The following is a 42,716-nucleotide window of genomic DNA, read 5'->3' as shown; positions in this document are numbered from 1 at the left end:
CCCCCTTCTGCTGCCCGGCGGTGTGTGCCGACGGCCCGACCGGGCCTGGCCGGCCCGCCCACCTGGCCTGCCCGCCGTTCTCGGGCGCCCGGCCGGTCGCCCCCTTCCGTTTCGCGTCACGCGAAGTGTTTTCACGTCGCTCAAATCCCCGATTTGAGTGCGCACAAAACACTTTTGGTGACGCGAAACGCAGTTGGGCGCGGGGCATAAGAGTGGGCCCCCGCCACGAACGGCAGGGGCCCAGGGGAGGCGGCCGGAGATTTAGCTGATGGTCAGCATCTTCTGCCAGCCGTGCCCGATCTGAGTAGCTGGAGTCCACGAACCGCTGGCCTTGTTCAGGTAAGAGAACATCGTGCCCTCGTTGCGGATACCGATCAGGTCGTACTTGCCATCGCCGTTGAGGTCACCGGGGATGGAGGCGTAGGTGAAGCCACCCCAGCCGTGGCCGATCTGGCCCACGCCGTACAGGTAGCCGTTCGCAGCGCCCTCGTAGGCGAACATCCGGCCGTCTTCGTGGATGGCCACCAGGTCGTTGTGTGCCGAGCCGCTGAACTGGCCGGGGGCCAAGACGAAGCGCATTGAGTTCCAGCCGTGGCCGATCTTCATGCCGCTATGCAAGCCTACGGCGCTCACGTTGTAGCGGTACAGGTCGCCGGTCGCCACCTGGACGGCCACCACGTAGGTGTCCTTCGAGGAGCCGAGTGTACCCACGTAGGTGACGTTGTCCAACGCGTTCCAGCCATGGCCGGCCTTCAGGCCTTTGGTGAGGAAGCCGTCGCCGGCCGAGTACATGTAGTACAGGTCGCCGCTCTCGTAGCGGGCCAAGACGTCGGCGCGCCCGTCGCCGTTCACGTCAGGAATGGCGTCGATCTCCACGATGTCCTTGGCCCCGCACATGACCACGCCGCGGTGGACGAGGCCCTTGCCGGTGCCGGCGTAGAAGTGCACGGCACCTGAGCTATCGACCGACCACAGGTCAGCGTACGCATCGCCGGTGGCCTCGCCGAGCTTGCCGGTGGCGCGCGCGGGCTTGGCCGGGCGGTCCATGACCATGCACTGGCCGTGGTCGCCGCCCTGCTCGCCTTCGTCGGAGTCGCCGCCTGCGGGCGTGCACGCCACGTCGACGCCGAGGCCCGCGGCTTCACCCACGAGCTCCACGCCTGCTTCGTTCAGCACCGTGAGCGGGAGGTGGACCGTGCCCGCCGTCTTGCACTGCGCAGTGGCGGTCAGGGAGATGGGGGCGTCAACGTAACCGACGCCGTCGGCGGTGACGATCGCGTTCTCGTTCGCCGCGTTCGCGTCCTCGAGCGTGTTGTTGACCTTCGCGGTGGCGGTGACGTCGCCGAGCTTGACTGTGACGTCCTTGGTGCGGGCCTCACCCTCACCGGAGAAGGACAGGCCGCGCAGGCTCACCTTCGCCGACGCCGTGTTGCCCGCGACGTCGGCCGTGAGGCTCACGCCCACCGACTGCTTGGTCTCCCGCGGCTGGACCGTGGGGTTCTTCGTCAGGTACGCGCCGAAGAAGTCGCGATCCAGGCGGTCCGGGATCGTCTTGAGCGTGCCCGCGATCGAGGGATCCTTCAGTACGTCGAAGGAGTCGCCGCCGGAGAGAAGGAAGGTCACGGACGACACGGTGTACGTCTTCGCCGGGTCGATCGGCGCGCCGTCGATAAGGATGGAGGTCACGCGCTCGCCCATCGGCTTGGACGGGTCAAAGGTGTACCTCACGTTCTTCGACAGGCCGAGCTTGAGCATCGGGCGGGTCGAATCCTTGCCGAGCACCTTCCACTGCTGCTCGAGCAGGGTCTTGAACTGGGCGCCGGTCATCTTCACGTAGCCGACCTCGTTGGAGAACGGCTGGACCTTGAACACGTCGGCCACGGTCACCTTGCCGTCGGCCGGCAGGAGGTCGGCGCGGATGCCGCCGGCGTTGATGATGCCGATGTCGATCGGGTCGCCGTCGAGCGTGGTGATGGTCTCGCGCATTGCGTCGGCGATGAGGCCGCCGATCGTGGACTCGGTGCCGCGGTTCTCGCCGCGCGTCGCCTGGCCGTCCTTGACGGTCTGCTGGTAGCCGCGTGAGAAGTTGCCCGCGCCGTCGGCGATTACCTTCGAGCCGGCCTCGTGGGCCGCGGTCTTCGCCTGGTCGACTACGGCCTTGACCTCCGGGTCGTCGCCGCAGGTGGCGACTTCGGCGGCCGTGATCTGGACGGCCTCGGAGTCCACAACCTTCTTCGCCTTCGTGTCGTATGTGATGCGCAGGTTGGACAGGTTGTCAGTGAAGCTGCCGGACGCGGTGGCCGACAGCACGTGCCCGGACTCGGTGGCTACCTTGGTGAAGTAGTACGGCTTGTGGGTGTCGCCGCCCATGATGCCGTCCACGTACTCGCCCATCTTGGGGTAGGACTGGGCGACGTCGTTATCGTACATCGCGATGACGACGTCGGCCTCGCCCTTGGTCTTGATCTCCTTGGCGAGGTCGTTGATCACGGGGACGGGCTTGGAGAACTCCATCCCGTCGAACGTGCCGGGGAAGACCTTCGTGTCGGCGTCGTCCTCGATCGCGCCGATGAAGGCGACCTTGACGCCCGACGGCGACGTCCAGACCTCGTACGTGCCCAGGCCCTCGAGGCCCGTAATGTTGGCGCCGAGGTAGGGGAAGTTGACCTTCTCGTACGTCACGCCATCCACTGTGCCGCCGGTGAAGCGGGCGCGCAGGACCTCTTGGCCCTTGTCGAATTCGTGGTTGCCGATCGTGGAGGCAAACACGTCCATCTTGTTGAGGGCGGCGATGGTGGGGTTGTCGTGCTGTGAGCCCGAGGTGAACGGCGAGGCGCCGATGTTGTCGCCCAAGAGCACGAGCTGGGAGTTCGGGTTCTTCTTCTTCGCTTCCTTGACGTAGCAGGACATGGCGGACAGGCCGGCTTCGTTGACGGTCACCTTCCCGCCAACCTTCTTGGTCGTTTGCTCGATGTGGCCGTGGATGTCGGTGAGGTTGTATAGGTCGAGCACGACGATGTCCGAACCGGCTCCTTCGGGCGCGGGTTCGGCTTTTGCCGCGTCCTCGGCGGGCTCTGTCGCGGGAGCCTCAGCTTCGACGGAGGTCTCAGTCTCGACGGCGGCCGCGCGGCTGGCGTCGTCGGTGGTAGCAAGTGCAACGGTGGGTGAAAGGATGAGGCTGGAGGTGGCAACACTGCCGAGAACCAACCGCTTCGCTCGTTTCATAGGTTCGCCTTTCGGGTGGTGAGTTGTACAACCATTTTCCTTAGGTTTCGGATAGCCTAAATTGGCGGCCCGTCCCCCGAGGGTATGCGATGTCGCTAAGAGCATCATACCGCAGGGGGTGTTTTCACAGGTAGGGCGATGAGCTTCAGTCGAGGCGCATCCAGGTGTCGGTACGTACGCGCCACAGCATCGTGCCCCCGCGCACGGCCATGAAAACGATCGCGTACGCGCACCACAGCATCAGCATGCCGGCCGTGCCCAGGTGGCGGCCCGGGCCGGCGAGGAGGAGGGCGAGCGGGGCGAAGGCAGCCAACGCGGTGAGCATGTAGGTGGCGAGCATGCGGGTGTCGCCGGCGCCGATGAGCACGCCGTCGAGCATGTAGGCCACCGCCGCGATCGGCAGGGCGAGCGACGTGACCCACATGGACTGGGTGGCCAGCCACGCGACGCCCGCGTCCACGCTCATCACCCGCGGGATGACGAACGACAGGCCCGCGAGGACCACGCCGAGACCCGCCCCCACCTTCAAACCGTAGGCCAGGCAGCGGGAGAGGATTGTGCGCACACGCTCGCGATTGCCCGAGCCCAGGCCCTGGCCGACCAGGATCTGCGCGGCGGTGGCGAGGGCGTCCAGGCCGTAGGCGGCGAAGTTCCACATCGTCATGACAATCTGGTTCGCGGCGAGGGCCACCGTACCGAGCCCTGTGGCGGCGGCGATCTGGAGAAGGATGGCCCCGCGCAGGGAGAGGGTGCGGATGATGAGGGGGACGGCGTCGCGAACAGCGCGCAGCACGCCCACGCCGCTGGGGGCGAGGGAGACGCCGTGCGCCACGGCCAGCCTGAGGACCATCCACGCCAGGTAGATCCCCATGAGGGATTGGGCGATCGCGGTGCCGAGCCCGGCGCCAGCCACCCCGAGGCCCACGCCGTAGATGAGCGCGGCGTTCAGTGGGATGTTCGCCAGGGCGCCGGCGGTGGCGGCGATGAGGGGCGTGCGGGTATCGGCGAAGCCGCGCAGCGTGCCGTTGGCCGCGAGCACCAGCAGCATACCCGGCAGGCCGATCGCGGAGGCACGGGCGTAGGCCACCGCCTGATTGAGGACCGCGGGCTCCGGCCCGAACCAGCTGAGGATCGCGGGGGCGAAGCCCGCCAGGACCGCGCCGAGCGCCACGCCAAGGAGGGCGCCGAGCCACATCCCGTCCAGCCCCTGACGTAAGCCCCGGTCGGGCCTGCCCGCGCCGACGAAACGGGCGGTCGCCGCCGTCGTCGCGTAGGAAAGAAAAATGCACACGCCCACCAGCGTTGTGAGCAACGTCGAAGCCAGCGACAGGCCGGCCAGCGGGTTCGCGCCCAGCCGGCCGATCATCGTCGTATCCACGGCCACCAGTAGCGGCTCGGCCAGCAGCGTGGCGAGCGAGGGCAGGGCGAGCTGGCGGATCTCGCGGTCAATACTCACGCCGGGCAGCCCCTAGCGGCCAGGATTCTGCTGGGGGGCCTCCGTCACGACGACGACCTGCGCGTTTGCCTGCGGATCACCGCCGATCCAGGCGTTGTATTCGCCCTTGGTCAGCTCCACGCCGTCGAGCGCGAAGCCCGAGCTGGCCGGGAACGAATTGTTCGTCACCGAGGTGAGGCGGCTATTGGAGAAGTTCTGCATCGTGCGCGACATGCGGCCAAAGAAAGAGGTATCCCGTGAGACCGTGACGCCCCGGAGGCGGCCGACCGTCATCGTGCTTGCCTGCGAAATCCCCGGGCCCTGCTGGGGTGGCATGCGGACGGGGGCCTGACGCTGCTGGACCGGCTGGGCGTTCATGGTGCGGGTGGGCTGGCGCGGCGGGGCGTCCTGGCGCGGGGCCTCCGTGAAGGAGCGGGGTGCCCGCTTGGCCATCTCGCGGGCCCGGCGCCTGTCGCGCTTCTGGCGGCGCTTATTGGCCTTGGCGTAGTCGCCCGCTAGGAAGGGCGATTCGAGGCTCTCCGCGCGGTGCGGGAGCGAGAAGCCCTTCGTTGAGGAAACCCACGCCGAACCGGTCGTGTTGTCGGAATAGAAACTCACCATGATTCCTCCCTGCCTACACCATAAGAATACCGCAGGGCCCGCCGGCGCGGCCCGCCAACGCTTGCTCGCGGGCCCGATGACACGCCGGCGTGTTCTTCAAGTAGCGTGTCGCGACCTAAGGTGAAAACTTGTCAACATCCCGGTTGCTTATCCACTGGTGTGGATAGTGCTGTTGAAGAAATATCGCCAAAACCGCACCACCTTTCCACAAATCTCGGCGCATGTGTGTAACGCTGTGGACAACCTGTGGTCGTTATCCCTCTAACATCCACAGAGGCCCCGCGAGTGTCCACAGTATTTCTTCAACAAGCCACAGACAAAGCCGCAGCCTGTGGAAAACTGACGGCTCGGTCGTCGTCGACGATTTGACAACATGGCCCGCGCAGGAAGCCGCACCCGAGTTTCCCGGGGGTTACACGCGAGCCGGCCGCGGCAGGTAAGGTCTAACCGAGAGTGAAGGAGGGGCCGTGAGCGAGAATGTGTTTGAGCGCGTGCCGCCGCAGGACATGGAGGCGGAGCGCTCGGTGCTGGGCGGCATGATGATCAACAAGGACGCGATCGCCGACGTCATCGAGATCTTGCAAGGCGCCGACTTCTACCGTCCCGCACACACCATTATTTACGACGCCGTCCTCGACCTGTTCTCCAAGGGCGAGCCGGCCGACGCCATCACCGTGGCCGCGGAGATTGCCCGGCGTGGCGAGCTGGAGCGCGTGGGCGGGCGCACCTACATCTTCGACCTCGTCAACGGCGTGCCCACCGCCGCGAACACCTCCTATTACGCGCGGATCGTCCACGAGCAGGCCCAGCTGCGCTCCCTCATCGAGGTGGGCACCCGCATCACCCAGCTGGGGTACACGACGGACGGCGCCGACGTCGTCGAACTGGTGAACATGGCTCAGTCTGAGGTCTTCCAGATGACCGAGTCGCGCACGAAGTCCGACTACACGCCCTTCCGCGAGATCGTGCCCGGGCTGATCGAGGAGCTGGAGATCAACGCGAGCCGGGACGGGAAGGTCTCGGGGCTCGCCACCGGATTCCACGAGCTCGACGGCGTGCTCAACGGCCTGCGGCCCGGGCAGATGGTGATCGTGGCTGCGCGTCCCGGCATGGGGAAAACCACCATCGCTATGGACTTTTGCCGGCACATCGCCTTCCGTGAGAACAAGCCGGTGGCCTTCTTCTCCCTGGAAATGGGGCGCACGGAGCTGGCCATGCGCGTGCTTGCGGCGGAGGGGGAGATCCCGCTGTCGGCCCTAATCTCCGGTGACATCCGTCAAAACCAGTGGGAGCGCATCTCCACCACGCTGGCCCGGATCGCCGAGGGCCCGCTCTACGTGGACGACTCGCCCAACCTCACGATGATGGAAATCCGCGCGAAGGCCCGGCGGATGCGCCAGCAGCACGGGATCGAAATGGTGGTCATCGACTACCTCCAGCTCCTCACCTCAGGCGGGCGCACCCCCGAATCGCGCCAGCAAGAGGTCTCGGAATTCTCCCGGTCGATCAAGCTGCTCGCCAAGGAGCTCGACGTGCCGATCATCGCAATCGCCCAGCTCAACCGAAACCCCGAACAGCGCAACGACAAGACCCCGCAGGTGTCCGACCTGCGCGAATCTGGCTCGCTCGAGCAGGACGCCGACGTCGTCCTTCTCATCAACCGCCCCCAAGCCGAGGACGGCTCCATGAACCCGCCGCCCGCCGAGGTGATCGTGGGCAAGAACCGCTCCGGCCCCACCGCGAAGATCGAGCTGGCTTTCCAGGGCAACTACACGCGCTTTGCCAACTTCGGCGGAGAGTAAAGTAGCACGTGACCTGGCCGATAGACAACATCCTGGGGGTTGACTAGCCTGATTCTTTAAGGAGATGGTGCATGTCGCGCACGTTTGAGTCGTTTGAGGTCAGGAACTACAGGTACTTTTTCGCCGGGGCGTTGGTGTCGAATATCGGCACGTGGATCTTCCGGGTCGCCCAAGATTGGCTGGTGCTGACCGACCTCACCGAAGGTTCCTCCGCCGCGCTCGGCATCGTCACCGCGCTGCAGTTCCTCGCGATCCCGTTCCTTGCCCCCTACGCGGGCGGGATCGTGGACCGGATGGACAAGCGTAAGGTCCTCATGGTCACCCAGGGGCTGCTGTGGCTTAACGCCGTGGCGATGTGGCTGGTGGTGTACACCGGCGCGGTGCAACTGTGGCACATCTACGCGCTGGCGTTCACGCAGGGCCTGGTGGTCGCGTTCGACAACCCCGCCCGCCAAGCCTTCGTCCCCGAAATCGTCTCGCAGGACCGGCTGGCGAACGCCGTGGGCCTGAATTCGACGTCGTTCAACGCGGCGCGCCTCATCGGCCCGGGCATGGCCGGCTTCATGATCGCGGCCTTTAACGACGACGTCGCCCCGGCACTCCTCATCAACGCCCTGTCGTTTGTGGGCATGTTCGGTGCGCTGCTCGCGATGAAGACCTCCGAGCTACACCCCTCGCCGCGTGCCGAGAAGAAGGGGGCCACGCGCGGCGGTTTCAGGTACGTGAAGTCGAAGCCGGACATCGTGGTGCTGCTGGTCATCGTCTTCATGCTGGGCACGTTCGGCATGAACTTCCAGATCTTTAACGCCACGATGGCCACCGAGGCGTTCGGCAAGGGATCGGGCGAGTACGGCCTGCTCGGCACGATCATGGCGATCGGCACGCTGGCGGGCGCGCTCATGGCGGCGCGGCGCAAGCGGCCGCGCCTGCGCACCATCCTCCTGTCGCTCATGGCGTTCTCACTGGCCACGATCGGGCTGGCCTTCACGCCGAACTACCTGGCCTACTCGGTGCTGCTCGTGCCCGCAGGGTTCTTCGCCCTAACCGTTATGACCAGCGCGAACGCCGCGGTCCAGCTCAGTTCCGACCCGCTGTACCGCGGGCGTGTCATGGCGATCTACATGGCGATCTTCCTGGGCGGCACCCCGCTGGGCGCGCCGATCATCGGCTGGCTCGGGGATGTGTTTGGGCCGCGGTCCACGCTGCTGCTGGGCGGCGGGGTCAACCTCCTGACCGTGCTCGGGATCCTGGCCTACTTCAGCACGAAGGGCATGCGGCTGCGCCTGCACTTCACTAACTACCTGCCGCGCATCCACGCCGAGTGGACCGTGCAGGCCAACGAGAAGATGGTGGGGATGTAGGGTGGCGGCGCGGCCGGCCCGGCCCGGGGCCAGGGTGCGCCCGGGGGAGGGCCACAACCAGCCCTCCGGCCACGCCCCCCACAGATGCTGCACTACTCGGCAAGATGCGGCACTAATTTCCCGTTATTTTGTGCCGCATCTTGCGGTTTAGTATCCCGTTTGCGCAGAGCGAGGGCTGGGGTCGGAGTAGGGGTGCGCCCGCCGGCCCGCCCGCCGGCGGCGGCTCAGCTGAGTTCAGCGCCCAGGCGCTGGAAGAACTCCCACTGGTAGTCCAGGTTCGCTATCCACAGCTCATGGGCCGGCGTCGTGGCGCACTCGTAGTCGTACTGGGCGCGCAGGGACTCGAGGTAGGAGTCGATGAAGGCGAGCTGCTCGGGCGTCGACTTGGCCATGAAGTCCACGTACCGCAGCGTGTCGGCGATCCGGTACGCGCTGAAACGGTCCACGTTGTCGCAGTCCCCGATCGAGCGCGCCACCAGCCCCGGCTCGCGGTCAAAAACGAGATAGGCCCGGCCCCGCGCGTCGGCGTCGGTGCCCTCCCCGTCCTCGCGCGGGTTGAACCGGCCGTCAACGTGCATCGCGATGCCCTGCGCGATCTCCTCGGCCGCCGCCCCGCCAAAGCCGAGGCCATCGAAGTACTCTTTCACGACGAGCGCGCCCGCCCGGCCGTGATCGACCGGAACGGCGGCGTCGTACTTGCCGACGTCGTGAAGCAGGCACCCGAGCTCGAGCGCGTCGGCGTCCAGGCCGGCCTCGAGCCCGACCCGGCGGCCGATGCGGGCCACGCGAAGGCAGTGCTCGTAGCGGTAGCGGCGCGAGCCCTCGGATGCGGGCGCGGCCGCCAGGTGCTCGTAGAGGAACACCCGGGCGGCCGCGAAATCCGGATACATATTACTTGCCGCAGCTGCCGGCGCCGTTACCGCAGCCACCCTCGCCGCAGTTGGCGCAGTCGCCGTCGCCGCTACAGCCTTCGCCCTCGTCGGGCGTGGCGTCCGAGTAGTCCATCTGGGCGGCGTAGGTGTAGTCGGCGTCCTGCTTGGGTTCGAACGCGCCCTGCCACACTGTGGAGAACGGGGTGTTGGCCCGCACCTGCGCGTCGATGCCCTGCGTGACCAGGTCCTTCGCCACGCGCACGGCCTTGTGGATATCCGAGCCCTTGGCCAGCTCCGCGGTGATCGCGGCGGCGAACGTGCAGCCCGCGCCCGACACGCGTGAGTTGCCGATCTTCGGCACCGAGTACGCGAGCGCCTGCTCGCCGTCCCACAGCACATCCACGGCCTCGTCGCCCGGGAAGTCCATCCCGCCCTTGACCACCACGTACTTCGGGCCCAGCTCCGAGATCCGCATCGCGGCCTCGGCCAGGTGTTCCAGGGTCTCGAGCTTGTCCATGCCGGCCAGAGTGCAGGCCTCGAAGTAGTTCGGGGTGGCCACGGTGGCCAGCGGCAGGATCTTCTCCCGCAGCGCGTTATCGGTGTCGAGCGCCATGCCCGGCTCCTGACCCTTGCAGATGAGCACCGGGTCCACCACGATATTCTTCCACTCCTGGCTCTTCAGGCCTTCGGCGACGGCGTCGATCGTGGGCACCGTGCCCAGCATACCGATCTTGACCGTATCCAGGTTGGCGTGCGACATCGCCGCGCGCATCTGGTCGCTGATCACGCCGGACTCGACGGGCACGAACTTATGGTTCCAGCCATCCGCCGGGTCGAAGGAAACGATACAGGTGAGTGTACCCAGGCCGTAACAGCCGAGCTCATGGAACGTCTTGAGATCCACCTGGAATCCCGCTCCGCCCGTGGCTTCAGAACCTGCAATCGTGTACGCGTACGTGACCATGAATAACCTTTCAACGTTGGCCGAAATTGGCGCGGCCGGCGGAGACGATTTTAGTCCCCGCCGGCCGCAAAGACGAATGTTTACATGCGGTCGAACACGTCCGGGTGCTTGCCGGTGCGCCCGGGCTCGCCCCTGTCGAGCACGTCGATCCGCGCGATCTGATCCTCGGTGAGCGTGACGTCTTGCGAGGCGAAGTTTTCCTTCTGGCGATCTGCGTGCGTGGACTTCGGGATCGCGATGTGGCCCTTGGCCAGGTGCCAGGCGAGCACCGCCTGCGCCGGGGTGGCCCCCACCTCGGCCGCGACCTCCCCGATCACCGGATCGTCCAGCACGCCGCCGCGCCCGAGCGGCGACCACGCCTCCACCGCGATCCCGCGCTCGGCACAGTAGGCCGCCAGCTCGGCGTTCGTAAAGTAGGGGTGCAGCTCGATCTGGTTGACCGCCGGCAGGATCGACGTGCCCGACGCCAGCTTCTCCAGGTGGTGGATCTCAAAGTTCGACACGCCAATCGCGCGCGCCTGGCCCGACTCCACAAACTCCTCCATCACGCGGTACGTGGTGATGAAGTCCCCGCCGTAGAACATCGGCATCGGCCAATGAATAAGGAAGAGGTCCACGTAGTCGGTCTGCAAGTCCGCCAGCGACTGGGCGAAGGTCCGCCGCACGTCGTCGGGCCGGTGGTTGGGGGTGTTGAGCTTCGTGGTGACGAAGATATCCTCACGGGGGATGCCCGTTGCCGCGAGCGCCCGGCCCACCCCGAGCTCGTTGCGATACATCTGCGCGGTGTCAATGTGGCGGTAGCCCACCTCGAGCGCGGAGGCCACGGCCGCCGGCGCTGCGTCGTTGTCGATCTTGTAGGTGCCAAAGCCAAGCTGTGGAATATTCATGTTTTCATCCTAGCCCGCGGTGCGAAGGTGTGCCTGGGCGGGCCGGAGGGCGCACGGATGCGCCCGGCACGGGCGGGCCAGCGCGGGCCTCCGGCGTGGCTAACTTGTGAAAATATGCCCGGATTGGGCAGTTTTCGCGACGAAACGGCTCTAAATCCTGATCTCCCCACAACCCCGCCACGGCGCCGACCCGAGCCAAAACTAAAACCGCAGGTCAGAGAGTTGCTCTCCTGCCGATGGCAAAAGGTGCCCGCTAGCCGAGCGCCTCGAGCAGCGGCCCGACCACCGCCGCGCCATGCGTGCGAAGCGCGTCGTGGTGCCAGTCCTCGGAGATGAGCACTTTGATCCCGGCGATCTCGGCAGCGGTCTCCAGGCAGATCTCCACGGGTACGAACATGTCCGGCCGGTACACCCACGCCGCCACCGGCACGGTGTTGCGGGCGAGCGCGGCGCGGTCGTGCAGGTTGGGCAAGTCCTCGCGGCCGGCCAGGATGCTCACCGTCTCGGCCATCGGAGCCAGCGCCGGATCCTCCTCCCCCTGCCAGGGGAACACGTGCTCACCCGTGAAGCGGAAGCCGTGCCCCTCGGCGCGAAGGGCGGCTTCGGCGCTCGCGGTTGCCTCCGGCTGGCGGAACTGCGCAAACTCCCCGCGCACCCGATCCGCCGCCCACCTCGGCGCCACCCCGCGCTGCTGGTAGATCGACTCATGCAGCGCCCAGTACAACGGCGTTGCCCCGTAGCTCAGCGCCGCTCCCACGGCTGTCAGGAATCGCGAGCTCAGCCGCTTTCCAACGACGCCGTCGTCCCCACCCGCGCCCGGCACCTCGACGAACGGGTCCTCCAGCATGTAGTGCAGGGCTTCGAGCCCGTAGCTGTGCCCGAGCTCGAGGCCGAGCATCCGGAACCGTCGGGCGGTCAGCGGCTCGCCGGTGGGCAGGAGTTCGGGGGTACCGGCCGTGGCGGCGTCGGCAAGATGCGTGACGATCCGCCAGCATGTCTCCTCATCTTCGGGGTAGCGCGCGAAGAACTCGGCGTTGCGGGCCGCGGTGCGGGCGAAGGTGAGGCGGTAGACGTCGTCGGGGTGGCGCCACGTGGAGGGCAGGCCGGCGGTGATGAACGCCCGGCTCAGCCCGCGCGGGGCCTGGGATAGGTAGGTGGTGATGCAGAACCCGCCAAACGACTGGCCCATCGCCGCCCACGGCTCATCGCCCTGCAGGGCGTGGCGCAGGGCCTCGGCGTCGGCGACGATCGAATCCTGCCGGAAGCACGCCAGGTAGTCGGCCTGCTGGTCGGGGGTGCCGACGCCGGCCAACACGGCGGCGTCGATCGCGGCGGACTGGCCGGTGCCGCGCTCGTCGAGCATGACCAGGCGGTAGTCCTCAAGCACGCGGGCTACCCAGCCAGATTCGGTGGTCTGGCGGGTGCCGGCCGACCCCGGGCCGCCTTGGAAGAAAACTAGGCGCGGCTTGTCCTCGCAGCCCGCGCGCACGAACTCGCGGGCGAAGACCTGGATCGTGGCATCCGGGCGCGGCGGACGGTAGCCCAGGCCCGGGTGGGCCAACGGCACCTCAAGGCGGTGCTCAATGAGCGTGGTGGGGTGCTCCCACGGGACCTCGTAGCTCACCTGCCGGTGTTGCGCCGACGTCGTACATGCGGGCGCGCCCGTAACCTCGGCCTGCGTCACTGCTCGTCCTCCGAACGCAGGCGTGGCGCGGTGCCCTGGGCGGGCTTAAACCCGGCGGCGTCGGCGTAAAACTCGCGGATGACGTCCATGTCGGCCGCGACGTCGCCCGTCAGCTCGATCGTCTTGCCCCAGCCGTACACGTGCCGGGTGGAGTCAATGAAGCCGAGCGTGACCGGCAGGCCGGCCCCGCGAGCGATGTGGTAGAAGCCGGACTTCCAGTAGTCGCGCTTCTTGCGCGTGCCCTCGGGGGCGATGATGAGCGAAAAGCGATCCTCGCCCTCAAGCTGCTCGATGATGCCTGCCACCATCCCGTTCGGGTGGCTGCGATCCACGCCAATCCCGCCCAGGGCGCGCACGATCGGCGCGAGCGGCCCGCGCATCACCGAGTCCTTCACCAAAAACTTAAACGGTACGCCCTTATCCCACAGGGCCATGAGCATGAACCAGAAATCCCAGTTCGACGTGTGGTAGGCGCCGATCACGATCGACTTCTTCGGCAGTGGCGCCTCCTCCGCGAACGTCCATTTCGACAGGCGCTGGTATGTCTTAGAAAAAAGTCGTTTGAAACTCATAGTTCTCCTTGCGATGTGGGCGGCGGGGTGGGCGGGGCCGCGGCGAGCGTTGTGGGACGACGCGCGGCGGGCGACGTCGTCGGCCCTAGGCCTTGGGGCGGGCGAGCTCGGTGGCGATCACCTGGTCCATCGTCTCGATGGGGATGAACCCGGGGACGTAGCTGTAGCCGACGATGAACGCCGGCGTGCCGGAGATGCCGAGCGAGGTGGCCGTGGTGCGGACATCCTCGATGGCGGCGACGGTCTCGGGCGCGGTCATGTCGGCGCGGAACTTCTCCAGGTCTGCCACCCCGATCGCTTTGGCGACGGCGGCGATCCCGTCCTCGCTGGCCTCCACCGCGTCGCCGGCCACGTGGTGGTCGTAGACGTAGGAGTGGTACTCGAGGAACTTGCCCTGGTTCGCGGCGGCCACCGCGCCCTGTGCCAGCAAGGTCGACTCGTCGCCCAAAATCGCCAAGTTGTGGTACTCCACGCGCACCGTACCGTCATCAATGTAGTGCTGCATCTTCGGTTCGGTCTCCGTGGCCGCCTTCGCGCAGTAACCGCAACGGAAGTCGAAGTAGACCTGCATGACGATGTCCGCATCCAGGTCCCCCACCGCCATCGGATCGTCCGGGTCGAGGCGCCACAGGCCCTCCACCAGCTCCTTAAGCTCCGCACTCGGCGCGGTTGGCTCGGTCGCCTCGGCGCTGGGGCTGGCGCCGTCGGGCGTCGTGGCCTCGGACGTGGCGGACGCGGACGGTGTCGTCGGCTCAGGCTCGGCCTCCGAGGAACGATTGAGCACCAGCATGACGACGAGCGCCACCACCACCGTGGCAAGCAACACCACGGTCATGATGAGGTTACGGACGGTCTTGTTCATGCATTTCTCCTGCGGCGGTCGGAATTATCGGTTTGAGGTTAGAGGACGTAGCCGAAGAGCGGCGAGTTGGGCTCGAGCTTCTCGATCTCGAGGTCGGAGGCATCCATGCGGGCGCGCAGGTCGTCGATCTTGGTGCGGTCCTCGATCTCGATGCCCACCAGCGCCGGGCCCGTCTCACGGTTGTTCTTCTTCGTGTACTCGAACAAGATGATGTCCTCGCCCTCGGAGAGCACGTCGTCGAGGAACGTGCGTAGCGCGCCCGGGCGCTGCGGGAAGGTGACGAGGAAGTAGTGGCGCAGGCCCTCGTGGATCATGGAGCGCTCTACGATGTCGTCGTAGCGCATCACATCATTGTTGCCGCCGGAGATGATGCAGGCGACGGGGCCGTCGGGCAGGTCGGTGAGGTAGTCGCCGAGCGCGGCCGGAGCGAGCGCACCCGACGGCTCAGCGATGATGCCCTCCACCTGGTACAGCTCCAGCATCTCCGTGCAAATCGCGCCCTCGGGCACGATCACGATCTCATCGCACAGGTCAGCCACGATCTGGTAGGTGAGGTTGCCGGCACGGGCAACGGCCGTGCCGTCGGCGAAATTATCCACGGTCTCCAGGGTCTGCGGGGCGCCCGCCTTGAGGGCCGCCGCCATCGACGCCGCCCCCGCCGGCTCCACGCCCACCACCTTCACCTCCGGGTGGAACTGCTTCACCCACGCCAGCGTGCCGGACAGGAGGCCTCCGCCGCCCACCGGCACTACCACAGTTGCCGGCGGAGTAGGGGCCTGCTCGAAGATCTCCTTCACCACCGTGCCCTGGCCGGCGATCGTCCGCGGGTCGTCGAAAGGGTGGACGTAGACGGCGTCGTTCTCCTTGGCAAACGCGATCGCGGCCTCGGAACACTCATCGAAAGACGTACCCACCGTGCGCAACGTGACCCACTCCCCACCAATCGCCGCGATGCGGTTGCGCTTTTGGCGCGGCGTGGTGGACGGGATGAAGATCGTGCCGTGAATGTGCTTCTTGTTGCACGCGAACGCCACGCCCTGCGCGTGATTACCCGCCGACGCACACACCACCCCATTCGGCGCCGCGGCCGGGCCCAGGCCGGCAAGGAAGTTGTAGGCACCGCGCACCTTATACGAGCGCCCCACTTGGATATCCTCGCGCTTGAGCAGCACCTGGCGGCCCACCTTGGCAGACAGGCGCACGGATTCCTCAAGCGGGGTGGTCCACACTGTCGAGCCCAGGGTCTGCGCCGCGACCACCACGTCCGTACCGGTCACATTCGTCATATCCCCATCTTTCCGCGTGAGCAACTCGAAACCAAATTGTTGCCACTATTCGGCGGGGAAATTGCGGGGCCGGTATTGTGGAGGGATAAAGCCGGGGTTGCGATGGAGGTGGCGGGATGCGGAAGCGGGCAGTTGCGCTGGTGCTCGCCGGGTGTGCTGTGCTTACCGCGTGCACCGACGTCACCAAGCCAGCTTCCCCGACGGTGACGCCGTCCGCCCCCGACTCGGCGAGCGCGCCGGGGGCGGACGAGCCGAGCGCCGAGCCCACGCCCGAACCCGTACGTAACCCCTATGAGGGCGGCGCCGAACGGGACTGGTCGGTGGAGCTGCCGGGCCGGCCGACGGCCGTGGTGTACGACAGGCAGTCGGGCACGTTGATCGCCGCGCTCGCGGAGGCGCGGGGCACGCAGCTGCACGCCTTCAGTGTGTCGAGTTCCGGGCGCACGCTCCCCATCTGGACCTACGACATCCCTGACGCCACCGACATCCTCGCGATGGACGCCTCGAGCGGGTCGGTGTTCGTGTCGGTGGGGGATGCGGGGGCTGGTTCTGGGGACGCTGGTTCTGGGGGTGCCGGGGCCGCGGAGGCGAATGCCGGGGGTGCGGACGCGGGCCGGGCGACGGCGTCGTCGGGAAAAATGACGGACGCCGTGCCGAGCGATTTTATTGTGCTGGGGGCGAGGTCAGGCGCGGAGGAGCTGAGGTGGACGCGGGCGCATGTGCTGGACACGGAGGTGCCGTGGCTGGTCGGCGCGTATGACGCGGGCGCGGGGATCGTGCGGCTCGGGCGCGACTCGGTGCTCGCCGCGGTGATCGCCTCCGGTGGGCGCGTGATCGAAGACGAGCGGCTGTTCACGGCGGATGCGCAGGTGAGGCTCGGGGTCGACATCGTGGATACCGGGATTCCGGGCACCGCCGGCACCACGTTCGTGACCTACCCCGGGCTGAGCAAGGTCAGCGGGGACAAGTGCTGGTCCGTCACCGACGGAATCGTGTGCGTGGGCGCGGGCCAGGTGGTGGAGTACGACGCGCGCGCAAACCTCCGGCGCGAAACGCCGCTGCGGGCCGGGAGCGCCGGGGAGGTCTACGAGGTCGCGGGCATGGATCCCGACGTCACTGCGCGCGAGCTGGCCGAGGCGCTCGCGGAGCGGGCTGATGCGGCGGGCGTGGATTCGGCCGGCGAAGGCGCCGGGGGTTCTGGTTCGGGTGCGTCCGGTGGTGCTGGCACCGGCGAGTCCGACTCCGCCGATTCCGATGTGCCCGAGGCCGACAAGCCCGCTGCCAATGCGCGGGATCGTGCCACGGTGGCCGTGCTCGCGGACGGGCGCTGGCTCACCGACATCCCCGCGGGCGCCGAGCTCTTCGCGCGCGGCGCCCCGTTTGCCCAGGCCGGGAATGCGATCGTCAACCTGGTCACGGGTGAGGCACTGGTGGAGGATGCGCTCGTGGGCGAAGGCCACAGCGCCGACATGTTCTTCGAGTGGGACGGCTCCGCCCTGCATTATTTGCGCCCGCTCGGCCGCTGATTAGCCCCGGCGGCTGGACTGCCGGGCTCCGGGAACTGGGTGCGTGGGCCCGGTTGGCTCCCAGGCGTAGCCTCTGCACAGGGCCCGGGGGCCAGCCGGGGCGGGGTATGCTTTCGTCATGGAAGACTTTCCCTTCGAATTCGAACGCAAGTTCCTGGTGCGCCGGCTACCCGAGGGTGTGGTCGAGCACGGTGCGCCGAAGGTGATCATTCAGGCCTACGTGTTCGCCGAGGCCGGCTACGCGATCCGCGTCCGCCTCGCGTTCCGTGGGGTGGACCTCGACGCCGATCTGGGCACCCCCGCCTTCGACCCGGCCGTCGACGAACTCGGCGCCTACGAACGCCGACTCCTCGCCGAGCTCGTGGCCAGGTCATCCGCGCCCGCCACCAGCACTTCCACCCCCTCGGCCGGCACTTCCGCCGACGCCGGCGGCCCGGCACCCGGCATCCCCGTGGCCCCAATAAGCCCAACAACCCCAAGCCCCCATCCCACGCCCCCGCCGGTAGCGACCATCGCAGTGAAGTCCCCGTCGGTGGCGGGCGAGCGCTACGAGATGGAGACCGAGCTCGACCCGGAGGTGGCCGTGCAGATCATCCAGCGCTCGGGCCGGATTGTGGCCAAGACCCGCCATTCGCTGTGGGTGGGCGAGGACGGCTGGGAGTTCGACGTTTTCTCTGGCCAGAACGCCGGCCTGGTGGTAGCGGAGATTGAGCGCCTGAGCCCGGTGGTGGACCTGGCGATCCCGGACTTCTGCGTCACGGAAGTGACCACGGACCCGCGTTTCACCAACGATTCCCTCGCGAAGGAACCGTGGCAGCACTGGGATGCGCTCTACATGAACGAGCTCGCCCAGCGCGGCCCCTTCTTCCTTGACCTGCGCGGGTAGCAACGGGGGGGTGATGGCGACGCCCGGCGCCGACGTCGTCGTCATCCCGTAGCCGGCGCACCCGGAGCGCCGCTTCACCCTGCGGGCTTATGCGGGCGGGGTGGGAGTCGAGAATAATGGGGGCATGACAAGTTCTTCGTCGCGCAAGAGCCTGGTGGTGCAGGTGCTGATCTCCATCGGGTTGGCATTGATTGTCATCATTGGCTTCACGTACATTCGCTTGACGGAATCGAAAGCGAACTTGGCGCAGGTGCAGTCGTTGGAGCAGCAGTCGTCGTTTGTGACGCACGACATCAATGCGCTCGAAACCCGCCGCTCACCCTACGTGGGCGACAACTCGAACACCGTGCAGGCCCTGTATGCGCTGCCGCTCGGCGCGCGCATTGACAGGGTGGAGATCCATGGCACAGACGTGCTGGTCATGCTCGGCGAAGGCGACACCGGCAACGAACGCGAAAACGTGCTGTATTCCGCGGTGGCGTTCATGGCCGCGATCGACAACGCCACTTCCCTCACGTACGTCACCCTCGACGGCAGTTACTACGTGGAGCGTTCCGCCATCGAGGAGCGCTTCGGCACCCCGCTATCCGACCTGCTCGATTCCGCCGAGACCTGGCAGGGCGCGCGGGGGCTGGTCCCGTTGGAGGCGGGCTCGCTGGTCGCGGATAGTTAGCGCTCACGACGCCGTTCGCGCACTTCACGCTTGACGGCGCCCGCCCCGTGCCACGCAGCCCGGCCCATGTTGTCTCACCCGCGGCGTACCGCGGTCCACCCGGTAGACTCGTCCCATGCACGAGCTTGGAATTTCCTCGATTCACCCCTCCGCCCCCGCGATGTTTTCGGCGGCGGCGATCATGCGCGCGCCGATCGACCTCGAAGCCGCCGTCGAGCGTTTTGCCGCCCTGTGGGGCGAGCCGGTCATGCCCGAGTGGGACGTGGTGGACGAGCACGCCGGCGACTCCGGCCGCGTCCTCCACTTCGAGCTCGACGGCGTCCACGTGCTCCTCACCCCCGTGCCCCACGGTTTGGTGTTGGAGCGCGGGCAGCTGCCGCTTCATCGGTTCCACGTGGCGGCATCGTTTTTCGTTCCCGACGACGGCGCCCCCGACCCAGCCCCCGGCGAGCCGGACCCGGAGGCGGCCCTGGCCAGGGAGTTGCGGCGCCGGCACAAGATGGTCAAGGCGCACATCGTCTTTACCGAAGTGATGGACGGGCTCATGCGTGAGCCGGCGGCGATCGGCGTGTACCGCGACGAGCTGGGGGTGCTGATGCCGCCGTCGATGGTGACGAGCCTGGCCGAGATGCTGACGAAGGGACAGGCGCCCCTGCCTCTGTGGGTGAACGTGCGGGTGCACTCCCACGATCTCACCTTTGGGCGCACGCTCGGCCTGACCAACTTCGGGCACTTGGACGTGCAGGTGCGGGAGTCGACCCGCTCGGAGGAGGACGTGTACAACCTGCTGATGAACGTGGCCAATTATGTGGTCACGGGCGACACCTTCCTCCTCCCCAGCCAGACCCTCGGGTACACGGACGGGGAGCAGATCGTGATCTCGCAGGAAGTGTCGCAGGCCGATGGGGCCACGGTCATTCGGCTCGACTTCTAGCCGGATTCGGCCGCGGCGGGTGCTACCATATTCCCGGACGTGCGAGCGATCGGCGTCCCACCCGCCCGCAACCCGCGGCCGAGGTGCGCTTGGGTAGTGGCAGTGCCCGGCGTCGACGCGCATTCGCGCCCACGAAAGGACACCATGACTGCCCCCGAGCCAACCACGCCCGCGCCCGCTCTCTCCGACGGCGCAACCCCCGCCAACGACGCCGCGGCCCAGCCCGCCGCCACCACCACCGCCTACGCCGCGATCCGGCGCGGCTTGTATGACTACTTCGCGGTTTTCTTCGTTGCCTTCCTGTTGCTGTCGAACATCGGCGCGACGAAGCTGGTGGAGATCGGCCCCCTCACGTTTGACGGCGGCGCGATCCTCTTCCCGCTGACCTACATCATCGGCGACGTCCTGTCCGAGGTCTACGGTTTTAAGGCCGCCCGGCGCGTGATCTTCATGGGATTTGTGGTCTCGTTCCTGGCCTCGCTCACGTTCTGGGCGGTCATCCAGCTGCCCGCCCACCCGGATTACACGAGCCAGGCCGCCTTCGAGGAGGTCCTGGGCGTGGTGTGGCGCTTCGTCTTCGCTTCCCTCGCCGGTTATCTGGCCGGTCAGCTACTGAACGCGAAGGTCCTCACCGCGATCAAAGACCGTTGGGGAGAAAAGCACATGTGGGCGCGCCTCATCGGCTCCACCCTGGTGGGCGAGGCGGCGGACACGGTCATTTTCTGCGTGATCGCGTGGGTCGGCGTCGTGGGCTGGGCGACAATCGCGAACCTCGCCGTCGTCGGCTTCCTGTACAAGGTGTCGGTCGAAGTGGTGTTCCTGCCGATCACTTACGCTGTCATTAACCTGGTCAAGAAGCACGAACCGAACTACGGAAAGTAAGCATGTTTACCCTTGAATCCCGCCTGGACGGCACGCTCGCGCGCACGGGCACCATCCACACCCCGCACGGCGACATCCACACCCCCGCCTTCATCCCCGTGGGCACGAAGGCGACGGTCAAGTCCACGCTGCCAGAGTCCGTCAAGGACCTCGGCGCGCAGGCCGTGCTCTCCAACGCCTATCACCTCTACTTGCAGCCCGGTTCGGACGTGGTAGACGAGGCGGGCGGACTCGGCGCGTTCATGAACTGGCCCGGCCCCACTTACACCGACTCGGGCGGCTTCCAGGTGATGAGCCTAGGGTCGGGGTTCAAGAAGGTGCTCTCGGACGAGTTCTCGGGCAAGACCGTCGCCGACGACGCCGTGGCGCCCGGCAAGGAGCGCCTCGCCAATGTCGATGACGACGGCGTGTGGTTCCGCTCGCACCTCAACGGCGATAGGCACCGCTTCACGCCGGAGATCTCGATGCGGATCCAGCACGAGCTGGGCGCGGACATCATCTTCGCCTTCGACGAGCTGACCACGCTCATGAACTCGCGGCCTTACCAGGAGGAGGCGCTGGAGCGGACGCGGCTGTGGGCGCAGCGGTGCCTGGCCGAGCACAAGCGGCTGACCGAAGAGCGGGAGGGCAAGCCCTACCAGCAGCTGTTCGGCGTGATCCAGGGCGCCCAGTACGAGGATCTGCGGCGCAAGGCCGCCCGCGACCTGGGCTCGATGGAGGTGGACGGACAGCGCTTCGACGGCTTCGGGATCGGGGGCGCGCTGGAGAAGGAGAACCTGTCCACGATCACGGCGTGGGTGAGCGAGGAGCTGCCCGAGGACCGGGCGCGGCACATGCTTGGCATCTCCGAGCCGGATGACTTCTTCGCCTGCGTCGAATCCGGGGCGGACACCTTCGACTGTGTCAACCCCTCGCGGGTGGCCCGCAACGCCGCGATTTACTCGCCTACCGGTCGCTTCAACATCACGCGCTCGGAGTTCAAGCGGGACTTCACCCCGCTGGTGGAGGGCTGCACCTGCTACACGTGCCGCAACTACACGCGGGCCTACATCCACCACCTGTTCAAGGCCAAGGAGATGCTCTCGGCCACCCTGTGCACGATCCACAACGAGCACTTCACGGTTAACCTGGTCGACCAGATCCGGGCCTCCATCGCGGCCGGCACGTACTGGGAGTATAAGGAAGAGACGCTCGGCCGGTTTTATGGGAGCGCGGGGCCGATGGCCAAGTAGCGCCCGGCTCGGGGACTCGGGGACTCGGGTCTTGCGCCCCGCCCGTCAATTCTCAGGACTCTGGGGCCAAAAAGGCCGATTTCGCGCACGACAAGCTGTATTCTCCTGAGATTTGACGGCGCCTGAGCGTACCCGAGCGCGGCACCACGCCGGCTGGCGCTAAAAGCGCCGGTCAGTGGCGTCCCGGAGCTTGCGCAGAGTGTCCTCGTCCGGAAAACCCGTGACCCGGTAGCGCGGCGGCCACACCGTGTCGTCCTCCACGATCCCGTCGGGCCAGATCTCGCGCGCCACGTGCGTGCGGACCGTGATGTTGACCGCCGGTACCTCCTGCCACGGGTGCGGGGAGCGGGTGAAGGTGACGAAGTCGGTGTGGGGGATGGAGCCGTGGGCGTCGGTGGCATCCCATGTGGCGGCGGACACCCGCTCGCCCGTGGTGAGCCGGCGCGGCTGGAAGGCCTTGACCTGCCCGAACGCGGGCCACTGCCGCATCATGTCCTCCTGCGCCGTGTAGATCTTTTGCCGGAAGTAGTTGCGCAGCGCGCCGAGCACGGCCGCCAGCTCCGAGTCGGGGAAGGGTTGCCATTCGAGCCAGCCGTCGGCGGCCACGGTGTGAGGCAGGGGGTAGATCGCGTCGTCGGAGTTGCGTTGGGCGAGCAGGAGTTTGAAGAAGTCGGCCAGGTGCGGGTCGTCGGCGAAGACGATGAAGAGCTTCGTGCGCGAGGCAGGGATGAACAGCGGGATGTCGTCCGGGCGCTGCTCGCAAATACGGTCGGCCACCTGCTGGATCATGTCCAGATCCGAGAACCAGGACAGTTCGTAGTTCGGTGGTTGGAGGAATGTCATCACCTGCGCGCCCGCGATCTCCGTGATCCCGATCTCCACCGATTGCTGGGTGCCGTTCGTCATGAACCGCAGCGTCATGACGGCGTCGGACATGATCTCCCCGATCTCGCGGGAATCCTCCAGTTGGTCGTAGTAGATCGGCTGGATGGTGTCCGGGTAGTCGTGCGCGAGCCCCACCGCGAGGAACGCCGTCAGCGGGATGTAGACAATCGAGTCCGAGTCCGGGGTGGCCGGCAGGAAGTAGTCCGCCGAGCGCACGATCGGGACGATCAGGGCCTCCGCGTCCGGGTCATCTAGGTCGTCGGAGGGTTCGCCGCTCGGGCCGGGGTAGGCGCCGCCGGTGGTGTCGGGGTAGCCGGGCACGACGCCGTCGTCGGGCTTTGCGGCCGAGGCCCGGTTGGGTTCGGTGACGGTGGCGGACTCGGCCTCGTCGATGCCGATGGAGATGAGGCGGTCGAGGAGTTCGGCGCGCTGGTCGAGCGGGGCGTCTTGCCTGATGAGGGCGCCGGGGCGGAAGCGGAAGGTGCGCCCGTCGTCGAGGAGGACGTCCAGCCAGTCCCCGTTCGCCGTCACCAGGGAATTCGCCAGCCGCGGGTGCTGGGAGGTCTGCTGCAGGGCCCACTCCATGAAATCCATAACCTCATTCTTATCAACTCGGCGCTTTGAGCAAAATGTTGCGCCTGGCACGGAAGTAGTCGCGGGGGCGTGCGTGGGCTTACGCTGTGCTCGTGCACTATTTGCGTCATCTGCGCCCGGCAAGCGCGGTAGCACTAAGTTTCTTCAGTTTGATTGCGATCGGCACGGTCCTGCTCGCCACGCCGTGGGCCTCCGCCGGAGCACCCGTAGCGATCGTTGACGCCCTTTTCACCGCCACCTCCGCCGTGTGCCTCACCGGCCTCATCACGCTCGACACCGCCCAGGCCTGGACCCACTTCGGCCAGGGAGTCATCATGGTGCTCGTCCAGTTCGGCGGTCTGGGGATCATGACGATTGCGTGCCTCCTGTCCATGGTGCTGGGGGCGCGGCTGGGGCTCCGGCGTCGTCTGACGGCGGGAGCCGAGGGCCGTGGCGACCTGGGGAACGTGCGCTGGGTGGTGCGCGCCACGGTGTTCTTCACCTTCGCCATCGAGGCCGTCATCTTCCTGTTCCTCACCGCGCGCTTCCGCTTCGGCTACGGATACGGCTGGGGGCGCGCCACCTGGGAAGGCCTGTTCCACTCTGTTTCGTCCTTCAATAACGCGGGCTTCGCGCTGTATACGGACAACGTGATCGGTTTTGCCGACGATGGCCTCATCCTCCTCCCCCTCGCTTTCGGGCTCATGGTGGGCGGACTGGGATTTCCCGTGCTACTGGAGACGTTCCGGCGCCTGCGCACGCCGAAGTGCCTGCGCCGGCGCTGGTCGCTGACCGCGCTGTTCACGTGGGTGGGCACGGGGGTCCTCATCATCCTGGGCGTGCTGTTGATGCTCACCGAATGGAATGGGGTGCTCGCCGGCTTCGACACTCCCGGCCGCTTCCTCAACGCCTTCTTCGCCGCTGTCAGCCCCCGCACTGCCGGCTTCAACGCCATTGACTACGCCGATGCCCGCGCCCAGACCCTGCTCGGCACCGACATTCTCATGTTCATAGGTGGCGGCTCCGGTGGTACCGCGGGCGGCATCAAGATCACCACGCTCGCCGTCCTTCTCGCCACGATCGGGGCGGAGGTGCGGGGCCGGCGCGTCGTCTCCGCACACGGCCGTGCCATGTCCCGGCGCGTGATCGGCCAGGCGCTGTCGGTGACGGTCGCGGCGCTCACGCTCGTGGTTGGCGCGACGTTCGTCATCCTTGCGCTCTCGCCCGGCTTCACCCTCGACCAGGTCCTCTTTGAAACCACCTCCGCCTTCGGTACGGTGGGTCTATCCACGGGCATCACGGAGAGCCTGCCGCGCCACGCCCAACTCGTCCTCATTGTCCTCATGTTCGCCGGCCGCGTGGGCCCCCTAGGCCTCGCCACCACCCTCGCTGGGCGCGTGACAAACCGGCTGTACGAGTACCCCGAAGAAAGGCCTGCCATTGGCTAACATTTTTGCTCACCGCAATTCCGACGACGGCGCCGTGGTCGTCCTCGGCCTCGGCCGGTTCGGCCGGGCGCTCGCCGCGGAACTGGAAAACAGCGGCGTGGAGGTGCTGTGCGTGGACTCCGACCGCGAGGTGGTCCAGGAGCTGTCCACCCAGTTCGACCACATCGTCCACGCGGACGCCACCAACACCGAGGCGCTGCGCCAGCTGGGCGTGGACGAGGCCTCGCGCGTCATCATCGCGATCGGCTCGCACGTGGAGGCCTCGGTTCTGGCCGCCTCCGCCGTCATCACCATGGGGGTGCCGGACGTGTGGGCGAAGGCGTCAAAGGAATCGCACGCCATACTGCTGTCCCAGATCGGGGTCCACCACATCGTCCGGCCCGAGATCGACATGGGCAAGCGCGTGGCCCACCTCATCCGCAACGACGTGGAGGACTACCTCGAGTTCACCCACGGCTTCTCCGTTGCCGCCGCCACCCCGCCCGCCCGCCTGCTGGGCAAGACCGTGGGCGAGGTCAACGCCAAGAAGACCGGCCTGGAGATCATCGCGGTCCAGCGCGGGGAGGGTAACTTCCGCGCCGCCCGCGACACCGACACCCTCGAATCCGGCGATCTCATCATTCTCGCCGGCCCTACCTCCCGCCTGGAGCGGGAGACGGAGCGCCTTTAGGCGTGTGCGGCGAGCCCCTAGCCCCGCCCGCTACTCTGTGAGAGGACAGGTTGGCGCCCTCCCGCACCCCTTCCCTAGGCTCAGTATGTTGGCCTACTGATCTGGGGAAAAATGTTTAAGCTTGCCGAAGGTTCCTTGAAGAACCGCGCCTTCGTGGCCCTCCTCTCCACCGTGATTTTTGTCCTGGGCATCTTCGCCCTCGGCACCCTGCGCCAGGAGCTCATCCCGCGCGTGGAGCTGCCGGTCATCAACGTCATCTCGGTGTCCCCGGGTGCCACGTCGGAGCAGATGCACGACCGCGTGTCGGTCCCGATCGAGCAGCAGGTTTCCACGATCGCGGAGGTCTCGGAGACGACCACCACGTCCCGGTCCTCGGTCTCGATCGTCACGATCGAGCTCGACTACGGCACGGACATCGCCCGCGCCACCAACCGCGTGGAGCAGCAGATTTCGCGTGCGGACGATAACTTCCCGGAGGGCCTGACCTACGACGTCGTCTCCGGCGGCACGTCCGACATCCCGCTCGCGTACGTGGCCGTGACCTCGGACGGCACCCCGCTGGAGGTGGCGGAGCGCCTGCGCACCACAGTTGTTCCAGCGCTTGAGCAGGAGAACGGGGTCGCCTCCGTCCAGCTGCTCGGCGCCCCGGAGCAGCGCATCTCGATCACGCTCGACCAGGCCCGCATCGCCGAACTCGGCATTTCCGCCGACGCCGTCCAGCAGGCCCTCGAAGACAACGGTCTGTCGGTGCCAGTGGGCTCGCTCGTGGATGGCGAGGAGTCGCGGGACGTGACGGTGGGCCAGGAGATTGACTCGGTCGACGCCCTCAAGCAGATCCCGGTGGTGGCGGGCGAGGCGCAGCCGGGCCAGCCGGCCACGGTCTACCCGCTCTCGGACATCGCGGACGTCGAGCTCACGCAAGCAGATGCCCAGATGGTCGGCCGCCTCAACGGCGAATCGGCGCTCGGCATCGTCATCTTCCCCACCGCGAATGCCAACATCGTGCAGGTCACGGACCAGGTCAACGGCGTGCTGGACGAGCTAGCCCCCGCCGTCGGGAACAATACTCAGTTCACCATCCTGTTCACGCAGGCGCCGTTCATCACGGGCTCGATCGAGTCGCTGGCCCAGGAGGGCGCGCTCGGCCTCATCTTCGCGGTGCTCGTGATCCTCATCTTCCTCACCTCGATCCGCTCCACGCTGGTCACGGCCCTGTCGATCCCGCTGTCCCTGCTCGTGGGCTTCATCGGCATGCTCGTGGGCGGGTACTCGCTCAACATGCTCACCCTCGCCGCTCTCACCCTGTCGATCGGGCGCGTGGTGGACGATTCGATCGTCGTTATCGAAAACATCAAGCGGCACCTCGAGTACGGCAAGCCCAGGCGGGAGGCGATTCTCGACGCCGTCCAGGAGGTCGCGTCCGCAATCACGGCGTCGACCGTGGTGTCGTTCATCGTGTTCGTGCCAGTGGGCCTGGTGCCGGGCATGGTGGGAGAGCTTTTCCGCCCGTTCGCGTTCACGGTGGTGATCGCGCTGGCGGCGTCGTTGCTGGTGGCGCTGACGATCGTGCCGGTGCTCGCGTACTGGTTCTTGCGCCCGTCGAAGGAGGCGAAGGCGGCCCTGGAGAGCGGTGAGGTGGAGGAGTTCCGGCGTCGTGCGGAAGAAAAGGAGCACCGCTACTGGCTGCACCGAGCCTACGAGCCGGCCCTGCGCGGCACGCAGAAGCACCCGGCGATCACGCTGGTGGCGGCGGTGGCGATCCTGGCCGCGACCGTGGCGCTGTTCCCGCTACTCAAGATCAACCTGCTGGGCGGCACGAACCAGGGCAACGTGACAGTGGCGCAGGCGACCGCTCCGGGGGCGTCGATGGAGGCGAAGGTGGAGCAGGCCGATGCCACCGAGGCGAAGATTTCGGCGATCGCGGGCGTGGAGTCCACGGCGGCGATGATCGGCTCCAGCCCGATGGCGATGGGTGGGGCCGGCGATACGATTACGTACATGATTTCGGTGGACGAGAAGGCGGACATCACCGAGCTCACCGACGCGATCGTGGCAGCCGGCGACTCCGCGACCGGCGAGGGCACCACCTCCGACTCGAGCCAGTCGATGCTGGGCTCGGGCACGATCGACGTCAGCGTCACGGCCCCCACCCCGGAGGCGCTCGCGGCGGCGACCGAGCAAATCAACGACGCCGTGGCCCAGCTCCCCGAGATCAAGCGGGCTGAGCACAACGCCAGTGCAATCACGCCGGCCGTGCAGGTCAACGTCAACCGGGACGCGGCCGCGGCCGTGGGGCTGACCGAGAACGCGATCGTGGGGATGATCGCGGCGCAGATGGTGGAGCCGAATATTGGGCAGATCACGATCGACAACGTGGACACCTCGATCTATATTTCGATTGATGAGCCGGTCACCACGATCGAGGCCCTGCGCGCGATGACGGTCCTCGGCCAGCCGCTCGAGGCGTTCGCCACCGTGGAGGAGGTCGACTCGCTGCCGACCATCGTGACGATCAACGGGCAAACGACGACGACCGTGTCCGCGACGCCCGTCGACGCCGACAACCTCGGCCACGCCACGGACGCGGTGAAGGAGGCCGTGGCCGGGCTGGACCTGCCGGACGGGACGGTGACGTCGATGGACGGGGCCTCCCAGCAGCTCGCGGATTCGTTCAACCAGCTGGGGCTGGCGCTCGCGGCGGCAGTGCTGCTCATCTACGTGGTGCTCGTGTGGATCTTCCGCTCGCTCGTCCAGCCGGCGCTGTTGCTGGTGGCGATCCCGTTCGCGGCGATCGGCTCCTTCCTGGCGCTGCTCATCACGGGCACGGCGCTCGACATCTCGGCGATGATCGGCCTGCTCATGCTGACCGGCATCGTGGTGACCAACGCGGTGGTGCTGGTGGACCTCATGAACCAGTACCGCGAGCAGGGCATGGATCTAGCGAGCGCAGTGCATGACGGGGCGATGCGGCGCGTGCGGCCGGTGGCGATGACGTCGCTGGCCACCATTGTGGCGATGATCCCGATGGCGCTGGGGCTGTCGTCGTCGACCGGGTTTATTTCGACCCCGCTGGCGATCACGGTGATCGGCGGACTCATCACCTCCACCCTGCTTACCCTCATCCTGTTGCCGATTTTGTACCGGCTGATCGAGGGCGTGGGAGAACGCCGGCGGGCGAAGGCAGGGCGGGACTAAGCCGTGTTGGCTTGCTTGGGGCTCTTCCTCATTGGTGACGCGGGCAGAAGTCGTGAATATACCGGCTACGGGTTGCTATATCGCCCTGGTAGGTACTAGATTCACGAGTTTTCCCGCTCCACCCTGAAATGGGAATAGCCGGTAAACTGGGGAGACCGTCGTCGTGAAAGAAAGACCATGAGCCCGAAGATTTCTGCGCCCTCCGTGAAGGAACATCACTCGATGATGTACACCAAGCTGGTGGACTGTGCCGAGGAGATCCTGCGCGAGGACGGGCCGGCGGCGCTGACGGCGGGGGCCGTGGCGGCGCGGGCGGGGATTGCGCGCAACTCGATCTACCGTTACGTGGAGTCGATTGACGACCTGCGCCTGCTTGTGCTCGAGCGCTATATCCCGGGCTGGAAGAAGCGGCTGGACACGGCGCTGGAGGTGGACGCGGAGCCGTACGAGCAGCTACGCACACTCGTCGAGATCACGCTGGACATCGGCGCGGAGGCCGGGCACCAGTGGCTGATCGACGTGGTCAAGGCCGGGATCGGGCGCGGGAAGCGGGACGAGGCGCCGTCGGGCGCGGAGATCCAGGCCAGGTCCGACGCCGTGCTGAATTTCCACCGCGAGCTCGCCGGGAGCGTGGTGCGGCTGTGGCGCGAGGTGACGCCGCAAGCCGCGGTGGTCAACGCCCAGATGACCCGGTCGATCCTGGACGCGGGCCTGCGGTTGCTCGACCACGGGTACCCGGCCGGCGAGGTGAAGGCGACGGCGCTGCGGCTGCTCGCCGCGCTCGTCGGGCGCTAGTACGCGAGCGCTAAGCATGGAGCGGCTGCTCGAAAACCTGCCGGACCTGCCCGTTGCGCGCGGGCTGGGGGATATTGCGCGCCAGCGCGGCAACATCGTGATGACGGCGCCGCCCGGGTCGGGCAAGACGATGCTGGTGCCCGTGCTCATGGCCACGCTCGTGGAGGGGCGCGTGATCGTGGTGCAGCCCCGGCGCGTGGCAGCGCGGGCGGCGGCCCGGCGGATCGCCTACCTGCTGGGCGAGCCCGTGGGGCAACAGGTGGGATTCCGGGTGCGAGGAGAGTCGAAGCCGGGCAGCCGCGTGGAGATGGTGACGCCGGGTGTCATGCTACGCATGCTCCAGCACGACCCGGAGCTGGCGGGCGTGGGCGCCGTGATTATCGACGAAATCCATGAGCGCGACCTCGACACCGACCTCGCAACCGCCTTCGTGCTCGATGTCCAAGACACCCTGCGCCCCGACCTGCGGCTGGTAGCGATGTCCGCCACGCTCGAGGCCGGACGGTTCGCGGAGCTAGTAGGCGGTGCGGTGGTGGAGATCCCCGGCGCGATCCACCCGGTGGCGGTGGAGGAGCGGCTCGGCCCGCGGGCCCTGACCGACGTGGGACACGGCGTGGTGGTCTCGCGTGACTTCCTCGCGCACGTGGCCCGCGTGGTGCACGAGGCGGCGCAGTGGGCTGCGGGGCGCGGCGGCGGCAGTGGGGCCGGTGCGGCTGGTGGTGTGGGCGCGGCTGGCGTGGGCGGCGTCGTGCGCGGTGAGGGCGACCCGGCGGGCTCGGTGCTCGTGTTCCTACCGGGCGTGGGGGAGATTGAGAAGATGCGGGCGCTGCTGGCGGGCGCGCCCCTGCCGGTGATGGCGCTGCACGGGTCGATGCCGGCGAAGGAGCAGGACCGGGTGCTGGCCGGCGGTGAAGACAGGATTATTTTGGCGACGTCGCTGGCGGAATCGTCGCTGACGGTGCCGGGTGTGCGGGCCGTGGTGGACGCGGCGCTGGCGCGAGAGCCGCGCTTCGAGCCGCGCACGGGCATCTCGGACCTGGTGACCGTGCACGCCTCGCGGGCCAGGCTGGACCAGCGCGCCGGGCGGGCCGGGCGCGAAGGGCCGGGCCGGGCGTGGCGATGCCTGAGCTACGCGCGGGCGGTGGAGTTTTCGGAGCCGGAGATAGTGGTCGGCGACGTGACGGGCGCGAGCCTGCAGGCCGCGGCGTGGGGCAACCCGGGGATGGCCGGCCTGCGCCTGCTCGACCAGCCCAAGCCCGCGGCGGCAGAAGCGGCCCAGCGGACGTTGGCGGCGATCGGGGCTGTGGAGGAATCGGGAGTGATCACCGCGCGTGGGCGGGCACTTGCCGGCCTGCCGCTGTCCCCGCAGCTCGGGCGCGCCCTCATCGAGGGGGCCGCCGTGGTGGGCGCCCGGCGGGCGGCCGAGGTGGTGGCGCTGCTGTCGTTGGCGCCGCGCATTCCGGGTGCTGACCTCGCGGCGCAGCTCCGGCGCTCAGGTGGCGACCGTGAATGGGCCCGGGAGGCCAAGCGCCTGAAGGAGCTGGCGGGCCGGCTGGGCGCGGTGGCGGGCGGGCGTGCTGGTAAGGTGACGGGTGAGGTGCCAGGTCAGGCAGGCGGGCGGGCGCGAGCCGGGGCGGGCGCTCTGGTGCAAGCCGGGACGGGCGCGAGGCGGGCGAGTGTGGATGAGGAGATCGCGGCCGTCGTCGTGATGGCACACCCCATGTGGGTGGCGCGCAGGCGCGGGCGCGGGTACGTGCTAGCGAACGGCGCGGGGGCGGTGCTGGAGGACGGCTCGCCGCTGGAGGGCCAGGAGTGGCTGGCGGTCGCGGAATTGGGCGAGGCGCAGGGTCGGGCGGATGCGGTGATCCGGGCGGCGGTGCCGGTGGCGCCGGAGGACGCGGCGGAGTACGGGCCGGGCGTGAGCGAACGGGTGGAGACCGCGGTGCGCGGCATGGAGGTGACGGGCGCGCGGGTGCGGGCGCTGGGGGCGATCGAGCTAGGGCGCGAGCCGGTGAAACTGACGACGGATCAGGTGGCGGCGGCGAGGGCGCGCGAGGTGGAGCGGGCCGGGGTCGGGATGCTGGACTGGCCCGCGGCGGCGGTGGCGCTGCGGGAGCGGCTCGCGTTTCTGCACGAGGCCGTGGGGGAGCCCTGGCCGGACGTGTCCGATGAGGGGCTGGCCGCGCGCGTGGACGAGTGGCTGACCCCGCTGCTCGGCGCCGGGCGCCCCGACCTGCTGGCCGGGCTGCGTGCGCTGCTGCCCTGGCCGGAGGCGGCGCGGCTGGATGAGCTGGCCCCCGAGCGGATCGCCACGCCGACGGGGAGCGCAAAGGTGGACTACTCGTCCGGAGTGCCGACCGTGCGGCTGCGGTTGCAGGAGTGCTTCGGGTGGACGGCCACGCCCCGGCTGGCCGGGGTGCCCGTCACGCTCGAGCTGCTCTCACCCGCCCAGCGGCCGCTGGCGATTACGCGGGATCTGGAGTCGTTCTGGGCGGGGTCATATGCGCAGGTCCGGGCCGAAATGCGCGGGCGCTACCCGCGCCACCCCTGGCCCGAAGACCCGCTGACCGCCGAACCGACGAGGCGGGCCAAGCCGCGGGCCGGGCGGTAAACGCGGGTCGGAGGCCGCCGCGCGGCGAGCGCCGATAATCTGTGCCGTCGGCTTTGATTTTGGTCCGGCTCGGGGTGTGGCCGGCGCAAGTCGTGAATCTGGGGGCGACCTGGCCCGAATAGGAATCGGTAGCCGGTATTTTCACGAGTTGTGTGGGGAGGGTGCCGGGGACTGGGTGTGCGGGGCCTGCCCGGCCGGGCCCGGGCAGGTGGGATCGCGCGGACGGTAGGATGAGGGCATGCGATTCCCCCTTCCAGTTCGCGCTGCCGCCGCCGAGCCGCTCCTCGAGTGTCACTACTATGACCAGGGGCGTTGCCGATCCTGCACCCTGATCGAGACCCCGCAGGATGAGCAGCTCGCCGCCAAGCAGGCGCGGGCCGAAGAGGCGCTCGCCCCCTTCATGAACGGCGAGTGGCTGGAGCCGGGGGCTTCGGGGCGGGAGACGTTCCGCAACAAGGTCAAGCTGGTGGTGACGGGCACGGCGGCCCGCCCGAAGCTCGGTATCTTGGGCCCGGATGGAGGCCAGGACTTGCGCGACTGCCCGCTGCCCACCCCGGGAATCCAGCTGGCCATCCCGGCGCTGGCTCAGTTCGTGAGCGAGTGCGGATTCCACCCCTACGACCCGGTGAGCGACCGCGGGGTGCTCAAGTACGTGATCGTTACCGAGTCGCCGAGCGGGGAGCTGATGGTGCGATTCGTCGCGCGGAGGCGCGGCGTGCAGGGGATGCTATTCAAGAAGCTGGCGCGCCTGCGGGAGCTGTTACCGGCGGCGCGCGTGGTGTCGCTCAACGTCCAGCCTGAGCGCAAGGCGGTGATCGAGGGCGAGGAGGAGATCGTCATCTCCGACGAGTCGGCGCTGCCGATGCGGCTCGAAGTGGCCGGCGGCGAGCTGACTCTCAACCTGCGGCCGAAGTCGTTCTTTCAGACCAACACCGAGGCCGCGCAGGTGCTGTACTCGCGGGCGGTCGAATGGGTGGCCGGCGCGGGTGCGGATGTGGACACGGGCGCTGACGGAGAGAAGGACGCCGCCGGGGATCGCGAGGCCGGCAGGCCGGCCACGGTCTGGGACCTGTACTGCGGGGTCGGCGGTTTTGCACTCGCGCTCGCGAGCGCGGGGATGAACGTGGTCGGGGTCGAGGCCGAAGAGCAGGCAGTCGAGGCGGCGCGGGAGTCAGCGGAGGAGTTGGCTGGCACGGCCGGCGGCGGCGCGGACGCCGCCGCCGGCGGGCGAGCTGACGTCAGCTTCGGCAAGCAGAGTGATCCAACAACCGGCGTGCAGGCCCGCGGTCGGGGTGAGGCGCGCTTCGTCGTCGCGGATGCGACCGCGTGGGCGGGGGAGCAGGGCGAGCGGCCGGACGTCGTTGTCGTGAATCCGCCCCGGCGTGGGATCGGGCCGGAGCTGGCGGAGTGGATCGCGCGGTCGGGGGTGGAGACGGTGCTGTACTCGTCGTGCAATGTGCGGTCGCTAGCGAAGGATGTGGCGGCGATGGGCGGGTTCGACGTGGTGAAGGCGCAGGTGGTGGACATGTTCCCGCACACCGAGCACTTCGAGACGGTGTGTCTCCTCAGGCGGGCGTGCGAGGCGTGACGCGGCGCTGCCGGGTGGCGACGATCGGGATGCGGCCGGCGTTGACGGGGCGCGAGCCGCGTCAAACAACCGCGTGAAACAACCGGCGAAACAACTTGCAAACAACTTGTTTTCCGCGAGATAGCGCGGTTTTGTGGGCGTCTCAGGGTGGCGAGGGGGTCGCAAGTTGTTTCGAAGTTGTTTAAACAACTTGCAAACAACTTGGGGTTGGGCCGGTTGTCCGCAGCCCTGTTTTGGCGGAAAGGTGGGGAGGCATACTGGGGTAACCGGACATCCTGAGGGGTGGAAGACGTGACGAAGCTACTCAAGGGCGGCTTCAGCCGTGCGCAAGCGGACGAACTTCCTGAGGCTTTCGTGTTCGCGAAGGTGGCCAGCGAGCTCGAAAGCTCGCTATTCGCGGAGGGCCAGCCCCTGCGCGAATCCTTCATCGAGGGGCGGTTTGAAGCCCAGCGCGCCGGCAGCAGTCGGGCGTTGCGTGCGATTCTGGATCAGGCGATCAGCCCGAGTGAGGACGTGACGTGGGCCGACGACGTCGTTCAAACGTGGGAGCTCAGCCTTCTGCACGGCGACGACGAGCCCTTCTCGCCCGTCGAGGAGGACCTAAGGCGCAGGTTACGAGAGCACCGGCGAGCGTGCGCATCGGCGTAAGCGGCATTTCCCCCCGCCCCGCCGTCCGCTCCGTGACCCGCCCTTCTCTTCCGCTCGCAGTTTTGCCACACTAGGCACTAGTTCACCAGCGAAAGAGGGGCTCATGATTCGTGTAGGCATCAATGGGTACGGCAATCTGGGCCGCGGCGTGGAACTGGCGCTCGGCCGCCAACCGGGCGTGGAGGGCGTCGTCGTCTTTACTCGCCGCGATCCCGCCACTGTCACCACCCTCGGCACGCCCGTCGTGCACGTCGACCGCATGGAGGAGTACGTGGGCCGGCTCGACGTCGTCGTGAACTGCGGCGGCTCCGCCACCGACCTCGACGTCCAGGGCCCCGCCGTCGCCGCGCTGTTCAACACGGTCGACTCCTTCGACACCCACGCCAACATCCCCGCCCACTTCACCGCGCTCGACGACGCCGCCCGCGCCGCCGGCACCCTCGCCCTGATCTCCGCCGGCTGGGACCCGGGCCTGTTCTCGATGCTGCGCGTGCTCGGCGACGCCGTCCTCCCCACCGGTGCCACCACCACGTTCTGGGGGCCCGGTGTCTCGCAAGGGCATTCGGACGCGATCCGCCGCATCCCCGGCGTCGTTGACGCCAAGCAGTACACGGTCCCCGTCGAGGCGACGGTCGCGGCGGTCAAGGAGCACCGCGACGTCGACCTCACCCCGCGCACCATGCACAAGCGCGCGTGCTACGTGGTGGCCGAGGAGGGCGCCGACCGCGCCGCCATCGAGCGCGCCATCGTTGAGATGCCGAACTACTTCGCCGACTACGACACCACCGTCACCTTCCTCACCGCCGCCGAACTCGCCGCCGACCACGCCGGCATGCCGCACGGCGGCCAGGTGATCCGCACGGGGATGACGGACGACGACGTCGCCGCCACAGTCACGTTCAGCCTCGAACTTGGGTCGAATCCCGAATTCACGGGGTCGGTGCTCGTGGCCTTCGCGCGGGCAGTGGCCCGGAAGGCCGCTGACGGGCAGACCGGGGCGATCACCGCGTTTGATGTGACGCTCGGGGAGCTGTCGGCCGTGAGTGCGGAGGAACTGCGGGCGCACTTCCTGTAGAGCAGGTTGCTTGGGCAGGCGCTGGGCGGGCTGTCCGCTCGCCACGTGCGGCGGGTGCCGGCGCGCTGGCGCTACGTCCTCGACGTGCTGGTTGGCCTGGCCACCGGCTTTATGTTCTACGGGAAGCAGACCGCGTTTGAGACCCGTGGGTTGGAGGGCGGGCTGGCCATGGTGGGGTTCATCGCACTGCTGTTGGTCGGCTTGAATGGGTACCTGGGCCGGCGGTGGCAACTGGCCGAGGGGGAGCCGGGCCAAGGCTGAAGGACGGCGAGGTGCTTGCGGGACGATTTCGGCCACGTCTGCACACATGCGCAGATGTGACTCAGATCGTCCCGGAAAGATTGAGTGGAGGCCGGTACTCGGGCCAGCGTCCGCAAGCGGCTCTTCCCAATTAAAGGTGTAGGGCGAGGCCCGCCGAGCAGGGCGCCGATAATCCGGGTAGCCGGCCCAGTTGCTACTTGGGAAGAGCCCGGTAAGCCCAGTCTGGCCTATAAACCCGAACTCAAGTTAGACCGAATCTAACTCTTACTTTTTGGCTTTGTAGCAACGAAAGATAGCCCGAAATCAAACGCAATCTGGCCGATAAGCCGATAAGCCTAAGCCTAGTTTCGGCAAAACAAACGGCTCAGCGGGATTCTAGATCAACCACTGAGCCGATGTGCGCGCCCGGAGGGACTCGAACCCCCAACCTTCTGATCCGTAGTCAGACGCTCTATCCGTTGAGCTACGGGCGCTTTGTTCTCTTGAACAGCGTTTACTTTACGCGCCAAACCCGCGAGATGCCACTTGGGCCGGCGTGGTCTTGATTACGTGCCGCCTGCTGGCCCGAGGTTGCGTGCGGCGGTCAGCCCCACCGTTTCGACACACGCAAAGTGTTTTCTCGTCACGTAAACCCCTGATTTGAGTGACGAGAAAACACTTTGCGTGACGTGAAACCGAAAGCGGAGGCGAGGCGGGCGGTGAGCCGAGCCTGCGAAACCCGGGATCGGACGCGCGCCGACCGCGCCGTCGGAACGGGGCTCTGGGCCGACGAAACCGGCCCCGCGTCCTCCGCCCGGAGCTGTGGCCCCGCCCGCGCCGGCCGCCCGCCTACAGGCTGAAGCCCAGCAGCATCGGCCCGAACACCAGCGTCCACACCGTGATCATCACGATGCCGAGGATGTTGAGCCACAGGCCGGCCTTGACCATCTGTGCGATGGAGATGTAGCCCGAGCCGTAGGCGATCGCGTTCGGCGGAGTGGCCACGGGAAGCATGAAGGCGCAGGTGGCGGCGAGGGCCACCGGGATCACGAGCAGCTGCACGTCCACGCCCATGCCGATCGCCACGGCGCCGATGATCGGCAGGAAGGCCGCGGCGGTGGCGGTGTTGGACGTCATTTCGGTGAGGAAGATGACGATCGCGGCCACGCCGGCGATGATGATGATCGTGGGCAGCCCGGCCATCGACCCGGCCACCTCGCCAATCCACACCGACAGCCCCGAGCTCCCGAACGCTGCAGACAGTGACAGGCCGCCACCGAACAGCAGAAGCACGTCCCACGGGATGTGCTTGGCGGTCTCCCAATCCAGGATTGCCACGCCCTCGCTCGGCTTGGCCGGCGTAATAAAGAGGACCATCGCGAGGATCATGGCGATCGTGGAGTCGGAGATGGGGCCGTCGGGCCAGAAGGTGGGGATGATGATCCAGGCGGCAGCGGCGGCCACGAAGATCAGGCCAACGATCTTCTCCTGTGCGGACATTGGCCCCATGTCGCGCAGCTCGCGCTCGATGAGCTCCTTACCGCCGGGGATCTCGCTCACCTCGGGCTTGTACACCCGCACCAGCAGCTGCCAGGCCACCAGCAGGAACAGCCAGGCCATCGGGGTGGCGAAGAGCATCCACTTGCCGAACGACAGCGTGATGTCATGCGTGTCCTGCAGGTACCCGCGCAGCAGCGCATTTGGCGGCGTGCCGATTAGCGTGGACAGCGACGCGATCGACGCCGCGTACGCGATCCCCAGCATGAGCGCGGTGCCGAAGTTGGACAGGCGGGGGCCGTCGTCGTCGCCGACATGCCCGATCGTGGAGAGCACGGAGATGCCGATCGGCAGCATCATGACGGCGGTCGCGGTATTCGACACCCACATCGAGAGGAAGCCGGTGGCCACCATGAACCCGAGCACGAGCCGCGTGGGCTTCGTGCCGATCGCCCGCACGATGGTGAGCGCGAGCCGCCGGTGGAAGTTCCACCGTTGCATGGCGAGCGCGAGGAAGAACCCGCCCATGAACAGGAAGATCGTGGAGGAGGCGTAGGCGCCGCCGGCCTCCTTGAAGCTCATGATCCCGAAGATGGGGAAGAGCGTGACGGGCACGAGCGCGGTGGCGGCCAGCGGGATCGCTTCGGTCATCCACCACACGCCCATCATGACTGCGATGCCCGCGGTGATGGCGATGTTGGTGGCACTGGTATCCATCTCCTTCGCGGCGAATTGCTCGAGCAGGGAGGCGGAGAGCTCCTTGGGGAAGATGAAGTAGACGATCAGCCCGGCCACGACGCCGGCCGCCAGCCCGCCGAGGTGGCGCAGCCAGGGGTGGCCTTGGGGCATGATCGTTTCGTCGTGGTGGTCTTGGGAACCTGCGGAAATGGGGGAGTCTTTGATGAGATTCGGCGTGCTCATGACGACCTCTCTTGGTGGGTTTTGTGCGGCTGGCCTGGTGCGGCGGTGAAGCGATGCCCGAGGGCACGACGTTGTGTCCTCGGGGGCTTGGTGCCATCCTAGGAAGGTTTTCGCCGGCGGATTGTCTCAATATCAAGATGTTACCGAATTGTTATCAACGACGACGTCGAGGCCGGTTTTCGCCCTCGCGCGGGCTATCGCCGTTTCGGCACACGCAAAGTGTGTTCTCGTCACCTAAATCCGCGATTTGAGTGACGAGAAAAGGCTTTGCGTGACGTGAAACGGGGGTGGGCGTGGTTGCCGGGTTGGTGACGTGAAAGCGGGGTGGGGCGGGGAGCCGGGCGGGCGGCGTCGTGCGGAAGGGGCAAGGTGGCACCCGCCACTTGGGCGGACGCGGCCGATAGAATGCCGGCAGGAGGCCAAACGAAGGAGGGATCGGCATGGAGGCGCAGACCCGGCTGGACCCCTGTGAGGTCGTGGACCGATTCCCCGCCGAGCTACAGGCGGACGCGCGGGCACTGTACGGGCTGCTGAAGTCCGTGACGGGGCACGAAGCCGTGATGTGGGGGCCGTCCGTCATCGGGTTCGGGGAGAAGGTGCCGGTGTGTGTGGATGAGTCGTCGCCGGATGGGTTCGAGATCGGGTTTTCCCGTCGGGGCACGAAGCTGGTGCTCGTGCTGCGCCGCTACTCCGAGTACTACGCGCCGATCCTGGCCCGGCTGGGGTCGGTGCCGTTTGGGCGGAATGCGATTGTGCTGCCAGCCTTTGACGAGCTTGACGAATCCGTGTTGCGCGAACTGATCGAGACCGCGTGGGAGGACCGCACGCGGGCCGACTAGCACGTGTTCCTGTTGCGGTGGCGGGCGCCCGTGCCCGCCGCCCTGGCTTGTCCAGCCCGGCCAGTGCCCGAGGGGTGACCTGTCGGGCTCGTGTTGCTAACCGGTGAGTCTGGAAGCTCTCGTTGCCAAAATCGGTCCTTTCGGTCCCAAATTCACCAGTTGCCCACGCCGGGTGGGTGTGAGCTGAGACCAGCGCAGTGAAATGGGCCGACCGTCGTCGTGAAGAGGGCCTTGCCCTGCGTAACTGTGTCGGTGTATTATGTGCGTAATACAGCAACACAAAGGAAGGTGGTGTACGTGGACTTCGAAGCCGGAATCCCGATTTGGATGCAGCTGGTGGACGAATTCACCCGCCGGATCGTTAGCGGCGCATGGGCGCCGGGCGCGCGCGTGCCTTCCGTGCGGGAACTCGCGGCGGAGCTCGGGGTCAACCCCAACACCGCCCAGCGCGCACTCGCCGAACTCGAACGCCGCGAGCTGTGCCGCACCGAGCGCACGGCCGGCAGATTCATCACCGACAGCGCCGAACGGGTCGACGCCCTGCGCATCGAACTCGCCCAATTGTCGGCCGACGACTACATCCGCGCAGCCCGCGGCCTCGGCCTCACCCACGAACAAGCACAGCAGCTCATCACCTCGAGTTGGCACAGCTACGACCTCAACCCCGAAGGGAGATAACCCATGAACGAGCGTGAACCGCTGCTCCACATCCGCGACCTGCGCAAGAGCTACGGCGACGTCCAGGCGCTCGCCGACGTCAACCTGGACCTGGAGGCCGGCCGCATCGTCGGGCTCCTCGGCGAAAACGGTTGCGGCAAGACCACGCTGCTCAAGACCATCGCCGGCGTCAACGCCGGCTACAGCGGCGAGGTGCGTGTGCTCGGCAACGCGCCCGGGCCGGAGACCAAGGCAGTCACCGCGTTCCTGCCCGACAGCGAATTCCTGCCGCGCAAGCTCGCCGTGCGCTACTGCCTCGACCTTTACGACGACCTCTTCGCGGACTTCGACCGCGCCCGCGCCCTCGACATGATCGGCAACTTTGGGCTGAATGAGTCGATGAAGCTGTCGGAGATGTCGAAGGGCATGAGGGAAAAGGTGCAGGTCTCGCTGACGATGTCGCGCCGCGCGAAGCTCTACCTACTCGACGAGCCCATCAGCGGCGTCGACCCCGCCGCCCGCGAAGGCATCCTCCAAGCGATCCTCGACAACCTCGAATCCGACTCGCTCCTCGTCATGTCCACCCACCTCGTCCACGACCTCGAGCCGGCTCTCGACACGGTCGTCTTCATGCGCCACGGCCAGATCACCATGACCGGCGACGCCGACGACCTCCGTTCCGAACACGGCCTCAGCATCGACCAGCTCTTCCGAAAGGTGTACCGATGATCGGCAAACTGCTCAAGCATGAATTTATCCGTACGCGCGGGATTATCGGAGTCGTGGTCGGCGCCGCCCTCGCCGCCATCGCGCTCGGGTGTGCGCTCATGGCGTTTCGCATCCCGGTTCTTAATGAATTCGGCGTGGTGCTCGGCCTGCTGCCGGTGATCGTGCTGGTCCCGGCCCTGCAGATCATCCTGGCTGTGGACTTTTGGCGCTCCAGCTTCCGCTCGGAGGGCTATCTGACGCACGCGATCCCGGTCAAGGGCTCCACGATCTACTGGACGAAGCTGGGGTGGGCGATGATTGTGACCGCCGTGGCGCTGGTGATCGACTTCCTGCTGCTTGCGCTCGTGTGGTTCGTCGTAGGCACGACGCTCGGCGCCGCCTTCTTCGATCCCGATCCGAACCTGTTCGCCGTTGTGGGTGAGGTGCTGCGGAATGCGGGCCAGGTGGTCCCGGTCCCGGTGCTGTATGGGCTGGTCATCCCACTGTTGCTCATCGGAGTGTTCTTCATGTGGCCGGTGTTCTTCACGTTCGTCGCCACCGTGGGAAGCGAGGGGCGCTTCGGCCGGATGGGCGCGGGCGGGCCGATCGTCGTCGCGATCGTGGCATGGATCGCGTGGCAGGTGGCGGCGGTGATCTCGCTGGCGGCAGTGCCGTTCGGGCTCGACATGTCGATGATCGAGAGGGGCGGGGCCCCCGAGTTCGTCCACTATGGCATGGCGCAGCTCATCGCCGCCGACCCGGACAGCGAAGTGATGCCGCTCGGCATGTTCGCTGGCATGGCGATCATGATCGTGGTGTTCCTGTGGTTGTCGCGCCGCTCGTGGAACAAGAAGGTGGAGCTGAACTAACGGGCGCTGTTGCTAACTCGTGAGTCTGAGAGTTTTCGTCGGGAAAACCGGCGGTCTTGCTCTCAGGCTCACGAGTTTTTACGCCGGAGCGAGCGCGCTTGGGGTCGTTCGCGGGGCCGCAAGAATGGGTGTCGTCCTTGTGGACCTGGATGTCAATCCGGCGCCGACCGCAAGAGCGTATCCGATGAGGGTGGACATTTTCGAGCTGTTGCGCGGATCTTCGATTTTCGCCGCCTCCTGGTGGGAGATTATCAGCTCCTTGGCCAGATCTTCCTGGCGCATCTCGCGCTCCTTGCGGATTTCCACAAGTCATGTCGTGACCTGGCGAAGCTGGGTATACATCTCGATTGAGCTGAGAAGGAAGCGTGGCTGGCTGAGCAGGGGATCTCGCGTTATAGGTTTCGTAAGTGGCAGATGGCGGCCTATCTCCGTGATGTTGACCGGGGCCTGGTGCCACGAACCGATGAAGGTGATATTCCGTTAAATGGGTTTAGGTGGATAGCTTCGATGACAGACGATAAGCAGGCTACGTGTATTGACGAGCTGGAATCGGAAAATGAGCAGTTGCGGGTGCTCTTGATGCGATGGGAAAAGCTATCGCGCTCTTGCACGAGTTGCAAGGGCAAGAGCGCGAGCCGAGCCCCACGCAGTCACATCCCAACGCTTCTTAGAGGAGGAAAAGGACTTAGCTGTCCAGCTCAGTGCCCTTTATTCCTCCCAGCGCAAGGCGCTGCAGATGGCAGGGGTGGCCAGGTCGACCTCGTATCACCGCTCCAAGCCGCGCCCGCGGGCACAAGATCCTGTCCCGCAAAGCCAGCGTGCCTACAAGCGTCGCATCAGTGCCTACAACCATTGTGGGTGTACGGCTGAGTTAGTGTTGCACGAGTGGGAGCCGACGGAGGAAGAAGCGCTCTATCGGGCCTCGTACATGCAGGCGGCCTTGGATGCTGAAGAAGAGTTCGGGCGTTCGTGGGCGCGCAGCGCTGCCGGTGAGGGCCAGATTTTGGCGCGTATGCGGCGCAACAACCCGGGCTTGTTTAACGATGGCGTGTTCGCCAAGGACTCACAGTTCCGTTCACCGGCCTGGGTCAAAGCGAAGGAGTCCACCCGACGCCGCCGGGAGAAGATCAAGCTAGCCACGGGCCGCGGTGGTGGAGGGGCCAAGCCGCCGCGGCCTGTGCGCAGTGATAGCACAGATGGTGAGTGGGAACCTCGCCGCAGAGCGCTTGGGACCGATTTGCAAGGGGAGAGAATTGCCCCACACGAAGTCGAGTTTCTTGAGAGGTTTGAAGCCCGTGGGCACCGTGCGCGTTGGATTCCTCGAGATGGCCAGCACTTCAAGTCAACTAATGATTTCGTATGGCTCGACAACGGCAATGAAGTGTGTGAGTTGAAATGCACGACTGCAAAATACTCGAGTATTAAAGCGAATATTCAGTCGTCGGTTGTTAAGGCTCGAGAGAATCATGGGGTTGTGAAAGACTTCTTCGTCGTAGATCTAGGGACCAGAGCGCTCACACCTAAACTGCGTGGCCAATTACAGCGTTACAACGCTCGCGTTAAGGACGGAAAGATCCGTCGCCTGTGGGTGATGAGTTCAGATGGTGGAGCGTTCGAGGAAATCCATTTAGTGTGACGATGGAGCGCCAATCCCGCACTTTCTGACGGCCTGTTATTTCAAGGTTTGCGCAGGGACGCCCCATCACGACTCATCATATCCAAGCTGCTGGAACATGGACAAGCGGCTTTTCGATATAGGCCCGACCCCACCAATCTCTGGTGGGGTTTTGTTG

Annotated in this window: 34 protein-coding genes and 1 tRNA gene; 22 read left to right on the top strand and 13 right to left on the bottom strand. The window is 66.9% G+C overall.

Annotated features, from left to right (window positions below):
- Nucleotides 1–261 precede the first annotated feature (261 nt).
- The 3 genes from HMPREF3167_RS05710 to HMPREF3167_RS05700 form a co-directional block, all read right to left on the bottom strand.
- Complete coding sequence (locus tag HMPREF3167_RS05710; protein ID WP_068538934.1) at nt 262–3,225, bottom strand: bifunctional metallophosphatase/5'-nucleotidase; 2,964 nt, start codon at nt 3,223–3,225, stop codon at nt 262–264.
- 145 nt (nt 3,226–3,370) lie between these two features.
- A complete protein-coding gene (locus tag HMPREF3167_RS05705) occupies nt 3,371–4,681 on the bottom strand; it encodes an MATE family efflux transporter (protein ID WP_244899238.1) in 1,311 nt (436 codons plus the stop codon).
- A gap of 12 nt (nt 4,682–4,693) precedes the next feature.
- Nucleotides 4,694–5,281, bottom strand: coding sequence for a hypothetical protein (locus tag HMPREF3167_RS05700; protein WP_062612908.1), 588 nt, complete (start codon nt 5,279–5,281; stop codon nt 4,694–4,696).
- 467 nt (nt 5,282–5,748) lie between these two features.
- Here HMPREF3167_RS05700 and dnaB point away from each other — a divergent pair, with 467 nt between their 5' ends.
- Nucleotides 5,749–7,083: a replicative DNA helicase gene (gene dnaB, locus HMPREF3167_RS05695; RefSeq protein WP_062612909.1), complete on the top strand. Its 1,335-nt coding sequence runs from the start codon at nt 5,749–5,751 to the stop codon at nt 7,081–7,083.
- Nucleotides 7,084–7,154: 71 nt separating this feature from the next.
- The gene (locus tag HMPREF3167_RS05690; protein WP_062612911.1) at nt 7,155–8,444 is read left to right on the top strand and encodes an MFS transporter; all 1,290 of its coding nucleotides are present in this window, start codon (nt 7,155–7,157) and stop codon (nt 8,442–8,444) included.
- Between the two features lie 224 nt (nt 8,445–8,668).
- On the opposite strand, the gene HMPREF3167_RS05685 is transcribed toward HMPREF3167_RS05690, so the two are convergent.
- From HMPREF3167_RS05685 to ilvA, 7 genes are all read right to left on the bottom strand, one after another.
- A complete protein-coding gene (locus tag HMPREF3167_RS05685; RefSeq protein WP_062612913.1) occupies nt 8,669–9,334 on the bottom strand; it encodes an HD domain-containing protein in 666 nt (221 codons plus the stop codon).
- A gap of 1 nt (nt 9,335) precedes the next feature.
- Nucleotides 9,336–10,280 carry a hydroxymethylpyrimidine/phosphomethylpyrimidine kinase gene (locus tag HMPREF3167_RS05680; protein ID WP_083281094.1) on the bottom strand — a complete coding sequence of 315 codons (945 nt, stop codon included), beginning with the start codon at nt 10,278–10,280 and terminating at the stop codon, nt 9,336–9,338.
- 80 nt (nt 10,281–10,360) lie between these two features.
- Nucleotides 10,361–11,167, bottom strand: coding sequence for an aldo/keto reductase (locus HMPREF3167_RS05675; protein WP_062612915.1), 807 nt, complete (start codon nt 11,165–11,167; stop codon nt 10,361–10,363).
- Between the two features lie 253 nt (nt 11,168–11,420).
- Nucleotides 11,421–12,851 carry an alpha/beta fold hydrolase gene (locus tag HMPREF3167_RS05670; protein WP_236698645.1) on the bottom strand — a complete coding sequence of 477 codons (1,431 nt, stop codon included), beginning with the start codon at nt 12,849–12,851 and terminating at the stop codon, nt 11,421–11,423.
- Nucleotides 12,848–13,423, bottom strand: a complete 576-nt coding sequence (locus HMPREF3167_RS05665; protein ID WP_062612917.1) for a 1-acyl-sn-glycerol-3-phosphate acyltransferase — start codon at nt 13,421–13,423, stop codon at nt 12,848–12,850. The genes HMPREF3167_RS05670 and HMPREF3167_RS05665 overlap by 4 nt, the downstream gene beginning before the upstream one ends.
- 85 nt (nt 13,424–13,508) lie before the next feature.
- Nucleotides 13,509–14,285 carry a DsbA family protein gene (locus tag HMPREF3167_RS05660; protein WP_070445978.1) on the bottom strand — a complete coding sequence of 259 codons (777 nt, stop codon included), beginning with the start codon at nt 14,283–14,285 and terminating at the stop codon, nt 13,509–13,511.
- A 38-nt stretch (nt 14,286–14,323) separates the two neighbouring features.
- Nucleotides 14,324–15,571 carry a threonine ammonia-lyase IlvA gene (gene ilvA / locus HMPREF3167_RS05655; RefSeq protein ID WP_070445975.1) on the bottom strand — a complete coding sequence of 416 codons (1,248 nt, stop codon included), beginning with the start codon at nt 15,569–15,571 and terminating at the stop codon, nt 14,324–14,326.
- 116 nt (nt 15,572–15,687) lie between these two features.
- Here ilvA and HMPREF3167_RS05650 point away from each other — a divergent pair, with 116 nt between their 5' ends.
- From HMPREF3167_RS05650 to tgt, 6 genes are all read left to right on the top strand, one after another.
- Nucleotides 15,688–17,097 carry a hypothetical protein gene (locus HMPREF3167_RS05650; protein ID WP_070445972.1) on the top strand — a complete coding sequence of 470 codons (1,410 nt, stop codon included), beginning with the start codon at nt 15,688–15,690 and terminating at the stop codon, nt 17,095–17,097.
- A 118-nt stretch (nt 17,098–17,215) separates the two neighbouring features.
- Nucleotides 17,216–17,983 carry a CYTH domain-containing protein gene (locus HMPREF3167_RS05645; RefSeq protein WP_062612924.1) on the top strand — a complete coding sequence of 256 codons (768 nt, stop codon included), beginning with the start codon at nt 17,216–17,218 and terminating at the stop codon, nt 17,981–17,983.
- A 124-nt stretch (nt 17,984–18,107) separates the two neighbouring features.
- Nucleotides 18,108–18,656: a DUF4825 domain-containing protein gene (locus HMPREF3167_RS05640; RefSeq protein ID WP_062612926.1), complete on the top strand. Its 549-nt coding sequence runs from the start codon at nt 18,108–18,110 to the stop codon at nt 18,654–18,656.
- A gap of 115 nt (nt 18,657–18,771) precedes the next feature.
- A complete protein-coding gene (locus HMPREF3167_RS05635; RefSeq protein WP_062612927.1) occupies nt 18,772–19,590 on the top strand; it encodes a DUF4261 domain-containing protein in 819 nt (272 codons plus the stop codon).
- Nucleotides 19,591–19,734: 144 nt separating this feature from the next.
- The gene (locus HMPREF3167_RS05630) at nt 19,735–20,472 is read left to right on the top strand and encodes a queuosine precursor transporter (RefSeq protein ID WP_082661104.1); all 738 of its coding nucleotides are present in this window, start codon (nt 19,735–19,737) and stop codon (nt 20,470–20,472) included.
- A 2-nt stretch (nt 20,473–20,474) separates the two neighbouring features.
- Complete coding sequence (tgt, locus tag HMPREF3167_RS05625; protein ID WP_070445969.1) at nt 20,475–21,704, top strand: tRNA guanosine(34) transglycosylase Tgt; 1,230 nt, start codon at nt 20,475–20,477, stop codon at nt 21,702–21,704.
- 159 nt (nt 21,705–21,863) lie between these two features.
- Here tgt and HMPREF3167_RS05620 read toward each other — a convergent pair whose 3' ends face one another.
- Entirely contained in the window at nt 21,864–23,183 is a 1,320-nt protein-coding gene (locus tag HMPREF3167_RS05620) for a hypothetical protein (RefSeq protein ID WP_083281093.1), read from the bottom strand.
- Between the two features lie 92 nt (nt 23,184–23,275).
- On the opposite strand from HMPREF3167_RS05620, the gene HMPREF3167_RS05615 reads away from it, so the two are divergent.
- From HMPREF3167_RS05615 to HMPREF3167_RS05575, 9 genes are all read left to right on the top strand, one after another.
- Entirely contained in the window at nt 23,276–24,610 is a 1,335-nt protein-coding gene (locus HMPREF3167_RS05615) for a TrkH family potassium uptake protein (protein ID WP_210382973.1), read from the top strand.
- On the top strand, nt 24,603–25,280 hold the full coding sequence (locus tag HMPREF3167_RS05610; protein WP_201783139.1) for a potassium channel family protein: 678 nt from the start codon (nt 24,603–24,605) through the stop codon (nt 25,278–25,280). Before HMPREF3167_RS05615 ends, HMPREF3167_RS05610 begins: the two co-directional genes overlap by 8 nt.
- A gap of 111 nt (nt 25,281–25,391) precedes the next feature.
- Nucleotides 25,392–28,475: an efflux RND transporter permease subunit gene (locus HMPREF3167_RS05605; RefSeq protein ID WP_070445966.1), complete on the top strand. Its 3,084-nt coding sequence runs from the start codon at nt 25,392–25,394 to the stop codon at nt 28,473–28,475.
- Nucleotides 28,476–28,652: 177 nt separating this feature from the next.
- Nucleotides 28,653–29,270: a TetR/AcrR family transcriptional regulator gene (locus HMPREF3167_RS05600; RefSeq protein ID WP_068538942.1), complete on the top strand. Its 618-nt coding sequence runs from the start codon at nt 28,653–28,655 to the stop codon at nt 29,268–29,270.
- Between the two features lie 16 nt (nt 29,271–29,286).
- The gene (locus tag HMPREF3167_RS05595; protein WP_070445963.1) at nt 29,287–31,881 is read left to right on the top strand and encodes an ATP-dependent RNA helicase; all 2,595 of its coding nucleotides are present in this window, start codon (nt 29,287–29,289) and stop codon (nt 31,879–31,881) included.
- 238 nt (nt 31,882–32,119) lie between these two features.
- Nucleotides 32,120–33,469: a class I SAM-dependent methyltransferase gene (locus HMPREF3167_RS05590; RefSeq protein ID WP_070445959.1), complete on the top strand. Its 1,350-nt coding sequence runs from the start codon at nt 32,120–32,122 to the stop codon at nt 33,467–33,469.
- A gap of 291 nt (nt 33,470–33,760) precedes the next feature.
- A complete protein-coding gene (locus HMPREF3167_RS05585) occupies nt 33,761–34,117 on the top strand; it encodes a hypothetical protein (protein ID WP_070445956.1) in 357 nt (118 codons plus the stop codon).
- Nucleotides 34,118–34,220: 103 nt separating this feature from the next.
- Complete coding sequence (locus HMPREF3167_RS05580) at nt 34,221–35,192, top strand: diaminopimelate dehydrogenase (protein ID WP_070445952.1); 972 nt, start codon at nt 34,221–34,223, stop codon at nt 35,190–35,192.
- 6 nt (nt 35,193–35,198) lie between these two features.
- Nucleotides 35,199–35,453: a hypothetical protein gene (locus HMPREF3167_RS05575; protein WP_070445949.1), complete on the top strand. Its 255-nt coding sequence runs from the start codon at nt 35,199–35,201 to the stop codon at nt 35,451–35,453.
- 400 nt (nt 35,454–35,853) lie between these two features.
- Here HMPREF3167_RS05575 and HMPREF3167_RS05570 read toward each other — a convergent pair.
- Nucleotides 35,854–35,926: transfer RNA gene (locus HMPREF3167_RS05570), tRNA-Arg, on the bottom strand.
- Between the two features lie 355 nt (nt 35,927–36,281).
- Entirely contained in the window at nt 36,282–37,850 is a 1,569-nt protein-coding gene (locus HMPREF3167_RS05565) for an SLC13 family permease (RefSeq protein WP_062612961.1), read from the bottom strand.
- Nucleotides 37,851–38,290: 440 nt separating this feature from the next.
- Here HMPREF3167_RS05565 and HMPREF3167_RS05560 point away from each other — a divergent pair, with 440 nt between their 5' ends.
- The 5 genes from HMPREF3167_RS05560 (at nt 38,291) to HMPREF3167_RS05535 (ending at nt 42,559) form a co-directional block, all read left to right on the top strand.
- Nucleotides 38,291–38,689 carry a hypothetical protein gene (locus HMPREF3167_RS05560; RefSeq protein WP_062612963.1) on the top strand — a complete coding sequence of 133 codons (399 nt, stop codon included), beginning with the start codon at nt 38,291–38,293 and terminating at the stop codon, nt 38,687–38,689.
- A gap of 261 nt (nt 38,690–38,950) precedes the next feature.
- Entirely contained in the window at nt 38,951–39,367 is a 417-nt protein-coding gene (locus HMPREF3167_RS05555; protein ID WP_308802635.1) for a GntR family transcriptional regulator, read from the top strand.
- Between the two features lie 3 nt (nt 39,368–39,370).
- Nucleotides 39,371–40,075 (top strand): ATP-binding cassette domain-containing protein, encoded by a 705-nt coding sequence (locus tag HMPREF3167_RS05550; protein ID WP_062612965.1) that lies wholly within the window; start codon nt 39,371–39,373, stop codon nt 40,073–40,075.
- Nucleotides 40,072–40,923 carry a hypothetical protein gene (locus HMPREF3167_RS05545; RefSeq protein ID WP_068539324.1) on the top strand — a complete coding sequence of 284 codons (852 nt, stop codon included), beginning with the start codon at nt 40,072–40,074 and terminating at the stop codon, nt 40,921–40,923. Before HMPREF3167_RS05550 ends, HMPREF3167_RS05545 begins: the two co-directional genes overlap by 4 nt.
- 874 nt (nt 40,924–41,797) lie before the next feature.
- Nucleotides 41,798–42,559, top strand: a complete 762-nt coding sequence (locus HMPREF3167_RS05535) for a hypothetical protein (protein ID WP_070445946.1) — start codon at nt 41,798–41,800, stop codon at nt 42,557–42,559.
- Nucleotides 42,560–42,716: the final 157 nt, after the last annotated feature.

It is taken from the genome of Trueperella sp. HMSC08B05, from assembly GCF_001808405.1.
GTDB classification, from domain to species: domain Bacteria; phylum Actinomycetota; class Actinomycetes; order Actinomycetales; family Actinomycetaceae; genus Trueperella; species Trueperella bernardiae.
This window is presented reverse-complemented; position numbering and strand designations above follow the sequence as displayed.

What these genes read in the sequence shown, in the direction of transcription:
- HMPREF3167_RS05710 (WP_068538934.1), bottom strand. Translation starts at nt 3,225, where the DNA reads ATGAAACGAGCGAAGCGGTTGGTTCTCGGCAGTGTTGCCACCTCCAGC.
- HMPREF3167_RS05700 (WP_062612908.1), bottom strand. Translation starts at nt 5,281, where the DNA reads ATGGTGAGTTTCTATTCCGACAACACGACCGGTTCGGCGTGGGTTTCC.
- HMPREF3167_RS05690 (WP_062612911.1), top strand. Translation starts at nt 7,155, where the DNA reads ATGTCGCGCACGTTTGAGTCGTTTGAGGTCAGGAACTACAGGTACTTT.
- HMPREF3167_RS05685 (WP_062612913.1), bottom strand. Translation starts at nt 9,334, where the DNA reads ATGTATCCGGATTTCGCGGCCGCCCGGGTGTTCCTCTACGAGCACCTG.
- HMPREF3167_RS05680 (WP_083281094.1), bottom strand. Translation starts at nt 10,280, where the DNA reads ATGGTCACGTACGCGTACACGATTGCAGGTTCTGAAGCCACGGGCGGA.
- HMPREF3167_RS05675 (WP_062612915.1), bottom strand. Translation starts at nt 11,167, where the DNA reads ATGAATATTCCACAGCTTGGCTTTGGCACCTACAAGATCGACAACGAC.
- HMPREF3167_RS05665 (WP_062612917.1), bottom strand. Translation starts at nt 13,423, where the DNA reads ATGAGTTTCAAACGACTTTTTTCTAAGACATACCAGCGCCTGTCGAAA.
- HMPREF3167_RS05660 (WP_070445978.1), bottom strand. Translation starts at nt 14,285, where the DNA reads ATGAACAAGACCGTCCGTAACCTCATCATGACCGTGGTGTTGCTTGCC.
- ilvA (WP_070445975.1), bottom strand. Translation starts at nt 15,571, where the DNA reads ATGACGAATGTGACCGGTACGGACGTGGTGGTCGCGGCGCAGACCCTG.
- HMPREF3167_RS05650 (WP_070445972.1), top strand. Translation starts at nt 15,688, where the DNA reads ATGCGGAAGCGGGCAGTTGCGCTGGTGCTCGCCGGGTGTGCTGTGCTT.
- HMPREF3167_RS05645 (WP_062612924.1), top strand. Translation starts at nt 17,216, where the DNA reads ATGGAAGACTTTCCCTTCGAATTCGAACGCAAGTTCCTGGTGCGCCGG.
- HMPREF3167_RS05640 (WP_062612926.1), top strand. Translation starts at nt 18,108, where the DNA reads ATGACAAGTTCTTCGTCGCGCAAGAGCCTGGTGGTGCAGGTGCTGATC.
- HMPREF3167_RS05635 (WP_062612927.1), top strand. Translation starts at nt 18,772, where the DNA reads ATGCACGAGCTTGGAATTTCCTCGATTCACCCCTCCGCCCCCGCGATG.
- HMPREF3167_RS05630 (WP_082661104.1), top strand. Translation starts at nt 19,735, where the DNA reads ATGACTGCCCCCGAGCCAACCACGCCCGCGCCCGCTCTCTCCGACGGC.
- tgt (WP_070445969.1), top strand. Translation starts at nt 20,475, where the DNA reads ATGTTTACCCTTGAATCCCGCCTGGACGGCACGCTCGCGCGCACGGGC.
- HMPREF3167_RS05620 (WP_083281093.1), bottom strand. Translation starts at nt 23,183, where the DNA reads ATGGATTTCATGGAGTGGGCCCTGCAGCAGACCTCCCAGCACCCGCGG.
- HMPREF3167_RS05605 (WP_070445966.1), top strand. Translation starts at nt 25,392, where the DNA reads ATGTTTAAGCTTGCCGAAGGTTCCTTGAAGAACCGCGCCTTCGTGGCC.
- HMPREF3167_RS05600 (WP_068538942.1), top strand. Translation starts at nt 28,653, where the DNA reads ATGAGCCCGAAGATTTCTGCGCCCTCCGTGAAGGAACATCACTCGATG.
- HMPREF3167_RS05595 (WP_070445963.1), top strand. Translation starts at nt 29,287, where the DNA reads ATGGAGCGGCTGCTCGAAAACCTGCCGGACCTGCCCGTTGCGCGCGGG.
- HMPREF3167_RS05590 (WP_070445959.1), top strand. Translation starts at nt 32,120, where the DNA reads ATGCGATTCCCCCTTCCAGTTCGCGCTGCCGCCGCCGAGCCGCTCCTC.
- HMPREF3167_RS05580 (WP_070445952.1), top strand. Translation starts at nt 34,221, where the DNA reads ATGATTCGTGTAGGCATCAATGGGTACGGCAATCTGGGCCGCGGCGTG.
- HMPREF3167_RS05565 (WP_062612961.1), bottom strand. Translation starts at nt 37,850, where the DNA reads ATGAGCACGCCGAATCTCATCAAAGACTCCCCCATTTCCGCAGGTTCC.
- HMPREF3167_RS05560 (WP_062612963.1), top strand. Translation starts at nt 38,291, where the DNA reads ATGGAGGCGCAGACCCGGCTGGACCCCTGTGAGGTCGTGGACCGATTC.
- HMPREF3167_RS05550 (WP_062612965.1), top strand. Translation starts at nt 39,371, where the DNA reads ATGAACGAGCGTGAACCGCTGCTCCACATCCGCGACCTGCGCAAGAGC.
- HMPREF3167_RS05545 (WP_068539324.1), top strand. Translation starts at nt 40,072, where the DNA reads ATGATCGGCAAACTGCTCAAGCATGAATTTATCCGTACGCGCGGGATT.